53 protein-coding genes and 3 pseudogenes (1 of these 56 running past the window's edge) are annotated in these 57,671 nt (G+C 29.3%); 49 read left to right on the top strand and 7 right to left on the bottom strand.

Annotated elements, in window-relative coordinates; all coding sequences use genetic code 11:
- From BUB83_RS02345 to BUB83_RS02200, 29 genes and pseudogenes are all read left to right on the top strand, one after another.
- Positions 1-86: the 3' end of a YqaJ viral recombinase family nuclease gene (locus BUB83_RS02345; RefSeq protein ID WP_073336631.1), read on the top strand. The gene continues 964 nt to the left of window position 1, outside the view; only the last 86 of its 1,050 coding nucleotides appear in the window; its start codon lies off the left edge, out of view; the stop codon is at positions 84-86.
- 12 nt (positions 87-98) lie between these two features.
- Positions 99-998, top strand: a complete 900-nt coding sequence (locus tag BUB83_RS02340; protein WP_073336629.1) for a recombinase RecT — start codon at positions 99-101, stop codon at positions 996-998.
- 205 nt (positions 999-1,203) lie between these two features.
- Positions 1,204-2,166: a phage replisome organizer N-terminal domain-containing protein gene (locus BUB83_RS21195; protein ID WP_084133365.1), complete on the top strand. Its 963-nt coding sequence runs from the start codon at positions 1,204-1,206 to the stop codon at positions 2,164-2,166.
- Positions 2,099-2,878 carry a DnaA ATPase domain-containing protein gene (locus tag BUB83_RS02320; protein WP_084133364.1) on the top strand — a complete coding sequence of 260 codons (780 nt, stop codon included), beginning with the start codon at positions 2,099-2,101 and terminating at the stop codon, positions 2,876-2,878. Before BUB83_RS21195 ends, BUB83_RS02320 begins: the two co-directional genes overlap by 68 nt.
- Before the next feature lie 194 nt (positions 2,879-3,072).
- Positions 3,073-3,486 (top strand): AbrB/MazE/SpoVT family DNA-binding domain-containing protein, encoded by a 414-nt coding sequence (locus BUB83_RS02315; RefSeq protein ID WP_143160456.1) that lies wholly within the window; start codon positions 3,073-3,075, stop codon positions 3,484-3,486.
- Between the two features lie 73 nt (positions 3,487-3,559).
- Positions 3,560-4,114 carry a sigma-70 family RNA polymerase sigma factor gene (locus tag BUB83_RS02310; protein WP_073336625.1) on the top strand — a complete coding sequence of 185 codons (555 nt, stop codon included), beginning with the start codon at positions 3,560-3,562 and terminating at the stop codon, positions 4,112-4,114.
- Positions 4,115-4,146: 32 nt separating this feature from the next.
- Positions 4,147-4,308, top strand: a complete 162-nt coding sequence (locus BUB83_RS02305; protein WP_073336623.1) for a YvrJ family protein — start codon at positions 4,147-4,149, stop codon at positions 4,306-4,308.
- A gap of 217 nt (positions 4,309-4,525) precedes the next feature.
- Positions 4,526-4,753, top strand: a complete 228-nt coding sequence (locus BUB83_RS02300) for a DUF1659 domain-containing protein (protein WP_073336621.1) — start codon at positions 4,526-4,528, stop codon at positions 4,751-4,753.
- A 135-nt stretch (positions 4,754-4,888) separates the two neighbouring features.
- Positions 4,889-5,110 carry a DUF2922 domain-containing protein gene (locus tag BUB83_RS02295; RefSeq protein ID WP_073336619.1) on the top strand — a complete coding sequence of 74 codons (222 nt, stop codon included), beginning with the start codon at positions 4,889-4,891 and terminating at the stop codon, positions 5,108-5,110.
- A gap of 143 nt (positions 5,111-5,253) precedes the next feature.
- The gene (locus BUB83_RS02290) at positions 5,254-5,937 is read left to right on the top strand and encodes a peptidoglycan recognition protein family protein (RefSeq protein WP_073336617.1); all 684 of its coding nucleotides are present in this window, start codon (positions 5,254-5,256) and stop codon (positions 5,935-5,937) included.
- 103 nt (positions 5,938-6,040) lie between these two features.
- Positions 6,041-6,364, top strand: a complete 324-nt coding sequence (locus BUB83_RS02285; protein WP_073337061.1) for a nucleotidyltransferase domain-containing protein — start codon at positions 6,041-6,043, stop codon at positions 6,362-6,364.
- The gene (locus BUB83_RS02280) at positions 6,357-6,740 is read left to right on the top strand and encodes a HEPN domain-containing protein (protein ID WP_073336615.1); all 384 of its coding nucleotides are present in this window, start codon (positions 6,357-6,359) and stop codon (positions 6,738-6,740) included. Before BUB83_RS02285 ends, BUB83_RS02280 begins: the two co-directional genes overlap by 8 nt.
- 6 nt (positions 6,741-6,746) lie before the next feature.
- Positions 6,747-6,899, top strand: coding sequence for a hypothetical protein (locus BUB83_RS21805; protein ID WP_159434033.1), 153 nt, complete (start codon positions 6,747-6,749; stop codon positions 6,897-6,899).
- A 252-nt stretch (positions 6,900-7,151) separates the two neighbouring features.
- The gene (locus BUB83_RS02275) at positions 7,152-7,358 is read left to right on the top strand and encodes a hypothetical protein (RefSeq protein ID WP_073336613.1); all 207 of its coding nucleotides are present in this window, start codon (positions 7,152-7,154) and stop codon (positions 7,356-7,358) included.
- A gap of 391 nt (positions 7,359-7,749) precedes the next feature.
- Complete coding sequence (hsdR, locus tag BUB83_RS02270; protein WP_073336611.1) at positions 7,750-10,146, top strand: EcoAI/FtnUII family type I restriction enzme subunit R; 2,397 nt, start codon at positions 7,750-7,752, stop codon at positions 10,144-10,146.
- Between the two features lie 22 nt (positions 10,147-10,168).
- Positions 10,169-11,608, top strand: coding sequence for a type I restriction-modification system subunit M (locus BUB83_RS02265; protein ID WP_073336609.1), 1,440 nt, complete (start codon positions 10,169-10,171; stop codon positions 11,606-11,608).
- Between the two features lie 2 nt (positions 11,609-11,610).
- Positions 11,611-13,314 carry a restriction endonuclease subunit S gene (locus BUB83_RS02260; RefSeq protein WP_073336607.1) on the top strand — a complete coding sequence of 568 codons (1,704 nt, stop codon included), beginning with the start codon at positions 11,611-11,613 and terminating at the stop codon, positions 13,312-13,314.
- Between the two features lie 105 nt (positions 13,315-13,419).
- Positions 13,420-14,193, top strand: coding sequence for an SMODS domain-containing nucleotidyltransferase (locus tag BUB83_RS02255; RefSeq protein WP_073336605.1), 774 nt, complete (start codon positions 13,420-13,422; stop codon positions 14,191-14,193).
- 2 nt (positions 14,194-14,195) lie between these two features.
- The gene (locus tag BUB83_RS02250) at positions 14,196-14,951 is read left to right on the top strand and encodes a hypothetical protein (protein WP_073336603.1); all 756 of its coding nucleotides are present in this window, start codon (positions 14,196-14,198) and stop codon (positions 14,949-14,951) included.
- A gap of 219 nt (positions 14,952-15,170) precedes the next feature.
- Positions 15,171-16,184 carry a DUF4238 domain-containing protein gene (locus BUB83_RS02245; RefSeq protein ID WP_073336601.1) on the top strand — a complete coding sequence of 338 codons (1,014 nt, stop codon included), beginning with the start codon at positions 15,171-15,173 and terminating at the stop codon, positions 16,182-16,184.
- A 303-nt stretch (positions 16,185-16,487) separates the two neighbouring features.
- Positions 16,488-18,542: an HNH endonuclease gene (locus BUB83_RS02240; protein WP_073336599.1), complete on the top strand. Its 2,055-nt coding sequence runs from the start codon at positions 16,488-16,490 to the stop codon at positions 18,540-18,542.
- Between the two features lie 203 nt (positions 18,543-18,745).
- Complete coding sequence (locus BUB83_RS02235; protein ID WP_073336597.1) at positions 18,746-19,660, top strand: hypothetical protein; 915 nt, start codon at positions 18,746-18,748, stop codon at positions 19,658-19,660.
- Positions 19,648-20,883: a hypothetical protein gene (locus BUB83_RS02230; protein WP_073336595.1), complete on the top strand. Its 1,236-nt coding sequence runs from the start codon at positions 19,648-19,650 to the stop codon at positions 20,881-20,883. The genes BUB83_RS02235 and BUB83_RS02230 overlap by 13 nt, the downstream gene beginning before the upstream one ends.
- Position 20,884: 1 nt before the next feature.
- On the top strand, positions 20,885-21,196 hold the full coding sequence (locus BUB83_RS02225) for an STAS-like domain-containing protein (protein WP_073336593.1): 312 nt from the start codon (positions 20,885-20,887) through the stop codon (positions 21,194-21,196).
- A gap of 360 nt (positions 21,197-21,556) precedes the next feature.
- Positions 21,557-21,943: an 8-oxo-dGTP diphosphatase MutT gene (mutT, locus tag BUB83_RS02220; protein ID WP_073336591.1), complete on the top strand. Its 387-nt coding sequence runs from the start codon at positions 21,557-21,559 to the stop codon at positions 21,941-21,943.
- A complete protein-coding gene (locus BUB83_RS02215) occupies positions 21,940-22,125 on the top strand; it encodes a hypothetical protein (RefSeq protein WP_073336589.1) in 186 nt (61 codons plus the stop codon). Before mutT ends, BUB83_RS02215 begins: the two co-directional genes overlap by 4 nt.
- A gap of 300 nt (positions 22,126-22,425) precedes the next feature.
- Complete coding sequence (locus BUB83_RS22890) at positions 22,426-22,740, top strand: transposase (RefSeq protein WP_073336587.1); 315 nt, start codon at positions 22,426-22,428, stop codon at positions 22,738-22,740.
- Positions 22,741-22,916: 176 nt separating this feature from the next.
- A complete protein-coding gene (locus BUB83_RS02205; protein WP_073336585.1) occupies positions 22,917-23,402 on the top strand; it encodes an AlbA family DNA-binding domain-containing protein in 486 nt (161 codons plus the stop codon).
- A 396-nt stretch (positions 23,403-23,798) separates the two neighbouring features.
- Positions 23,799-24,536: pseudogene (locus BUB83_RS02200) on the top strand (ATP-binding protein); the annotation flags it as partial.
- A 561-nt stretch (positions 24,537-25,097) separates the two neighbouring features.
- On the opposite strand, the gene BUB83_RS02195 reads toward BUB83_RS02200, so the two are convergent.
- Complete coding sequence (locus BUB83_RS02195) at positions 25,098-25,517, bottom strand: helix-turn-helix domain-containing protein (protein WP_073336581.1); 420 nt, start codon at positions 25,515-25,517, stop codon at positions 25,098-25,100.
- A gap of 82 nt (positions 25,518-25,599) precedes the next feature.
- Entirely contained in the window at positions 25,600-25,773 is a 174-nt protein-coding gene (locus BUB83_RS02190) for an aspartyl-phosphate phosphatase Spo0E family protein (RefSeq protein WP_084133361.1), read from the bottom strand.
- Positions 25,774-26,011: 238 nt separating this feature from the next.
- Between BUB83_RS02190 and BUB83_RS02185 the strand changes: the two genes are divergently transcribed.
- Positions 26,012-26,629 carry a hypothetical protein gene (locus BUB83_RS02185; protein ID WP_073336579.1) on the top strand — a complete coding sequence of 206 codons (618 nt, stop codon included), beginning with the start codon at positions 26,012-26,014 and terminating at the stop codon, positions 26,627-26,629.
- A gap of 3,019 nt (positions 26,630-29,648) precedes the next feature.
- On the opposite strand, the gene BUB83_RS02180 is transcribed toward BUB83_RS02185, so the two are convergent.
- Together BUB83_RS02180 and BUB83_RS02175 are read right to left on the bottom strand one after the other, a co-directional pair.
- Complete coding sequence (locus tag BUB83_RS02180) at positions 29,649-29,921, bottom strand: hypothetical protein (RefSeq protein ID WP_073336577.1); 273 nt, start codon at positions 29,919-29,921, stop codon at positions 29,649-29,651.
- A gap of 51 nt (positions 29,922-29,972) precedes the next feature.
- Positions 29,973-30,635, bottom strand: a complete 663-nt coding sequence (locus tag BUB83_RS02175; protein ID WP_073336575.1) for a DUF4046 domain-containing protein — start codon at positions 30,633-30,635, stop codon at positions 29,973-29,975.
- A gap of 248 nt (positions 30,636-30,883) precedes the next feature.
- Between BUB83_RS02175 and BUB83_RS02170 the strand changes: the two genes are divergently transcribed.
- From BUB83_RS02170 to BUB83_RS02120, 12 genes are all read left to right on the top strand, one after another.
- Entirely contained in the window at positions 30,884-31,195 is a 312-nt protein-coding gene (locus tag BUB83_RS02170; RefSeq protein WP_073336573.1) for a lamin tail domain-containing protein, read from the top strand.
- A 411-nt stretch (positions 31,196-31,606) separates the two neighbouring features.
- Positions 31,607-32,572 carry a helix-turn-helix domain-containing protein gene (locus tag BUB83_RS02165; RefSeq protein WP_073336571.1) on the top strand — a complete coding sequence of 322 codons (966 nt, stop codon included), beginning with the start codon at positions 31,607-31,609 and terminating at the stop codon, positions 32,570-32,572.
- A 17-nt stretch (positions 32,573-32,589) separates the two neighbouring features.
- Positions 32,590-35,127 carry a CFI-box-CTERM domain-containing protein gene (locus tag BUB83_RS02160; RefSeq protein ID WP_200801419.1) on the top strand — a complete coding sequence of 846 codons (2,538 nt, stop codon included), beginning with the start codon at positions 32,590-32,592 and terminating at the stop codon, positions 35,125-35,127.
- Between the two features lie 15 nt (positions 35,128-35,142).
- Positions 35,143-35,832: a vWA domain-containing protein gene (locus BUB83_RS02155; protein ID WP_073336569.1), complete on the top strand. Its 690-nt coding sequence runs from the start codon at positions 35,143-35,145 to the stop codon at positions 35,830-35,832.
- 20 nt (positions 35,833-35,852) lie between these two features.
- Positions 35,853-36,617, top strand: coding sequence for a vWA domain-containing protein (locus BUB83_RS02150; protein ID WP_073336567.1), 765 nt, complete (start codon positions 35,853-35,855; stop codon positions 36,615-36,617).
- A gap of 58 nt (positions 36,618-36,675) precedes the next feature.
- Entirely contained in the window at positions 36,676-37,668 is a 993-nt protein-coding gene (locus tag BUB83_RS02145; protein ID WP_073336565.1) for a PP2C family serine/threonine-protein phosphatase, read from the top strand.
- 4 nt (positions 37,669-37,672) lie between these two features.
- Complete coding sequence (locus BUB83_RS02140) at positions 37,673-37,966, top strand: hypothetical protein (protein ID WP_073336563.1); 294 nt, start codon at positions 37,673-37,675, stop codon at positions 37,964-37,966.
- Between the two features lie 41 nt (positions 37,967-38,007).
- A complete protein-coding gene (locus tag BUB83_RS02135; protein WP_073336561.1) occupies positions 38,008-38,520 on the top strand; it encodes a hypothetical protein in 513 nt (170 codons plus the stop codon).
- Positions 38,521-38,990: 470 nt separating this feature from the next.
- Complete coding sequence (locus BUB83_RS22300; protein ID WP_207649320.1) at positions 38,991-39,158, top strand: hypothetical protein; 168 nt, start codon at positions 38,991-38,993, stop codon at positions 39,156-39,158.
- A gap of 34 nt (positions 39,159-39,192) precedes the next feature.
- Complete coding sequence (locus BUB83_RS02130; RefSeq protein ID WP_073336559.1) at positions 39,193-39,921, top strand: hypothetical protein; 729 nt, start codon at positions 39,193-39,195, stop codon at positions 39,919-39,921.
- A 91-nt stretch (positions 39,922-40,012) separates the two neighbouring features.
- On the top strand, positions 40,013-42,715 hold the full coding sequence (locus BUB83_RS02125; RefSeq protein ID WP_073336556.1) for a sugar nucleotide-binding protein: 2,703 nt from the start codon (positions 40,013-40,015) through the stop codon (positions 42,713-42,715).
- Between the two features lie 64 nt (positions 42,716-42,779).
- Complete coding sequence (locus BUB83_RS02120; protein ID WP_073336554.1) at positions 42,780-43,982, top strand: aminotransferase class I/II-fold pyridoxal phosphate-dependent enzyme; 1,203 nt, start codon at positions 42,780-42,782, stop codon at positions 43,980-43,982.
- A gap of 116 nt (positions 43,983-44,098) precedes the next feature.
- On the opposite strand, the pseudogene BUB83_RS02115 reads toward BUB83_RS02120, so the two are convergent.
- Positions 44,099-45,386 (bottom strand): annotated as a pseudogene (locus BUB83_RS02115) (IS110 family RNA-guided transposase).
- 396 nt (positions 45,387-45,782) lie between these two features.
- Here BUB83_RS02115 and BUB83_RS02110 point away from each other — a divergent pair.
- The 4 genes and pseudogenes from BUB83_RS02110 (at position 45,783) to BUB83_RS02095 (ending at position 50,922) form a co-directional block, all read left to right on the top strand.
- Positions 45,783-47,162, top strand: coding sequence for a radical SAM protein (locus BUB83_RS02110; RefSeq protein WP_073336552.1), 1,380 nt, complete (start codon positions 45,783-45,785; stop codon positions 47,160-47,162).
- Positions 47,159-47,968, top strand: a complete 810-nt coding sequence (locus tag BUB83_RS02105) for a hypothetical protein (protein ID WP_073336550.1) — start codon at positions 47,159-47,161, stop codon at positions 47,966-47,968. Before BUB83_RS02110 ends, BUB83_RS02105 begins: the two co-directional genes overlap by 4 nt.
- Before the next feature lie 400 nt (positions 47,969-48,368).
- Positions 48,369-49,877: pseudogene (tnpC, locus tag BUB83_RS02100) on the top strand (IS66 family transposase).
- A gap of 760 nt (positions 49,878-50,637) precedes the next feature.
- Positions 50,638-50,922, top strand: a complete 285-nt coding sequence (locus tag BUB83_RS02095) for a hypothetical protein (protein WP_084133359.1) — start codon at positions 50,638-50,640, stop codon at positions 50,920-50,922.
- A gap of 277 nt (positions 50,923-51,199) precedes the next feature.
- Here the strand turns inward: BUB83_RS02095 and BUB83_RS02090 are convergent, their stop codons facing one another.
- Positions 51,200-51,454, bottom strand: a complete 255-nt coding sequence (locus BUB83_RS02090; protein WP_073336546.1) for a hypothetical protein — start codon at positions 51,452-51,454, stop codon at positions 51,200-51,202.
- Positions 51,455-51,749: 295 nt separating this feature from the next.
- Entirely contained in the window at positions 51,750-52,430 is a 681-nt protein-coding gene (locus BUB83_RS02085; RefSeq protein ID WP_073336543.1) for a DUF4046 domain-containing protein, read from the bottom strand.
- A gap of 955 nt (positions 52,431-53,385) precedes the next feature.
- Between BUB83_RS02085 and BUB83_RS02080 the strand changes: the two genes are divergently transcribed.
- From BUB83_RS02080 to BUB83_RS02070, 3 genes are all read left to right on the top strand, one after another.
- On the top strand, positions 53,386-54,279 hold the full coding sequence (locus tag BUB83_RS02080; RefSeq protein WP_073336541.1) for a Kiwa anti-phage protein KwaB-like domain-containing protein: 894 nt from the start codon (positions 53,386-53,388) through the stop codon (positions 54,277-54,279).
- Positions 54,280-54,300: 21 nt separating this feature from the next.
- Positions 54,301-54,942 (top strand): hypothetical protein, encoded by a 642-nt coding sequence (locus BUB83_RS02075; protein WP_073336539.1) that lies wholly within the window; start codon positions 54,301-54,303, stop codon positions 54,940-54,942.
- 640 nt (positions 54,943-55,582) lie between these two features.
- Positions 55,583-55,822 carry an AbrB/MazE/SpoVT family DNA-binding domain-containing protein gene (locus BUB83_RS02070; RefSeq protein WP_073336537.1) on the top strand — a complete coding sequence of 80 codons (240 nt, stop codon included), beginning with the start codon at positions 55,583-55,585 and terminating at the stop codon, positions 55,820-55,822.
- The last annotated feature ends 1,849 nt before the right edge of the window (positions 55,823-57,671 follow it).

Raw genomic sequence — 57,671 nt, 5'->3', positions numbered from 1 at the left:
TAAAAGAAAAATACCCAGTTACATATGCAGCAATTAATAATGGGACTACAGAATATGTCTCCATGAAAATTACAAAGTGCAAATAAGGAGGAAGAAAAATGGCAAGTGTAAATGGCGGTTTAATAAAAAATCAGGAGCAAAATGTTCAAATAACACCTCAAAAGAAAATGCAAAATGTACTTAGTAAAATGATGCCTGAGATTAAAAAGGCAGTGGCAAGTACTATGACACCGGAGAGATTTTCAAGAATAGCCTTGAGTTTATATAATGGGAATCCTGCCTTTTGGGAGGCAGATACAACTACTTTTTTAAGTGCATTAATGCAAAGTGCTCAATGTGGATTAGAACCAAATACAGTACTTGGAGAGGCTTATTTAATAGCTTATAAAAATAATAAGCAAGGAATCACAGAGGTTAACTTTCAAGTAGGGTATAAAGGTATTTTGAAGATGGCTTTCAACACTAAAGAGTATGAAGCTATATATGCTCATGAAGTTAGAAAGGGTGATGAATTTGAGTATGAATATGGTCTTAATAAAAGGTTGATTCATAAGCCTACAGATATACCAAGTGAGGAAGTGACCCACTATTATGCAGTATATAAACTTAAAAATGGGGGAAATGATTTTGTTGTTTGGTCCAAGGAAAGAGTTGAAAAACATGCAAAAGAGTTTTCAAAGAACTATTTATACAACGGCCAAGTAAATAAAAAATCAATATGGTTTAAGAATTTTGATAGTATGGCGAAAAAAACAGTTCTGTTTGATGTATTAAAGTATGCTCCAAAGAGTGTTGAAATGGCAACAGCCTTACATGAAGATTATAAATCTGAAGCCAAGGAAGAGAAGGTAAGTGACTTTAAATATGTGGATGTAGATCCTATAGAAAATGAAATTAATGAAATTAAAGAAATTAAAGAAATTAAAGAAATTAATGATGGTGAAACAGAACAGTTCACCTATGAGGGTACCCCCTTTGAGGTGGAGAGCAATGATTAATACTATATTTTGTGGGTGTAAATAAAAAACTCCCTTTGCAGAGGGAGCTTAAGTAAGGTCTATAGGACAGGAACTTAAAGGCACTTTTCCTATAGATTTTGCAATAAAAACTTTATATAGATATAAAATAGCACAGTTTGCAGAATAACTCAATATTAGCTTATGCAGTAAAGAATATTATATTCACGAAAAGAGGGTGAAATAAATGGCCGCTGTTAAATGGATTAAACTTTCTATAGAATTGTTTGATGATGAAAAGATTGATTTTATACAAAGTCTACCGGAAGGAGATTCAATACTTGTTATTTGGGTTAGATTACTTGTTTTAGCAGGTAAATGTAATGATGATGGGTACATATATCTTACCGAAGAAATTCCTTATACGGAGGATACTTTAGCTTATAAATTTAGAAAACAAACTAATATTGTAAAACTAGCACTAGAAACTTTTGAAAGGTTAAATATGATTGTAGTTGATGAAAAAGGAATACATTTATGCAATTGGTGTAAATATCAGAATCTTGAAGGTATGCAAAAAATCAAGGAGCAAACAAGGAAAAGAGTTGCTAAACATAGACAAAAGAAAAATGAAATAGAAGCTCCCGCTAAAGATGAAACTTGTTGTAACGTTACAAGTAACGTTACTGAAACGTTAAATAACGCTCCTAGAGAGAAGAGAGAAGAGAGAAGAAAGAAGAAAGAAGATATAGATAAAGAAGAAGAGAAAAGAAAAGAAGAAGAGAGAGAAAAAGATATAGATAAAGAAAAAGATATAGATAAAGAAAAAGATATAGATAAAGAAAAAGATATAGATAAAGATGTAGAAAAAGATATAGATAAAGAAAGAGAAAAGAGAAAAGAAGAAGATAATTCAATGTGGTCTAATGATTTTTCTCTTGAAGCTTGTAATTATTATGAAAAAGCAAGATTTGGAACTGTATCACAAATTACTTTAGATAAAATAACAGACATGGTTAAAGAGTTTACGCTGGAATGGTTTAAGGAGGCTATTGATGTAGCAGTTATGCGAAATAAAAGAAGCCTCAGCTATGTTCAAGGGGTTTTAAATAATTGGAGAGCAGAAGGAAGGAAAGAAAAAAATGGACCTACAAGCCACCATAAAAAGGATGCAAGCAACTTGTACGATTTCTCAATGTTCGGAGGATAAATATAAATGTACAGAGTGTATGGATACTACTTGGATTATAGATCAAAACAATGTTTGTAGCAGGTGTGGATGTTATGAAAAAAGAATTATTGAGAATGCTTGGAGTAGATTTGGAGTTAAAGCAGAAGAGGTTGCAAAAATTAATGATTATAAGCCCTTCGATGATGTAACCTATGAAGTTAAAAATAAAGCCATTAAATATATACAAAACTTTGATGGGATAAAGAAAGGAAAAGAAAATAGTTTTGGCTTATTTGGTCAGCCAGGGTCAGGAAAAAGCCACTTAGTAATAGCTATAGGAGCTGCTTTACTAAATAGGCAAGAAAAATTCATTAAAGTGGTTTACATGCCTTATGAAGAAGTGATTAGAGATTTAAAAGCTAATGCCATGGATGATGAAAATTATATAAAAATTCAATCAAAATATTGCAGAGCAGAGCTGCTGATATTAGACGATTTGTTTAAAAGTAAAGTGAAAAACAATAAGCTAATTGCAGAACTCAATAGCTCAGACATTAAACATATATATCCAATTATCAATTATAGATATTTAAACAAATTACCGATTCTAGTATCAAGCGAGTGTACCCCACAAATGCTTATTGATTTAGATCAAGCAATTGCTAGAAGAATTTTAGAAATGTGCGGGGATAATATAACAGTTTTCAAAGGAATTAAATATAATTACAGCTTGAAAAAATATCTAAAATAAAGGCTATATTTTCAATAGGTAAGATATTTAATCAAAGATTTTCGCAGAAAATAAACATCAACTGTGGACTGTGGACTGTGCACTGTGAACTGTGCACTAAACTGAGAGCTTGCACCGAAATTTATAATTATTGCCAAACTTTTAATAGTAACAATAGTATAAAATAAAGCCAAATAAAGATGGAGGATGGGAAAATGAAAGCAACAGGAATTGTAAGAAGATTAGATGATTTAGGAAGAATAGTTATACCAAAGGAGTTAAGAAAGAAACTTAATTTTGTTGAAAGACAAACACAGGTTGATATATCGAAGGAGGGGGAGTATATCATACTTAGCTCAAAAGAAAAGGGGGGATTGTCAAGGGTTTTAGACGAACTTGGCAGAGTAGTTATTCCAATAGAGCTAAGAAGGACTTTGAATCTTGAAGATAGGGATTCCTTAGAAATATTTACAGAGGAGGAAGAGATTTATCTAAAAAAATATAGTGTTGGATGTATGCAATGTGGTGAGGTTAATGGAGTAATTACTACTGGTAAAGTTTCGCTTTGCAGAAAGTGTTTAAAAAAAATGGTTGCTTATGTTAAAAGCAATACGAAGATTTTGGATTAAAAAGGGAAGATTAAAGATGGACAAGCATTCTGTATAAGGGGTCCTATACTAATTATAAATGGGGGGTGGCAACTTGAAAGATTTAATTATAAAAGCTAAAGAAGGGGATAGTATTGCGACTGAAACTATTATTAGTAAATATATGCCTTTAATTTTAAGTGAAGCATCAAAATATCATATACCCGGATATGAGTTTGATGATTTAGTTCAGCATAGTATTTTAAGCATTATAAAAGCTATTAATTTATATAATATAAATTCAAATTCCTTCAGCTCCTTTTTAGCTACCACAGTTAAACGTAGTAATATAAATCTACTAAAAAGCAAAATAAAGCATAATAGAGAAATTCAAGATTCAACAAATATTAATAATGTAGAAGGAAATTATCCTTTTACAGTGGAGGATCAATACATAGCTTATGAAATAGTTGAAAAATTAAGTGAGGGTATTAATGAGTTGTCCTGTTTAGAAAGAATGTTAATCATTGAATTTTATATCAATAGAAGACCTTTGAAAGTAATAGCAATGGAGAATAGTATCAATTATCAGAAAGCATATGAAATTAAAAAAAGTGCATTAAATAAACTGAAAAAACAGATTGAAGTTGTATATATAGATAAGGTATGAATTTATCATGCCCCCATGAGGAGGTTGATATTATGTTTGAGGAGTTTACTACTCTTGTGTCAACTGTGGGATTTCCAATTGCTGTTAGTATATACCTTTTGGTTAGATTTGAGAAGAAAATTGAAGTTCTCAATAATTCTATCTCAGATTTAACCAAGGTTATAACTGCAGTCATGGGTAACCAAAAAAAATGAGATTAATCCCCTCATTTTTTCCTGAAAATAGTTCTAAAGAAAAACTCTGAAAATTCAAAGATAACTTGTATATATATAGTGAATAACATTATATAAAAGAGATTGTTTAAGAATAACTTCTACTAGATTTATTTCAAAAAAAGCGAGAACATTGCATATTTTTGGAATAAAAGTAGAACTAATACTTAAGCCGACTCTTAGAGAGGGGGAATTTAACATGGCAGTTATGGTGACACCAATTAAGAGTGATTTGACCATCAGAGTCATCTCAGGTTTAGATGATGAAGGAAAAGATGTGCTTCAAACAAAGAGTTTCTCTAAAGTTAAGGTGGATGCAGTGGATCAAGATGTGTTTGACGTTGCAAATGCTATTGCAGCAGTACTTTTAAGTCCAGTTTTTGACATTAAGAGAGTTAATGCTGAATTACTTGAAGAAGGTATTTAGTTATGTAGGGGCGGGTTTCCATGCCCGCCCGATGTACCAGCAATGTTGTAGCAATAACGGGGCGGCATGGAAACCGCCCCCTACAATAAACCAAAACATAAAAATAAATTTTTAAAAAAATAGGAGGTTATTAAAATGAAAAAATTAATTATGAAATTCAAAGATGCAGCAGGAGCTACAAAATCTATGACTATTACAGATGTTAAGGATGGGTTAACTCAAGCAAGTGCAGAAGCACTGATGGATGTAATAATCACAAAGAATGTTTTTGCTCTTGGACCAGATAACTTAACATTAAAAGAAGCTGCTTCAATTGTTGAAACAACTGAAACTGAATTATTTGACATTGAAGCGTAGTTAGAAAAGCTCTTGCCTTTGGCAGAGCTTTTTTTCAATATTGCGACAAAATCATTCAATCGTAGGGGTCGGTTTCCACGCCGACCCGCTATATTGCAATAAAAATTAACTATAAAAATAAATTTGGGAGGAAGAATAAAAATATGAATATTATTGATAGAGATTTAAAATTTATGAGTGATATGAGCCATGGTAATAAAGCAAATAATATAGTGCTACATCATGCAGCAAGTTCTAATTGCTCTATAGAAGAAATACATTACTGGCACTTACAAAAAGGTTGGTCCGGTTGCGGGTATCATTTTTTTGTTAGAAAAGATGGGTCTATTTATAAAGGTAGAGAAGAAAATATAGTAGGGTCTCATTGTAAGAATCATAACACTAATTCTATTGGGATTTGTGCTGAAGGGGATTATAGTAAGGAAGAAATGCCAGGTATTCAAAAAGAAGCTATTGTAGAGGTATGTGAGTACTTGATGGGGAAATATGAAATAGAAAATATTTATGGCCATAAGGAGTTAGGGGTAACAGAATGTCCAGGTGGCAATTATCCGCTTGCAGAGATTAAAGAAAAAGTTAAGGATAATGTTAAATTGGGTAGTTCTTATCCTGGGTATTTGATTAAGAAAGATAGTCATAAGTTTGATTGGAATGTGGTTAAGATTCAAAGGCATTTAGTTGAACTTGGATATGATGTTGGAGCTTGTGGAGCGGATGGATATTTTGGTGGGGATACTGAAAAAGCTGTAAGGGAGTTTCAAGGGGATGTTGGGATTGATGTGGATGGAGTTGTTGGTAAGATTAGTTGGGGTAAGTTGTTTGGTTAAAGATTTATGATGAAAATACAAATAAAAATAGAGTGATTATTAGTCTTGATTATAGTGTATAATATAAGTAAAGGAATATAGTGGAGATAGGTAGGTGAAATTTATGCCATATAATGTGAAGATTGAGTTAGATAATTTATTAAAAGAAATAAATCAAGTTTCAGATGTAAATTCTATTTATCTGTTTGGATCTTATGCCTATGGAAATCCTAATGAAGATAGTGATTTAGACATATGTGTAGTAACCGACGATAAAAGCAAAAGAAAAATTGAAATCATGAAATTAATAAGAAAATCGATATCTAAAGTGGCGACTATGCCAGTTGATTTATTAGTTTATTATAGTGATGAATTTAATGAAAGAGCTAAATCGGAATGCACTATGGAACATGAAATTTTACTTCAGGGAGTTAAACTTTATGGATAACAAAGAGATAGCTAAAGAATGGTTTGAATTTGCAAAAAGAGATTTAGAGTCAGCTAAGTTTTTAATGAGTATGTATCCAAAGCCATTAGAAATTATATGCTATCATTGTGAACAAAGTGCTGAGAAATATATAAAAGGGTATCTTATTGCAATTGGAAACAAAGTTGAAAGGACTCATGATTTAGTGTTGCTTAATTCTAAATGTAGAGATATAAACTGTAGTTTTAATGATATTGAAGATGATTGCATTGAGCTTGTTCCATATGGAGTGCAAGTTAGATATCCATATCAGTTGGAAGTAAATGAAGATGATGTGAAGAGTGCTATTAGTAGTGCAGAAAGAATAGAAAAATTCATACAAAAAATATTGGGGTAGTCAATTATGACTACCTTTAATTTTGTTTGTTTTATGGGTACCTATAAAGGAGAGGCTTATTGTGGGTATTTGATTAAAAGAAATAGTGGAAAGTTTTATTGCAATGTGGTTAAGATTCAGCAGCGTTTAGTGGAGATTGGGTATGATTTTGGAATTTGAGGAGCAGATGGATATTTATGAGGTGTCAATTAGAATATTTAAAAATATAAAATTAAAAACATGCTTGTAAGTATAATTTTTTTGTATTGCAATACAATTGTAAAGGCGAATTTTTGCAAGTATAATCAGTAGAAATGTTAATGTAGATGAAAGAGATTTGAGAATTGCTTCTGCAATATATCAGGTCTCTATTTTTATAAGAATGTTTTAGAAAGTTTAATAAAATATGGGATTTGTGTTATAATTAATACGATGATGGGTAAAATTGTTGATGGAAGAACACAGTATGTTAAGCAATACAAAGATGGAACTGAAGTAGAAAATTTTCTTAATAAAATGGTAAATTTATTTGATGGTAAATCTAAAAAAACTATAATAGGAATTAGAAAAGATTTTAAGATAACAAAAATAACTATGAATAATAGAAAAACTAAAAGAGTCACAAGAAAAGTAATATAAAAAAATATTACTTAGTTATTAAATCAATTTCTGTATTGATGTTACATTTTAATTTATACGTTGAGGCTAACAGGGATAGTAGTACAAAACTCCATTCCATGTGTAAGTTTATATCTAGGGCTACTCATTATTTTCGTAATTAGTTATTGTTTGCAAGTTTTGAAGCTGTCAGTTCAAAACAAGGGAGGAATGGTGCCTATGACTAAAATACAATTATTTGTTATTTCAATAATTGAAACTGTTTATTGCCTAGGAATAAATTTTGTGGCTGGAGCTCTACTAGCCTGAGTGTATAAATTGTGAAGAAACATTTTGATTAAATAAGGGGAAGACAAGAAAATAGCAAGATTATTACAATAAAAATTAAAAAGCCTTAATTTAAGGGGGATATATGAATAAGAAAGAATTAAGTGAAAGAGATATTATAACTAAATATATATTACCTGCTATAGAAGAAGCAGGATGGAACAAACAAAAGCAGATAAGAGAAGAAGTTAATTTTACTGATGGTAGAATTATTGTTCGAAAGAAATTAGTTACTAGGGGGAAAAGGAAAAGGGCGGATATTGTACTTTATTATAAAAATAATATACCAATAGCAGTTATAGAAGCTAAGGATAATAAACACTCAATAGAAGCTGGAATGCAGCAAGGTTTGAACTATGGGGAAATTTTAGATATTCAATTTGTATACTCTTCTAATGGGGATGGCTTTATAGAACATGATAGAACAATTACAGAAGGTCAAATAGAGAAAGAGCTATCATTAGATCAATTCCCATCACCAGATGAATTGTGGAGAAGATATAAAGATTTTAAAGGTATTAATGAAGAAGAAGAAAAAGCAATAACCCATAATTACTATTACGACCAAGATTCTTTTGAACCTAGGTATTATCAAAGGATAGCAATTAACAGAACTGTAGAGGCAATAGTGAAAGGTAATGACAGAATATTATTAGTTATGGCAACGGGAACTGGAAAAACGTTTACAGCATTTCAAATAGTTTACAGATTATTTAAAGCGGCACAGAAGAAAAGAATTTTATACTTAGCAGATAGAAATATCTTAATAGATCAAACTATAACAGGTGACTTTAAACCTTTAATGGAAAATATCAATAAAATCAAAAAAAGAAATGCAGATAAATCTAGGGAAGTTCAATTTGCTTTATATCAATCATTGACCGGGGACACAGAAGATAAAAAAATATATAAAAAATATAGTCCTGATTATTTTGATTTGATAATAATAGATGAGTGTCATAGAGGTAGTGCTAAAGATGATTCTGCTTGGAGGGAGATATTAGAATATTTTAGTTCAGCAACTCAAATAGGGTTAACAGCAACGCCAAAGGAAACAAAAGCGGTTTCTAATCTAGATTATTTTGGAGAAGCTATATTCACTTATTCATTAAAGCAAGGTATAGAAGATGGATTTTTAGCTCCTTATAAAGTTGTAAGGGTTGGTATTGATAGAGATTTAGAGGGATATAGACCGGAAAAGGGTAAAAGAGATAAATATGGATATGAATTAGAGGATAGAATTTATAATAAAAAAGATTTTGACAGAAAATTAGTATTAGAGAAAAGAACAGAATTAGTGGCCAAGTATCTATCAGATTATTTGAAAGTTAATAAAAAGAGAATGGCTAAAACAATTTTCTTTTGTACAGATATAGATCATGCTGATAGAATGAGAAAGGCACTTATTAATGAAAATGCAGATTTATATGCTATAAATAGTAAATATGTTATGAAGATAACCGGAGATGATGATGAGGGAAAAGCTGAATTAGAAAACTTTATAATACCAGCTGAAAAATATCCAACTTTAGTGACTACCTCAAAATTATTAACCACAGGGGTGGATTGCAAGACCTGTGAGTTTATAGTTATAGATTCGGAAATAAATTCAATGATTGAGTTTAAACAGATAATTGGTCGTGGGACAAGGATTAGAGAAGATTACGGAAAAATGTATTTTACAATAATAGATTTTAGAGATGTATCAAGATTGTTTGCAGATAAGGATTTCGATGGAGATCCTGTTAAAATTATCGAAACAGGTGGAGGAGACGATATTCCTAATGAAGAAGAGGAAGAAGAAGGAGATAATGTGCAAGCAGGGGGTAATGGAGAAATTGATGAAAACCCTGAAGGTTATACAACCAATGATGGAACAGGCCAGATAGATATGGATGATGATCCAGGACAGCCAAGGGCAAAATACTATGTTAATGATGTAGAAGTTAGAGTTATTAATGATAGGGTGCAATATTATGGTGCAGATGGTAAACTAATAACTGAATCTTTAAAGGATTATACTAGAAAGAATATAAGAAAAGAGTTTTCTAATCTAGATGAATTCTTACGAAAATGGAATGAAACTGATAAGAAAGAGGAATTAAGAAAACACTTAGAAGAGGAAGGTATATTTCTTAGTGATATTGAGGATGAAGTTGGCAAAGATTTAGATGCCTTTGATCTTATTTGTCATATTGCTTTCGATATGCCACCACTAACAAGAAAAGAAAGAGCAAACAATGTTAAAAAGAAAAATTATTTTGCTAAATATGGAGAACAAGCAATGGCGGTATTAACTACATTACTTGAGAAGTATGAGAATGAAGGGGTAGAAGATATTGAAAGCATTAAAGTTTTGAAACTGCCTGAATTTAAAAAGTTTGGTTCTCAACTAGAAATAGTGAAAAAAGTATTTGGCGGTAAGAAAAAGTATGAATCAGCGGTTAAAGAACTTATTAATGAATTATATACAATAGCATAAGAGGAGAAGGGAGACAAAAGAGATGTCAGTAAATAACGTAGTTAAGTCTGTTCAAGACATAATGAGGCAAGATGCAGGGGTAGATGGTGATGCACAAAGAATATCCCAATTAGTATGGATGATATTTTTAAAGGTTTTTGATGCTAAAGAGCAAGAGTGGGAATTAGATGGTGATGATTATACTTCTGTAGTTCCAGAAAAATTAAGGTGGAGTGAATGGGCAGAAGATGATGAGGGAATGACTGGAGATGAACTTTTAGACTTTATTAATAATGAATTATTTAAAGAACTAAAAGAAATGGAACTTGAAGTAGATAGTGATCCAAAATCATTCTTAGTAAAAGCAGTATTTGAAGACTCTTATAATTATATGAAGTCTGGGGCTTTAATCAGACAGGTAATAAATAAATTAAATGAAATTGATTTTACAGCTAGTGAAGATAGACATTTGTTTAATGATATATATGAAAATATATTAAAAGACCTACAAAGTGCAGGGAATTCAGGGGAATTCTACACACCAAGACCAGTAACTCAGTTTATTATAGAAATGCTAAATCCACAATTAGGGGATAAAGTAGCTGACTTTGCTTGTGGTACAGGTGGATTTTTAACTTGTTCAATAGAGCATTTAAAGAAACAAGAAAAGAATGTTGAAGATATTAAAACATTAGGTGAAACAATTATTGGGGTAGAGAAAAAGCCATTACCTCATTTACTTGCCACAACAAATTTAATACTTCATGACATAGATGTACCTAAAATAAAACATGATAATTCACTTATGAAAAATGTAAGAGATTTAAACCCATCAGATTTAGTGGATATTATAGCAATGAATCCTCCTTTTGGTGGAATAGAGGAAGATGCAGTACTTACAAATTTCCCAAAACAATTTCAAACAAAAGAAACAGCGGATTTATTTATGACCCTTATGATGTATAGATTAAGTGAGAAGGGTAAAGCAGGGGTTGTATTACCTGATGGATTCTTATTTGGAGAAGGTGTTAAAACAAAGATAAAAGAAAAACTTTTAGAAGAATTTAATCTACATACCATAGTAAGAATGCCTAATGGAGTTTTTGCGCCTTATACAGGAATAAACACAAATCTATTATTCTTTGAAAAAGGCAAATCCACAGAAGAAGTTTGGTTCTTTGAACATCCATTACCAGAAGGATATAAAAATTATACTAAAACTAAACCTATAAGAATTGAAGAATTTGAGCTGGAAAAAGAATGGTGGAACAATAGAGTTGAAAGTGAATATGCTTGGAAAGTTTCTACTGAAGAGATTAAGAAAAGAAATTATAATTTAGATTTTAAAAATCCTAATAAAGAAGTAGAAGATTTAGGAGATCCAAAAGCTTTATTAGAAAAGTATCAAAAAGCAACTGAAGCGGTAAATAAATTACAAGATAGTTTGATAGAAGAACTAAAGAAAATATTAGAGGTTAAGTAATTATGGATATGTTATTAGAGCAATTTAAAACTATATTTGATAGACCGGAGAAAGTTAAAAAGTTAAGAGAGTATATACTTCAATTAGCGGTAAGAGGAAAGTTAGTAGAGCAAGATGTAAATGATGAGCCAGCAAGTGTTCTTTTGGAGAAGATAAAAGAGGAGAAGGAAAGACTTGTTAAGGAGAAGAAGATAAAGAAAGAGAAGGAATTGCCTGAGATTGGTGAGGATGAAGTGCCTTATGAGTTGCCTGAGGGATGGGAATGGGTGAGATTAGGTAGCCTAGGTATTACCCAGACAGGTACAACACCATCTACAAAAAATAATGAGTACTTCAATGGCAAAACTCCATTTATAAAGCCAGGTGATATAAGTCATAAAGGAATAAATTTTAATAATGAAAGTTTAACAGAATTAGGATTAACAAAGGGTAGGTTAATAAATAAAAATTCAGTATTAATGGTTTGTATAGGGGGATCTATTGGAAAAAACTATTTTGCTGAAAGAGAATGTAGTTGTAACCAACAAATAAATTCAATAACTGGTTTGGGTACTATTGAATGTAAGTTTTTATATTATTTTTTATCATCTATTGAGTTTTATAATCAAATACTATTAAATGCTACAGGATCAGCAACACCAATAATAAATAAAAGTAAATGGGAAAATCTATCAATTCAATTACCACCACTAAACGAACAAAAAAGAATAGTAGAAAAAGTAGATTCTTTAATGGATCTTTGTGATAAATTAGAAGCCTATCTTGAAAAGAAAGTTAAATATGGAGCTTTAAGTTCAAAGTCTATATTTAATAGTATTGGTAATTGCAAATCATCAGAAGAATTAGAAGAGGTTTTGAAGTTTATAATTACGAACTTTAAAGAGCTAACCCTAGGTGATGATGCAGTTAAGGAATTAAAAAATGGCATTCTTCAATTAGCAGTACAAGGTAAACTTGTGCCTCAAGAAAAAAATGATGAACCAGCCAGTGTTCTTTTGAAGAAGATAAAAGAGGAAAAGGATAGGCTTGTTAAGGAGAAGAAGATAAAGAAAGAGAAAGAATTACCTGAGATTGGTGAGGATGAGAAGAATTATTTTATACCTGAGAACTGGCAATATATAAGATTAGGGGATTTAGCTAATATAATTACTGATGGGACTCATCAAACTCCAAGGTACACTGAAGAAGGAATGATGTTTTTATCAGCTCAAAACGTTAAACCTTTTAAGTTCATGCCCAATAAATGTAGGTATGTTTCAATTGAAGATTATGAAAAATACATAAAAAATGTAAAACCAGAAGAAGGAGATATCTTGCTAACAAGAGTTGGTTCTAATATTGGAGAAGCAACAGTTATAGATCAAGAATTAGACTTTGCAATATATGTAAGTTTATGTTTAATTAAATTCAACAAACTATATATGGATTCAAAATATGTATGCTTATGGTTAAATTCCCCTGATGGAACGAATAAATCGATATCAAATATCTTAGGAAGAGGAACATCTCAAGGTAACTTAAATTTAACTTTAATAAGAAATTTTATAATTCCTATTCCACCACTAAATGAACAAAAACAGATAATAGAAAAAGTAGATTCATTAATGGCATTATGTGATGAACTTGAAAAAAGAATTGAGCAATCTAAAAAGAATAGTGAACTTTTGATGGAATCTGTTTTACAGGAAGCATTTAATATTAATTAGTAGAGAAGTATAGAGAAGTAAAATAAAATTATTTAAGTCCAAAACCTATTGTTCATTGTGGTTTTGGGCTTGAATTAATCGATATTATTTAAAAGGAGAAAAAATATGTCAATAAATAGTTATTTACATGATTTAGGAAGTTCACTCGTCTTGAATTCCAATGAAAAGAGTAGTATAACAACCTCCATTAATGCGCTTAAAACAAGATTAACTTCATATTTTGGAGAGGATGTTATTGATAAAATAATTTTTGGCTCATATACGCGCGAAACAATTTTACCCAGAAAAGCAGATGAAAATTCAGATATTGATTTGATGGTAGTTTTTAAGAATCCATATTCTTATAAGCCGCAATCATTTTTAAACCGTTTAAAGAGTTTTGCGGAGGCGAAATATAGTACTTCAGAGATTTATCAATCTAGCCCCACTATAGTACTAGAATTAAATCACATTAAGTTTGAGTTAGTCCCAGCTTATAATTTTTATAGTTTGTACTATATTCCAAAGAATAGTAGTGAGTGGATGTATACAAATCCTAATGATTTTAACAACAAACTTGTTGAGTGTAATAAAAATAATACTTATAAGATAAAACCAGTCATACGGTTATTGAAACACTGGAATATTCAAAAGAATTCTCGTGGTTTATCATCATTTGAATTAGAAAGCAAGATTGCTTATGAAATGACATATTCCTACATAAACTGTACAAGCTATACTGATTATTTAAAAAGTGCATTAGGTAAATTAAGAACATATTCAAATGCTACTAAAATAGATAATGCAGTTGCAAAGATTAACGAAGCGTTGCGGAATGAAAATGATGGATATCCGTATACAGCGTTGAGTAAAATAAAGGAAGTATTTCCGGAGGTGTAATTATGGCGAGACGAGATGATGTTAATTCCCTTTATTACTTGCCAAATAAAATTTCATATGTACTACAGAAAGTTTTTTGGATTAATGTAGCAGCTTCAGTATTCACTTGGTTTATTAAAAATGAAATTTTCCTTGAAGTTCTATTTGTACTGCAAATTATTTTATCAATTACGTATGTTGTGGCTAATATTATTGATGATAATTTCTTCTGGTATCGTGCAGAAAAGACAAGAAGGCAAGCTTCTATAGAGAACGCATTTGGAATTGACTTTACTGAATATAAAACTAAAAAATATTATAATAATAATTTTCCCAAGAATGCAGATAAGTTTTCAGTTAATGCTTTTGAAAGCATTTTGCATAGCAAAACTACTGCAGGATTAATGCTCCTAAGTAAAGGAATAAAAACGGCTATAGCATGTATTGTATTTCTATGTGCATGTCTTGTTTATAAGAAATACGGGGTATTACTTATTATTTCCCAAACTGTGTTTTCTTCATACTTTCTAGAAGAATTTATAAAACTTTTATTATTCAAACTACGTTTAGACAAGCTCTACGAGGATCTCTATAGACAACTAATTACTGTAGGAATAAAAGATGAAAAACAGAAAGCATTGATACTTGCTTATGCTATAGAATATGAAGCAATCAAAGCACACTATAAGGTAAGATTATCAGAAAAAATATTTTTTAAACATAACTCTAATACAAGTATTATTTGGAATGAGATATGTGAAAAAATAAAAATAGAATAGGTTTATTTAAGATAAGTTAGATAAGAGGAAAATATTTATAATATTTATTTCTCGGTTAGTGGTGATACCATGATAGAGTTTTTTTGTTGGATATAGTGAATATTGTTATTATTGAATAAGTTTAAGTAAAAATGAATTTAAATGTATAAATAATAAAATACAGATATATCCTATAGAGGTATATACGACAATACGCTAGGAGGAAAGGGTGATGATTGAATGAGTAATTTAGTGAAAAATCAACATTATGTACCTCAAAGATATTTAAAGTATTTTGCAAATAATATTATAAAAAAGGGCAAAACGATAGCTCGCTTAAATATTTTTGATAAAGAAAAGGCACAAATTAGATATAATCAAAATGTTGAATCAATTGCATCTGAAAGGTTTTTCTATGATGTAAATTTTGAAACGCTTATAAAAGAAGCTGAAGAAGAAGAGATTGACATAGAACAAGAGTATATAGATCTTGTTAATCATGTAGATAAACAAACTATTGAACATACTTTTGCTACAAAAGTGGAAACGACAATGTTTAACCCGATAGCAGAAATTGTAACGTCATATATAATGTTAAAAAAGGAAGCTTATCTTTATACATCAGTTATTCATGAATCTAAAAAGCCTACAATAGCATATTACTTGTCTTTACAATTAATAAGGACAAAAGAGTTTCGAGAAAAACTTATTCAAATACATGAAAAAGTACCTTCTCTTCTGATTCGTAAAAACCTATCTGGAGAAATCGAAGAAGAACTTTTAAATAATGTTAAATTCAAACTCAAAAAAAGCAGAATCAATATGTATCATAATCAGGCATTATTAGATACAGAAAGAATTCAAGAATATTCTATGTGTTTTTTAAATCATATATGGTTTATTGCTGTAAATGAAACGCCTATTAGTTTTTGCACTTCTGATAATCCTTTAGTTTTATATGGTCATTTAGGTGAAAATGGAATCAAAAGTAAAGGTGTAGAAATTGTTTTTCCAATAAGTTCAAAACTAGCTTTAATTATGAGAGAACTTGAATATTTTAATAATGATATTTATCTAAATAATAAGTTTGTAGATGTTGATGAGTCATTTGTTTTATATTGTAATTCACTTCAAGTACATCAATCGTACAGGTGTATTTTTTCAAACAATAAAGATTTTGTTTTTGCAAAAAAGATAATAGAAGAAAATCCTAAACTTAAAAATACGAAAAGGGATAGATTTTTAATATGTTAATGTAGTAGTATTATTGGCAAAAAAAATCACTTACTCTTTTTATAGCCGTCAAGCTAAGAGGTATAATAATCAACTTTTTAGGTATACTTTTATAGAAATTTAAAATAAGAAACAAAAAGTACTCATTTAATTTCCAATTTTGGTTGCTATAAATGAACTCAAAGTAATTAAGAATAAAACTCAACAAAGAATAAATGAAAAAAGAAGTGGTGCCTGAGTAAGAAGTAGATAAAAAGGTATTTGATAAAGCATATAATTGCATTGAATACTATTATTAAAACATAGTTGGATCAGGAGGTCGATATGGTAGATTGGATTACTTCTTGTAATATAAATGAATATGATGTAGATGGTGCATTTAAAAAGTTAGAGAAGCTGAACTGGAAGCAGAGTACCAATATAGAAGTAGGTGATACAGTATATATTTATGTTGGCGCTCCTGTCCAGGCTATTAGATATAAGTGTTTAGCCACTAAGGTTAATCTAGAAGAAACAGAAATAGTAGATTTAGAATTTGTTATCGATAGTTCTAATTATGTAAAGCATGGACGTTACATGGAACTGCAGTTAATTGAAACTTATAAAAATCCACTATTAAATAGGAATTTGCTAATGGAAAATGGGCTTAAGTCTGTTCAAGGACCATCAAGAGTGAATGAGGAATTGGCTGCTTATATTTTGGCATCTACAGAAAGTATAGGAAGCTCAAAGATAAGAAAAGTAAATCCAACCGTTAGCCCTGTACCTGAAGACTCTGAGATAGAAGTTTTGTTATCAGGACGGTTAGATGAGGTTATAGATGTTTTGATTAAGCAGTTTATTCAAAACATACCAAAGGTACAATCAAATGAGCAGGAATTAGAAGTATTAAGGGTCAAGTTTGTTGAGGATTATAAGATACAAAGTATTATTAATATGAAAAAGGAAAATTACGTTGTTGGTCTTGGACGCAAAGATACCTTTTGTTATAGAATTGAAAATGAGTTACAAGGGCTTGGTAATATACATGGAGCGCCTTCTACTAAGTTCGGATTATATTATGGAAAAAGTGGTGAAGATACTGAAGAAAAGTATCGTAACACTAAGAAATATGGAGACGATCCAGAGCGAGCATTTGAGAAGATTAAAGAAGAAATTGTTATGCTATTAATAGCAGGACAAAATAAGGACTTTAATGCAATTAGATCATCTGTTTTACCACCATTATTTAGAGGTAAGATTCTAGCTATATACTTTCCAGAAGATTATCTATGTATATTTTCAGATGATCATTTGGAGTATTTTATGATGAAGCTTGGAATTGATATGAATTTAGAAGATGATACTATTGATAAACAATGTAAACTTCTTGAATGGAAAGCCTCTAGACATGAGTTAAAAGACTGGAATACACATTTATTCAGTAATTTTTTATATACGTCTTTTGGAAGGCCCTTTGAAGAAAATAAAAAATTGAAAGATTTGCAGGATGAAAGAGACAAAAATTATCCACGTGATTATGTAAGCAAGCTAGGGATCAATGTAAGTATGTGGAAAGATTTGATACAGAAGCCTAATGTTTTCACTGAAGCGGATGTTGCTTTTATGAAAAGACTTTATGTGGCTGATAATCATGCAGCTACATGTAATGACCTTGGAATTCAAGATGGTGTATCATCTTCATCTTATATAACGCCTGTAGTATCATTGGCAAAAAGGGTAGTAGAAGAAGCAAATATTCAACCAATCTATGGTACTGATGGGAAACGGACCTGGTGGAGAATCCTTTTCTGGGGTTCCTATAAAGAAGATGGACATTTTGAGTGGAAACTGCGTCCGAAGTTAGCTAAAGCATTAGCTTCTATTTATCCGGAATTGGATAATATACGAAATGTTGAAATAGAGGAACAAGAAGATTATAATCTGGTGGAAGAATTAAAACAGGCAAGTTTAAGTGGTGCTGAAGGTGGATTCCAATATGCTGGTAAACCAAAGAAGAAGCAGCCACCTACATATACTAATGGTCATAGAACCTATCCAAGGGATAGGCAGACAGCTATAAATGCTTTGACCCACGCTCATTATGAGTGTGAAATTGATATTGACCACCCAAGTTTTATTCGTAAAAAATCGGATAAGAAATATACAGAACCACATCATTTAGTTCCTATGGCATATTCAGATAAATTTGATGTTTGTTTAGATGTAGAGGAAAACATAGTATCTTTGTGTAGCAATTGTCACAATCAGATTCATTATGGGAGAGATGCAAAGGACCTATTAGAACAGCTTTATGAAGAAAGAAAACTTGCATTAAAAAGCGTGGGTATCGTTATTACACTAGAGCAGTTAATTTCTATGTATAGTGTAGTATTCTAAGCTATTATTTTAAGTTGCAAAAACTGTTCTGGTTTTTGTAAGGAACTAGATGATTTGCAAAAATTTCAAATAGAATGAAGAATATTTGTTGCTTTGAGAAGATTTGGAAGGGTGTTACTCTTAGTTTGCAGAAATTGAAGAAGATAAGAGATATATTGACTAGGATGAAGTTGTAATATATAAATATTTTATAGGGGGTGGACATGATTACAAAAATAAAGTATGATTTCCCCAAAAATTTTCGTAATGATAAACAGGCTATTATATTTTTGTCTAATTTGTGGTATTCATCAAAAAATAGAAGAAATACAACAATTATTTTAGATTTTAGTAGTACTAGAAGTTTTGATACTAATCTCTGTTCACCTTTGGGAATGATTTTAGAATACCTTAAAGAAAAACAAAACTTAATATATTTTAGCAAATTACAAGAATCAATCTTAAAAAAGTTGACAAACAATAATTTTCTGACTAAAATTCAAGTTGATGAAAATAGAAGCTGTATACAAACTCATATTTCATATAAATCTTTTAAAATTAATGAAAAAGAAAAATTTGAGCGATATATATGGGATGAATTAATAATATATTTAAGAAATAATGGAATTAATAATGACTGTAAAGACTTTGTAAAGGCTATAATGGAAATGTTTGTAAATATAAAGATGCATACAAACTCACGTAATACTAAAACTTGTGGATATTATTTACCTGAAAATAATGAGATTTATTTTACATTATGTAATCTTGGAGTAACAATAAAAAAGAATATTGAATTAGCGAATTCATATATTTTTGATCAAGACCATGAAGCAATTGATTGGGCTGTAAAGAAAAATAAATCAACTCGAAGTGCAGATGAATCAGGGGGACTAGGGTTTTACACAACTAGAAATTTTGTAAAAAAGTATGATGGGATAATTAATGTAATTTCAGGAAGAGGGTATTGGGAAGAATGTAACGGGCAAATAATAAGTGAAGAAATGAAGAGTGCATTTCCAGGAACCATAATTACATTTAGAATTAATTTGAATAATTTTGTTAAAGAAAAAACTTTTATTAATAAGGATACCATTGGTTTAGAAGAATTAATAGGAGGTGGACTATGGAATGCATAGTGGAGTTTTTACATGATAATTATCATAGTAAACTTAGGAATTTATGTCAAATACAAAGTGATAAATATGAAGAAGCTTTAGTTAGATATAAAGATACCTTTTTATCTGAATTAAATTTAATGAAGAGATGCAAGAAAGCTTGTAGGCGCAATGATAATAAAAAAATTGAAAATATTCATGAGTTTATTAATATGATTAATGAAGAAGAGGTATCTAATTTCTTTGATGAAATAATTAATATTTATATATGTTGGATTGATAGTAGAGGAGACCAGGCATTAGAAAATTTTATCACGCTATTAGATAAATTTCATTTATTAGATTTTCAAGTGGATATTTCCAATGAAATTTTTTTTAGAGCAAGACAGTCAAAGGGTATATTAACTCCATGGGATATGTTCCATATTCCGTTCAATAGAAGATATCTTATATCTAATCAAAGATATAGTTTAACGGGACAGCCACTAGTATATTTAGGTATGTCAGTTTTAGATGTACTTTCTGAATTGAATTCTAATTTGAATGAGTTTGAAGAAGTTAAAATTGCAACATATGTTTTTAAAGATTCATTTATGGTTTATGATTTAAGAAATGACTTTTATAAGTATATTAAACACAATCTGCTTACAGAAATAGTAGAGGATTTTACTGATGACTTTAATATGGAGTTTGAGCAATTTAAAAATGAATTTTTCAAATTCATTTTATCCTCTATATGCAGTTTTGAAAAGAGGAAAGAACTTGATAGTTTCACTTTTTGTGAAGAGTATGTTATCCCACAACTATTAGCACAAATACTTAAGAAAAAACAATTTAAAGGGGTAATTTATTCTTCTACTAAACTTAAAGAAAAGGAAAATGATGAAAAGTATAATACAAAATACAAAGATAATATAGCGGTTTTTACAAATTTTAACAAAGAACATGTATATGATAGAGAATTGTTTAATAAGTTAAAAATATCTAATCCTATTAGTTTAAATAAATCTGGAAGTATAAATGTAGGTGATGTAAAATATATATGTGATAAGATAAAATCTATTGACATAGATAAAAGAAAAAGGAAATATTATAATACTGGGTTAGAACTAGAACAGGATTTCACAAAAATCAAAATCCAAGGAAAAGAATATTTTGAACACGATATAGGTAAGTTACATCTATATTTAGTATACATATTACTTTTTGAGGTTAGAAATAAATGCTTAACTGGAGGTGAATAAATTGAATCTAAGTATTAAAGAGGTTATAAAATCAAATTCAGCTTCAGATAATGATCAGGGGAATATATTCTTTAATAAATTAAAGGGTTTATTGGAAGAACAAAACAACAAGATATATATTGATTTTCAAGGTATTGATTTAGTTACAACGGCATTTTTAAATGATGCTATAGGAAAGATTTTCCTGGATTATCCTTTTGATGAAGTTAAAGATAAAATAAAATTTAGAAATATTAGAGATAGAGATGACTTAGAAATGCTAAAGCTTGTAATAACAAATGCTATTGAAATGTTTGATAAGATTAACAAATGAAGAACTTTTCAAATGAGTAGTATGAAAATTTTGGTTTATAGTTTAGTTTTTATGATGTAAAGTAGTAAGTTTGTAGCAACAAAAATTGTTCACTTTGTTTCTGTTTTGAAAGGTAACATATGCCCTTTAAAAATTGATAATGCAACGGATAATCTCTATTACAGCTCAAAAATATCATTTAACTTAGTTACCTAAGGATAGATACAATTCTGTGTGTAATTCATAAAAGTTGATCGTTTTATTATAATTACGGTAATTATGAAATTTATTAGTAAAGTGACATAAGGTCGATATGTGGTATAATATGGGTATGCTTTTAAATAAAGCATGCCTAATTTTTATATTCTAAAGGTGGATATTATGAAGAAAGTAACAGCAGCAATCATTATAAAAAATAATTTAATCTTAATAGCTCAAAGAGGCAAAAATGAAAAATTAGCAGGCAAGTGGGAATTTCCAGGTGGGAAAATAGAAGCTAATGAAACTCCGCAGCAGTGCTTAAAAAGAGAAATTAAAGAAGAATTAGATTTAGAAATTCAAGTAGGAAAGTTCTTTGATGAAAGCATTTATACTTATCCAAATGGGAAAATAAAGTTGTTAGCTTATTTTGCTGAAATAGTTAATGGGGATATTAAATTATCCGTTCATGACGAAGTTAAGTGGGTAAGTATTAATGAAATAGAAACGTTTGATTCTGCACCAGCAGATATTCTATTAGTTCAAAAATTGAAGGGGGAAGTTCAATGAATTATTTTATGGTATTTCAAAACAAAACCTATAATGAAGAAAGACAAGGTGGATATTTATGGGCCCCTATGAAAACAAGTGCAGGCAGAGAAAAATATCATTGGTCTAATATGACTAAAATTAATGAGGGAGAGCAAGTTCGTCGGCGAAGCCTCCTTACTAGGTGCACCGGTACTGATTAACAAATTGTAAACAAAAATCCAAATAAACTATTTTTGTGTAATAAAATGTTTTAAATGCATAGTTATTTCAAAAATCAATAACAAGATCTAAGACCCTTTAGTATTTTTATAGTTGTTTAAAATTATTGAAATTGGATATAGTTTAAAGATAACTATAGAAATTAAGAAAGAGGGATAATAACATGGGTAATAAAGAAAGAGTATGGTATCCCAACACTACTCATCATATCACTGTTAGAGGGAACAGAAGAAATGATATATTCAGAGATGAAGAAGATTTTGAAATTCACCTAACACAATTTGGAAGGAAATATTAAATATTACAATAATGAATATGAAATTTTATGTTATTGTCTTATGGATAACCATGTACATCTACTTTTACATACATATAATAGACATATGAAATTTTTTATGAAGAGAATAAATAGTATTTATCCACGGTATTTTAATGATAAATATAATCTTCTAAGATACTTAATTATTTCAATGTTGATGATAAAAGGAATGAGTACAAGAGATTTGTTGAAAAAGCAATTAAATATCTTGGAAAGTCAGAAACGATTAGGAGAGGAAAAGCGTTTTCTGGAAATAGTTATTAGCTCAAGGCAGTAATATCAAGCTCAAATTAAAGGTCCCTTAAACACCCCAGAGTAAAATATTTTCCAACACCAAGCTATTTAGTAAGAAAAACTATGTAATAAAATGGTAAAAATATTTCTATTTAATAATTATATGGGGTATAATATAATTATTATAAATAACAGAGATATAAGAAAAGTGGTGATTAAATGGAAATAAATAATTATATTTTTAGAGAAGATGTTGAAATAGAATGTAAGGAAGCTAAGGGTGGACTACCTAAAGATATATGGGAAACTTATTCATCTTTTGCTAATACTAGTGGTGGAACTATATATTTAGGGGTCAAAGAAAAAAAAGGTGATTTTACAGTATCAGGTGTTGATACTGCTGAAAAAATACTAAAAGAATTTTGGGATAACCTTAATAATCCTAAAAAAATTAGTAGTAACATCTTAAATGAGAGTAATGTACAGGTTTTAGATATAGATAATAATAAAGTGATAAAAATAACAGTTCTAAAGGCGGATAGAAGGCAAAAGCCTGTATACATAGGAGAAAACCCATTTAATCAAGGAAAACACAGTGGAACATTTAGAAGAAATTATGAAGGTGATTATAAATGTTCAAATGAAGAAATAAAAAGAATGATAGCAGACCAATTAGACAGGTCACAAGATAGTTTAATCCTTTAAGGTTTTGATGTATAGGGTTTTCACTGTGAAACTTAATTTATACTTGTACAAAATCTCCATGCTTCTAGGAGTTTTGGACATGTATAAATTAACATTTGAACTGAAAACCCTATAGATGATTTAAGTGAAGAGACAATAAGTAGCTTTAGAAATAGATTAAATGCTGCAAAACCTTATCATCCATGGGTATCATTAGATAATAAAACCTTCTTATACAAATTAGGTGCATATGATAGAGATAGAAGAACAGGACAAGAGGGAGTAACTGCAGCTGGTCTTTTAATGTTTGGAGCAGTAAGAGAAGCAGTTGCTAATGCTCTTATTCATGCTGATTATAGATTACCAAGAGGAATAGTAATTTAACGCGGCAAAACATATTTTAAGTTTTCAAATCCTGGATGTCTTAGAATTACTCGTGAAGAAGCATTAAGAGGTGGAGTGAGTGATCCAAGAAATGAAACTATCTTTAAGATGTTTAATCTTTTAGGTATAGGAGAAAGAGCTGGGTCTGGACTTGAGAATATTCAATTAGCATGGAAAGAACAGGAATGGACAGTGCCGGATTTAGAAGAATCCTTTGGACCAGATAGAATAAATCTTACCTTAAGGACAGTATCTATTCTTCCCAAAGAAAGCATTCAATTTTTAAAATTAGTTTTGAAAGATGAGTATAATCAATTAAATAAAGAAGAAGTTATGGCATTAGTAACTTCACATCAAGAAGGGTACGTCACAAATAATAGACTTCAGCAATTACTTGATACACATGCATTAGATATTAATAAGATTTTATCAGCATTAGTAGATAAAAAATACTTAAAGACTGAAGGTATAGGAAGGGGAACTAAATATTATTTAACAAGTATATTTGATAATGTTGATTATATTAACGAAATTGATGATGATATAAATACAGAAGTGAGTGGTGTTGAAACTTTAGATGGATTAAATGATGATGAGGTTAAAATATTAAAATATATAATTGATAATGGATTTATAACTAATAAGATATGTAGAGAAGAGCTAGGTTTTAGGAAAACTAAGAGCATAGAATTATTTAATAAACTAATAGAGAGAAAAGTAATTAAGAGAACAGGTTCAGGGGCTAGAATAAAATATATATCAGATAATTAATTATTTAAAACGGTCGACAAGCGGTCGATATCGGTCGATAAACGGTCGATGAGACCAATATGATAGTAGCAATTTAAGCAAGGATTAATTTGTCTACTTTATTTCCAAATTAATCCAAATACCCCTAGGGCAACAAAACTTTTTATGAATTTTAATTAAATAATGAATAATAATCCCAAAAACAGAGTTATATTCATATCAATAAAAAGCAACAAAGCAGAGTAAGTTTAGGATTTGGTAAAGATAAGAATGTTAAACTATTTAATAGTTTAATAAAAAAGGAAAAGATAAGAAAAGAAGAAGTGAGTAGTAGTACAGATATTTAATGAACTAAAGTTATACTATTCATAAAGAATACGACGACTAACGATGAGAAGCCGACGAGAGCCGACGAGAGCCGACGAGAGCCGACGAGAGCCGACGAGAGCCGACGAGAGCCGACGAGAGCCGACGAAAAACAAATTAGTTGCTATAATTTTTAAAAGCAGTAGAATTTATAATCTACTGCTTTAGTTAATATAATCTTAAATTACTATTGAGTTTAAAAAAATAAGTGTTGATTTAGAAGAAATATTTATACTTATAGCTCACCAATTCTATTTGCCTCAACATATCCTTAGTAAATTCATCAAAATTTTCCACGGTAAGTTTACCGATATCATATCCAATAAAATTAGCTATAAGTGGATTTTTTAATAAAGATAAAACAGCAGTTTCAGGAGTTTTATAATTTTCTTCAAGAAAAAAATCTGTATTATTATTTTCGTTTAATCCCATCAAATAAGCAGGAGATACTTCTAAGCCTTCAGCTATTATAAGAAAATTATCCAGGGATAAATTTTTAATGTATCCTGTTTCATAGCGTTGTAAAGTTGATTTACTTATACCGGTCTTAGCAGCTAAGGTACCATAGGATAAGCCTAATTTTATACGGTGATCTTTAATCTTTTCTATAATTTCAGGATATTTCAAAAGTGACATTTGCTTATCAGCCCTTTCAATACAAATATTTGAATATTAATAAAAAACACTTATAAATTATTTTTTATAAAATGAGTACAAATCAATAAGAATAATTTTCATTATTTTGCTTATATAAAAGATACTCATATATAAGCTGGTCCAATTCTTGGCTGGCTTTTATTATTTCATCTGAAAGAAGGTTAAATGAATTTTCTTCTATTAATTTGTTTAAAAGATTTCTTTTTTTTTCTATATAAGATGAATAATAGTTCATAATAACAACCTCCCAAACTAACGTTCTTTATACCATAATACAGTAAAAATATACAAATTACAACATTAATTAGGTGGAATTTACAAAAAAAATAAGCATAAAATAATTTAAATTTAAGAAGAGAGTTAGTATTTGATCCCTGGGTTAAAAAATTGAGGGATAATAAATCATTGACAAATTAATAAAGAAACGTTATCTTTTTAATAAAGAAACGATTTATTATAAATGGAGTGATATTATGGCAAAAGTAACTAAAGCGGTACTTGAAGAAGAGATAAATCATTTACAGAATATTATTGAATTACAAACTAATGAGAATATAGCATTGCAGAAAGAAAAGGATTTGATATTAGGTGATAAAGATACAGTACCAAAAGCAGAGTTTGATGAAGTTGTTAAAGAGTTAGAAAATATTAGAATACAATACGATATATTAAAAAATCAGCATGAGGCACAGATAGAGAAGTTAGAAAATAAAGTTAAAGCATACAAAGATGGAGATAAATATTTTATTAAAAGGATAGATTTTATAATAGAGCAGAATAAAGCATTAGCCCATAGTATTGAGATAAAAAATAGGGAATTGCAAGAATGGGAAGATATGTATAGGGAATTAAAAGAAAAAATTACAGAATTAAGAGCGGATAACATAGCTCTAATTAAAAAAGAAACGGTAGTAAAGAAACATAATGAACGTGGAGCGGGTAGGAAGAGTTCTATAGAACAAATCCAAATAGATAAAATATTAGAGCTGCATAAACAAGAATTAAGTTATAGCAAGATAGGTGAGCAAGTTGGACTAAGTAAATCATACGTATTCAAATTAATTAAGAAACATAATAATACAAATAATTAGAGTATATGGAAAGGTGCTTTTGCCTTGTGATGTATATTCGATAGGGTTAGTAAATTTGTGCCAATATTTATATGTACAATGCAGCTAGTATTTTTGAATATTAATATTTGAATAATTATAAATGAAAGCAAGCGGGGCTATGATCTGTACTATATTGATATTAATAAAAGGCACAAGGAATATATATCTCATTCCACTCGCCATTGAACCGCAAAAACACGCTAATCAATGACTCTTTCCATTCGAAACATATTCATTGCAAAGATAAATCGGAAAGTTTATTTTCAATAGCTTTGTAAAAAGACACAAACCTATTGAAAATAAACAAGAGGTTGGACAAGCTACATATCCTTTAAAAATATCAAGAGATTACAGCTTATCCAACCAAAATTAAACCTCCCGCCCACCCAACAGAGAACATCATACTATATTTTTATAGTTTTTTATCCTCCGCAAATTTAAAATCAAATGAATATTATTTAACTGATTTATGATATTAATATAGATGGCAAACTTTTATTTTTACAAAAGAATAAAGGTAGAAAGGGCACAATAAATATATATCTCCCTTCACTCGAAACATATTTATTGTAAAGATGAAAGCGGAAACCTTTTTATTAATAGATTTGCAAAAACACGCAAACCAATTAATAAAAAGTTGGTTGGACAAGCTTAATAAGCCTTGGTGAAGAGTTAAGGCTTGCCAAGCTTGTCCAACCTAAATTGTATTAAAATCAAAAGATTAAAACCATTCCTGGTATCAAGAGAATTTATCATAAAATTTATATAGTCTAATAGAAGATTATATTTCATCATTAGTAATCAATAGAGTGAATCAAGTATGTTTTTAGTTATACTATTATATTATTAAATATCTAGAAAAGTATTTATATAATTAAAGCAAAAGAGTAGGATATATTAATTATTGTATTAGTCCTATATGGGTTATCATTGCTATAGGAGATTTTAAACCTTTGGGGGAAACATCATGAAAGGGCTGCACCCCAAAAACTTCATTGTTTTACTGAATATCTCTAAGGCCGGCGAAGTCTTCCATACCCCCAACCCCCGATTCCAGACCCCGCCAACCTAAGAGCTATAGCGTCCTCCAAATCGCTTTTCAGGTACCCGCTAGTGCAAGCGAAAATAAACTTTTAGTAATTATAGAAGTGATGTAGTGTCGCAAAATCAAAAGATTAGAAGATTAGAAGATTAAAAGATTAAAAGATTAAAAGATTAAAAGATTAAAAGATTAAAAGATTAAAAGATTAAAAGATTAAAAGAAATAAGGAAATTTTTCTCTGCTCAGCGGTGGGCTATTTAAAAAGAAGGATTTTCTTAGCGGCCACCTATATCGCTCGAAAAAGGAAAATGTGACCCACCCACCCTCCAAAGTCAAAAGATTTAAAGAAGTTTATTTTTAAGAGAATAGATTCTTTTATTTTTTTATAAATATGATTGATGTTTATCAAAGGAATTCATGTATTTACTAAAAAGAATAATAAAATGCCAAATTAATATGTACACTTATGCCAATATTTATATGTACAATGCAACTAGTATTTTTGAATAATTATAAATGAAAGTAAGCGAGGGTATGATCTGCAATATATTGATATTAATAAAAGGCACAAGGAATATATATATCATTCCACTCGCCATTGAACCGCAAAAACACGCTAATCAATGACTCTTTCCATTCTAAAAATATTCCTTGCAAAGATGAAATCTGAAAGTTTATTTTCAATAGATTTGTAAAAAGATACAAACCTATTGAAAATAAACAAGAGATTGGACTAGCAGTAAGCCCTTATGAAAACACTAAGCGCTTACTGCTGGTCCAATCAAAATTAAACCTCCCGCCCACCCAACAGAGAATATCATACTATATTTTTATAGTTCTTCATCCTCCGCAAATTTAAAATCAAATGAATATTGGTCCACTGAATTATGGTATTACTATATATGGCAAACTTTTATTTTTACAAAAGAATAAAGGTAGAATGAGCACAAGAAATATATATCTCCCTTCACTCGAAACATATTTCTTGCAAAGATGAAAGCGGAAACCTTTTTATTAATAGATTTGCAAAAACACGCAAACCAATTAATAAAAAGCTACGGTTGTACAAGCCTTTTAATTGCTAGAAAAGAATATGGTGCTTAAGGCTTGTCCAACCGAATGTATTAGAGTCAAAAGATTTAAAAGAATAGCTGTTCACGTAGAAGTTATTTTATTTTTTTTATACAAATTATTTAATATCATATAGAAGAATTTATATATTTACTTTAAATTAATTGTGATTATTATTTGATTTTTTAGGTGAAGTATTAGTAAAGATTATTTTAAATTTTTGTTGTTTTTATTTAGTTATGTATCTATCTATATTCTTTGTATTAGTGCTATAGGAGATTTTAAAGCATTGGGGGAAACATCTTGAAAGGGCCGCACCCCAAAAGCTTCATTGTTTTACTGAATATCTCTAAGGCCGGCGGAGTCTTCCATACCCCCAACCCCCGATTCCAGACCCCGCCAGCTAAGAGCTATAACGTCCTCCAAATCGCTTTTCAGGTACCCGCTAGTACTGGTTAGTAGGTGTTGTGGCTATTGTGATTTTATTTCGTTGTTTAAATTCAAAAGATTAAATGATTAAAAGATTAAAAGATTAAAAGATTAAAAGATTAAAAGATTAAAAGATTAAAAGAAATAAGGAAATTTTTCTCCGCCCCAGGTTGACAAGCTGGACAAACCTGAAAAAGCAATCAGGTTTGCACAGCTATTGTCCCCCTTGAGCTCCGAAAAAGGATATCTTGGTCCCCGCCCACCCGCCAAAAGTCAAAAGAGTCTAATTTAGCGTGACTTAATGGGGGGTGGACAAGCTCCTTACACTTGAATTCATGTACAAGCAAAACGTCATGTCCATATATCAGCGTAACAAGGCATGTCCACCCCAATGCATTTATAATTAAATATAATACTTTATCAGAGGAAGATAGGGTTTAAGGATCCTAGAAATAGTTAAAGGAACTCTTTTAATTCTTTAATAGTATACTTACTAGACAATGAGGATAATCGATGAATATATAAATCAGTTCGCTTAAGTTTATAAGACTTATCAGTGAGAGATATATTTAATTTTTCTGTTACTAGCCAGTTAAGTGCAGCAACACAATTTTCTTTAGAATCCCAAAAACATCTTGGAACCTTTGGAAGTTCCCAAGCTTTGAATTTATTTGGATAAGCTGAATTTATAGCTTCAAAAGGGCTTGAATTAAAACATCGTTGAAGCATACCATATAGGTTATTTTCTTTATATATTTGCTTGCAATAATTCTCTTTTATTTATTCGTCACTCCATTTTAGTTTATCTTCCAGAAGCCATTTAACAGCTAGAATACCTTCATATTTATTCCAAGAACCATTCACTACATGAGTTCCTAATTCCCATTTCTTAAATTGTCCTGGATAAGTTGATTCCATAGCGATATATAGTGAAGCATTAAAAGCCTTTTTTAGCATGCCTAGTAAATTATTATCTATAAATATTTGATGGTTTAAATTCTCTATAATATCTTCATAGGACCATTTCAGTTTTTCTTCTAGCAGCCACTTCGTGGCTGCTATAGCATTTTCTTTTCCTTTTTCTCCTTGCCAATAATAATTAGGAGCGTTGACTAAATCCCAGGGTTTAAAGTCCTTTTCTGGATAAGCTTTGCTTATAGCTTCAAAAGGACTATCCTTATATTTATTGCAAAATAGACCACCTAGATAATTATCTCTAAAGGTGCTTTTTCTAAGTTTTTTCTTTATATCTTCATCATTCCAGTGAAGAAGATTTTCTATTAAATATCTTATTATCTCAGGAGCATATATTTCACTTTGAGAACAGGTCCAAAAGAAGTTAGGAAATGATTTTAGCTGGCCACTTCTTACTAATTCATAAATTTCTATAGGAGTTAACTTTATAAGATCTTCTTTGCTATAGGTATTTGAGATAGAATTCATTTTTAGTAACTCCCTTCATATTTTTTATACTTTATTATACATTATCATCTTTAAGTTGGATATAAAAGTATATTTAAAAGCAAAATCGAAAGATTAAAAGAAGATGCTTAGAGTGGTGAAAAATTAGTTTTGGTTGTTCTTTTGGGTTTGGTAGGAGAAGAAAGCTTGTCTGCTGTTTTGATTGTTATAGAGTAGTTGATGATAATGATGATAGTAGTTATCCAGATAATAGCAATAGTAATTTACCAGTGGAAACCGCTACTTCTAATACCGGTATTGTTATTTCAGATATTGATAAAGTAGGGGAAATAGTAACTATTAAAAATACTTCTGGAGTGGATGTGAACTTAGAAGGCTGGACTTTAGTTTCAGTTACAGGGGATCAAAGATATACTTTTGGGGATTTTGTCATTAAAGCTGGCGCTTCAATAACTATCGCTAGTGGTAAATCTGAAGGTGATATAAAGTGGTGTGCAGCTAATATTTGGAATAATAGTGGGGACGATTTTGGGGTTTTGATGGATGATAAGGGTAGTGTGTTTTCTTCCTTTGAGGATTAGGATTTGAATTTATAAATATTAAAGAGTGGTATTTTTATAGATTTTCAGTTTAGGTTAGACAAGCTTTGTATGATTAGGTGCATATTGGGATTGTCTTTTTTGCTTAGATTTTTTTATTATTTTGGTTATTTATGAAGACTTATTAAATAAGGTTTTAATAATAAATAAAATATATAATTGGTTTTTATGACATATATATACTAAACATGATATAATTAGACGTTATATAAGTTATTTATTATGGATAGTAAGTAGAAGATGTTATTGTGAATAAATTAGGTTTTATGGTAGTTGTGTTTAATGTGAATGTAAGTGCTTTATTTTTTAAGACGACAAAATTAAATATATTTGTAAAATATATTGACAAATAGATATTAAATTGCTACAATATTGGTAAAAGGTGGTGATTAAATGGTAGATTTTTTCTTAAAGACAAGACAGGAGATGATTCAAGCCTTGCAAATTTCATTAAGAGCCGTTAGGCAATTATTAGGCTTAAGTGCACAAGAATTAGGCGAATTAATAGGTATAACTAGACAGACGATAAATAATTTGGAACTTGGCAAAAGTCAGATGTCTCCCACACAATATATAGCATTATGTGCAGTAATTGACAATTATATATCTGAAAAACCAGAGCTTCTTACAGTAATAAAAGCAGTTTTAAATGTTAGTGTTGGAAATACTGATGGTCAAATTGTTTCTAATGTACATAATTCTTCATTTTTAAAAAAATGGTTTTTTTGTTTTCCTAATGACCATAATGATTTTATTGAGAATATTGAAGGTTCAGGTGAAAAGCATACAAAATTTTTAAGTATGTTGGCTCAAAATTATAAGATATTTGTTGATTGGACTTTTCTGGTTATGCCAAATGCCAATAGTGCATTAGATGGTATTTTATCAGAACTATTAGCTGCTAATAACTCAATAATTGTGCCATTAAGAGTAGTAGAGTATCTACAACAACAAATTCTATCATCTAAGCCAGAAGAGGCACATATTGCTAAAACTGCAATAGCAACAATAAATAAGTACCTAAAGCAAGGAGTTGTACAGATAAGAGGTGAAAGAGAGGATTCAAATGTATATAGCACGTTCATCTCTGTATTTGCAAAGTATAAGTCATCTTATAGATTGTGCTTATTAACTCAAGATGAAAACTTAGCAAAAGATATACAGGCTATGAATGAAAAACAAGAAATGGTAGGGTTTCCAATCATGACAGGTTTTTTATCAGATGATAGTACTATAAAAACCTACAGTGAAAACTTAAAACCAAGTCTATTAGTAGAAAAATATGATATGAAAATGGATGTAAATACAGTCCAATTTGATATGGAGAAAGTTGCTAAAGGATGGGATACAATAGAGTAAAGTAAGGAGTGGGGAATATGTCAATTACAGTTGAACGGATTGCAAAAACATTATCCATTTCGCTGCAAGAAACCATAAAATTATTGGGCGAACAAGGCATTAAAGTTTCTGATGCAAAATCAGTATTAAGTGATAGGGATTTAAACAGGTTGAATGTTGCTATACAAAGAGTTAAGAATGAAAATGTTCAAACTTCAAATGATAATGCTGAAGAACGTGCATTGAATAATTTAGAATACTATTTTTCAAATTATAAAATATTTATCGACACTTGTAGCTTATTACACTTTGCATCAGATCAATTTTGGCTTCATGTGGTACCAATAATACAAAAGACAGCAAATAAAGTAATTATTCCTATTCGTGCTATGGAAGAAATAAAGAAACATTGTACAAATACTGATAAACCAGAATTAAAGAAAAAAGCTCAGAGTGCATTAGAAAATTTAAACAGATTAATATCAGCTGGTCTTTTAGAATTGCGTGGAGAAGAAACTGATAACTTTGCGGATAATGTTTTTCAAGTGGTATTTACAAAATTTAGAATGACACACAAATTGCTATTAATAACACAAGATGGAGATTTGGCTGCTGATATTTACAACCTCAACAATATTAAGTCTGTGAAAGCTAATCCTGTGTACGTTAAACGTATTAATAAATATGGATACTTAAGTAATTTTGACTTTAATCAGAATCAAAGTAAGGAACGTGTAGGGAAGAGTAAAGAAGTTTCAACTAAAAAGATTCAAGAGGAAGAGACTATTCTTGAAAATGAGACATTTGCTTTGTGCAAAAAAATAACCAATATATCCGATGTTAAGCTTCCAGTGTCTAAGATACCTAATGCGGGAGAAAGTGGTTATGTGTTTTCTGGAGAAAAGGAAGTAGAAATAAAACTTATTGAAGCAGTGGCATCTGGTGGTGAGGGGAGTATATTTACAACCAATACACCGTATGTTGCAAAAATTTATAAAAAAGAAAAATTAGATAAAAGAAAATATGAAAAAATTAAATTAATGTTAAGTAGAGATATTAAATGTGAAGGAATATGTTACCCGGTAGCTTGTTTGCATAATAATGACAAGCAGTTTGTTGGATACTTGATGCCAAAGGCTAATGGGAAGGAACTTCAGAAAAGCTTATTTATAAAGCCTCTTTTTTTGAAAAATTTTCCCACTTGGAAAAAAAGAGATGTTGTTGAACTATGTGTTACTATTCTTGAAAAGATAAAATATCTACATGATAGAAATATTATTATGGGAGATATAAATCCAGCCAATATTTTAGTTGTATCACCTAAAGAAGTTTATTTTGTAGATACTGATAGTTATCAAATTGAGGGATTTCCTTGTCCAGTTGGAACAATAAATTATACAGCTCCAGAAATACAACGGAAGAACTTTGATTCGTTTCTGCGCACATTAGGTAATGAAAATTTTGCAGTGGTTACACTTTTGTTTATGATTATGCTTCCTGGTAAACCGCCTTATTCTCAACAAGGTGGAGAGAGTCCAATTGATAATATTGTAAAGATGGATTTTTCATATCCTTTTGGTGAACAATCAAATAAAAAAACACCAGATGGACCTTGGAGATTTATATGGAGCCATTTAACTTATGATTTAAAAGAATCATTTTATCAAACGTTTAGAAAAGATGGGGAAACGAGTACTGAGAAGACTAGATTATCTGTAGATGAATGGTTATCTAAATTTAAGTATTACCTGGATCTATTGGATAGTGGTAAATTGGGTAAGCAAGATAAAATGTCAGAAGAGTTATTTCCTAACAGACATAAGAAGAATCCAAAAGTTACCTATGTAAAATGTACACTTTGTCATAGAGAAGTTCCAGAAGAAACTTGTAGGAATGGCATATGTAAAGAATGCTTAAACACAGGAGAAGTTTATAAATGTAGTAAATGTGGAAAAGAAATTATATACAGCAACTACCAGAAATACATTAAAAATGTAAAAAGACATGATGTGTGTCAAGAATGTTTTGAATATGGAAATGAAGTATATTCAACATATAGTTGTTCTGACTGTGGGAGATTGTTTGAAATAACTAATAGACAATATGACTTCTATCGTTCAAAGGGATTAAATTTACCAAAACGTTGCAATCAGTGTAGGAAAAATAAACAATCTTATTCCAATACATCATCGTACTCATCGCCTATATATTCGAGAACAACTTCTAGTAATTCAACATCACGAAGTAGTGGATCTCTCTGTTTTATTACCACTGCAGTATGTGAATATTTTAATAAATCAGATGATTGCTATGAGTTGACAACACTTCGACAATTTAGGGATGAATGGTTATGCTATCAGCCAGAAGGTAAAAAGCTTATTACAGAGTATTATGATATTGCTCCTATGATTGTTAATAAATTACAAGAATTATCTGTAAAGGATGTAATCTACAATGAACTTTGGAATAATTACATAAGTTCATGTATAAGGCATATTGAAAATAATGAGTATCAAAGATGTAAAGAATTATATATTTCAATGGTTAGTTATTTGAAAAAAATGTTCTCTATATAAGAAAGGTGGTATATTATGTCACATAATAATTTATTAGTAAGACTTGAAGATTTGGTTAATAATCCAACAGCGCGAGTACCAGTATGTCTTTGTTTAGATACTAGTGGTTCAATGGATGGTACACCAATTAATGAGTTAAATGAAGGGGTTAGGCTTTTCTATGAAGCTATACGAGAAGATGAAACAGCGTTATATTCTGCAGAAATTAGCATTGTTACATTTGGAGGGGAAGCTTCATTAATTGAGGATTTTGCCAATATCGACAGGCAGCCAGTTGCACCTATTTTACAGGCTCATGGAATGACGCCAATGGGGGAAGCTGTTAACTTAGCACTTGATTGCCTTGAAAAACGCAAGCAAGAGTATAAGGATAAGGGGGTTGACTATTATCAACCTTGGTTGGTTTTAATGACAGATGGTGCTCCTAATGGAAGTTCTAGTGAATTGTCAACTGCTATACAAAGGACAGTTGAACTAGTTAATGACAGAAAGCTTACAGTGTTTCCTATTGGTATTGGTAAAGATGCTGATATGAACATCTTACAACAATTTTCTCCAACAAGAAAACCGCTTAGACTACAAGGTTTAAAATTTAAGGAGTTTTTTGATTGGCTAAGCAAAAGTGTTTCTAAGACATCTCAATCGACTCCAGGAGAAAAGGTTCAGCTTGATGTAGAAGGTATAAAAGGCTGGGGAGAACTTTAATTATAGAAAGGATGATAAAAATGGATAACAATTTATTATTAAGATTAGAAGATTTAGTAAGTAACCCAACACCAAGAGTTCCTATTTGCTTGTGTTTAGATACTAGCGGCTCGATGGGGGCTGTAACTGGTGAATGTACACCTACTGGTGAGACAATTTTTGAAGACGGTAAGGAATGGACAGTAGTAACTGGTGGAACTAGTAGAATAAGTGAATTGCAAAAAGGTATTGAACTTTTTTATGAGGCTATTCGTGAGGATGAGGTTGCAGTATACTCAGCTGAAATATGTATTGTGGAATTCAATAACTCTGCTAATTGTGTCCTAGATTTTGCTAATATAGAGCGTCAAGGTGAGATACCAGAACTCCAAGCGAGAGGAAATACAGCTATGGGAGAAGGGGTTAATCTTGCACTAGATTTACTGGAAAAACGTAAAGAAGAATACAAAGATAAGGGAGTTGACTATTATCAACCTTGGTTGGTACTGATGACAGATGGCGAAGCAAATGGCTCTGAAAGTGAACTACAGAGAGCAATTGAAAGAACAACACAAATGGTTAATGGTAAAAAGCTAACTATATTTCCTATTGGAATCGGTGAGGAAGCAGGAATGCAGACCTTACAGAAATTTTCACCTAATAGAAGTCCATTGAAATTACAAGGATTGAAATTTGCGGAATTCTTTGCATGGTTAAGTAAGAGTGTGTCTAAGACATCACAATCTACCCCTGGAGAAAAGGTACAGCTAGATGTTGAAGGCATAAAGGGTTGGGGAGAATTATAGAAAATAACAGAGTTATAACAATTATTGTTATAACTCTGTTTGGAAAGGAGTTGTGATTATGTGGAAAGCTGTTAATTATGAAGTGTGTGGAAGGGGTCATGAAAAAACTTCCATGCCTTGTCAAGATAGGACGTTCTATTCTACCAATAATAATGTAAATATAATTGCACTGGCAGATGGTGCGGGGTCAGCAAAACTATCACACTATGGAGCAGAGACAGTAATTAAAGCCGCAAGTGAATTTATCTCAAATAATTTTGATGCATTAATAAGTAACGAAGATGGAAAACAAGTAAAAATAGAAATATTAAATTATTTGTTGGATAGTTTAAAAAGTAAAAGTGTAGAACTAGCATGTGATCTTAAAGAATTAGCATCAACATTTTTAATGGCGGCTGTTAGAGAAGATGTATTTTTAATTAGCCATATAGGTGATGGTGTAATTGGATATTTAAAGGGTTGTGAATTAAAAATTGCCTCAAAGCCTGAAAATGGTGAGTTTGCAAATACTACCACTTTTGTAACGTCTAAAGATGCAATATCAGCAATGAAGTTATTTAAGGGCAATTGTGATAATATTAATGGATTTGTATTAATGTCCGATGGAACAGCAGAGAGTTTTTATTATAAAAAAGATGCTACACTTGCACCGGTTTTAATTAAAATGATGCATAGAAATGCAATACTTGAACATAATAAAATGTTCGAAAATGTTAAACTTAGCTTTGATAGCGTAGTCGTAAATAATACTCAAGATGACTGTAGTATTGCTATTATGTCAAGGAAGTGTGGTATATTATGTGATTATCGATATCTGAGTGATAAAGAAAAATGTGACTTGCTAGGAATTAAATATGGAACTACTAGCTATAAGAAGCAAATTTCTAAATTTGATAATATAGTTGAATTTCTACATACATCGAGAACTTTAGAGCAAGTATCTAGGAAGCTGTATATAAAAAAGAAACATATAAAAAAGTCTCTGGATAGATTGATTAATATGGGGTTGATAACTAGGGTTGGTCACAAGTTTGAGAAGGTGGAGGTATAAAAAAATGTGGCTTTCAGGGTCTTATAAAACAGGTGAAAAGATATTAAAAAACATGACTTGTTTTTCTTTTGAGTTTGAAGAGAATGATGGTGATTTATATAAATTTAAGTGGTCGTTTTATAGTCAATATGGATATATAAATATATCGTTTAGGGAGGGTGAAATTTCCAAAAGTTCTTTAATTGATACGTGTGATGGTAGTAAACATCCCTTCCAAAGGCCATTAGGACTTTATAACGATGATACGTTGTATGGACTTTTCGTAAGATTGATGTCCTCGATAAATATTAATATATAATTTCAAAAAATGAAGATTATAAAGCAAGTGCACTTGGTAAAATGATATTCTTAAATGGAAAAGATATAGAGATATTAGATGCATTTGAACAATCATTTAAAACGTATAGCAATGATATTATAAGATCTTCAGGTAAAAGTTTGTGGGCAGACAAATCATTAATATTTGATGTGTATAAGAATAAACCAAAGCTTGTAGAGGATATTCTTAAAGCCATTGAACATAAATTTAAATATATGGCGAGTATAGATAATCCAGCTAGTTCCTTATTCAAGGATTATTCAGAGATGCTTTTGGCAATTATTAGGCTAAGAGAAGTTGATGGATTTGATATTCTTCAAGCAGGATCAAGTAGAGCATTAAGGTTATCTAAATATATAAAATCTATAGATTGTAGCATCAGTAAGGGAAATGGTTCAGTTAAGTCATTTATTAGATTTGATTTAAATAAACCAGGTAGTTTGATAAATATGAGTGATTTGTCTTATGTGGTAAATGTGTATTTAACTGGAGAAAAAGGTGCTAACTTAATACAAGTTAGAGATATTGAATAATATTTTTAAAATAATTAAATCTAGTTATTATTTCGAGAAGTATCGCTCAATAATTGAAATAGGAGTGCTATCTAATAAATAAGAGTTTCTTAATCAAGCAAGGGGCAATTAAATAAAAGTAAGTCTGTCACTAGAGATTACTCACAAAAATCACTAAAAGTTAAGGCCCATATTGTCACAGTGTATCAATTTGTGAGAACTAAAGTATTAGTATTTAAGTAGTATGAAGTGCAAGTTTAAAACATAAGAATTTCAAAAGATAGGTGCAACTAGAGGCAAAGTTAAAATTAATATAGTTTATAAGAAAATGGAATATGTTTCTATCACAATTAAAAACATATTTTAGCAATAAAAGACAAAATATATAATTGGATTATATTACTTATATAGACTAAAGATGTTATAATTAGACGAATTAAAGTTATTTTTGATAGTTTATCTTCTATCGAAAAGAAATATTGAGAATTACAGTGGAGTATTTAAAAGAATTAGTAATAAATGTTTTTCAAGGTAAAAATCAATATATTGTAGAACAAAATAATTATTATGGGATGCTTGTTTCGTATAATAGGAGAGAGGCAAAAGTAGGAATTGTATTAATTGAGACTACATTTTCTTTTAAAAACGTCGGAATTTAATGGAAATTATACCTAAGAAGGAGTAAACATTACTATGAAATATAATGAATTAATGAATGCACTAAATAAATTAAAAGAGTTTTGTAATAAGAATGTTTTGAATTTTGTAGTAGTTGGGTCAGTTGGATATAAAAACGGAGAATCAACGGAAGATTGTGATGATTTGGACTGTGTAATTATATATGATGATGTGTTTAAAATAGAATCTTTTCCGTATATTGGTGAAAAATTATATCATTTATCAGTGGAATCTTTGAAAAATAATGAAATTGATTTATTTGCTACTAAATTTAAAATTGGTGAAGTGAAAATATCAATTGATTTTATAAGTATAGATTATTTTGATAAATTGGCTAAAGGTAAACCATGTGAAAAATCTGAATTTTTAAGAAAAATGACGGATGCAGAAGAACGTCCTATAAATGAATATTATGATTTTTACGGAAATCAATTGATTTATAATAAAACAAAATTGAAAAGTGATAAATTTAATATATATATATTACCTAAATTTATTTATGAAAAAGATATTTTTTATTCTGGTGTTTTACATAATAAATTTATGTATAACCCACAATTTCTAGTTGTGAAGAATAAAGAAATATTAGATTTACATGGGAAATTATTAAAAAACTATGTGTCCTTTTATAATTTACAAAAACAGAGAAAAGAAAAAATAGATATAATAAAATCAGTTAGAAACTGGGATAGGTTTTCTAATGAAAGTAAATATTTTATTAATAATTTATTTCAACTAGAGTAGTTGAAATAAATTATTAATATTATGTAAAATAGTTAAGTTTCATATCTTTGATAGATCTTAGACTTTGAAATAAACATAAGAGGGAGCATATATGGAGTACAAAAGTTTAGAAAAAATTTATATTTTAGAAGATAATATATCACAGTTAATAAGTAGTAATCCGGATGAGTCAGAATATTCTATAATAGTTAAGAATCAAAAAATAAATATTCCTGATAAAATTCAGAAAGAAGTGGATTTAAATTGGGATAATTTTAAAAATAATAATACTAGATGTGCTAAAGATAAAACAACGTTTTTTTTTAACGCTTATGATAAATATGCTAGGTGTGATTATGTATTTTCAGAGCAATTCAGATATGTACAAGCATTTGGACGCTCTAAAGAATTTAATAAGTATTCTTGTTTAGTTGCTGCAAATAATTTAACAGCACTTTCTTCTATGTGTTTGATATTAACTAATGATAAAAAGATGATATTTGGTATTAAGAAAAATATGGATGATAAAATATCAGGATTTTCAGGATATATTAATGATGACTTTATAATGGAAAATAAAGTAGATATTTATAGATATTTAACCAATACTATAAAGGATGAACTTAATATAATAAGTGAAGATATTAAAAAAATTGTCAGGATAGGACAAGCATATTCACCCAATATTGTAGATTCAAATGATAGGTTAAATAATAAGGTCTACAATAATAATTTTATTGTAGAGTTAAAAATATCTTCAGAAAATGTTATTAATAATTTCAAAAAGTCGTTTCAATTTAATCGAATCATTAAAGTTGATATAAATGATAATGAAATCACTGATTTTATTATTAAAAATCAAAATAGATTTTCAATCCATTGTATAGCAGCAGTGTATAATTATTTATCATATGAAGATAGAAATAATGAAACTAAAATATTACTTGATTCTTTAAATTTTAATATAATTCCTAAAGTAGAGGTTAAAATAGGAAAAGATAAAACTGTTAATATAATAAAAAAACTAAAAATATTTAATTGGGGTCTTATAGGAAATAGTAAAATAAAGTATTATAGTATAGCTCCTAAAATGTGGATAGAACTCTTTGAACACCTTAATTATCCAGTAAATTATTTTATATTAAGTGAAGATGATGAAACAATTATATTAGACAAATTGAATAAGCTTGCTAAGGATGATACTTTTATTGGATGTAATATTGCAATGCCTTGGAAAACTGTGGCATTCAAAGAATGTGATTACATTGATTATAATATAAAGAAATTCAAGACTATAAATACGATAGTTTCTAAAGATAATACTATAAAAGGATATAATACTGATGGAAGGGGCTTAATTAATTCAATAAAGGAAAAGACAACATTAAAAAACAAAGTAGTTTTAATTATGGGAGCAGGAGGGGCATCACAAACACTCCCCTTATATTTAATAAAGGATAGAATTAAATCGTTATATGTATGCGATATAATAAATGAAAAATCTGAGAATTTAGCGAACCACTATATTGATTTATTTCAAAAAGAAAATAAATCAATTAAAGCTATAACTCATAATGATTTATTAAGTATTATGGATAAAATAGATATTATTATAAATGCGACTCCTTGTGGTATGGTTGGATTTACCAGTAAAATGGCATTTGATCAAACGCTTATAGACAAATTAGAGCCAAATGTTGTCATAGCTGAAATGGTTTATAACCCATATTTAACAACGTTATTGAAAGTTACAGCAGAAAAAGAACATACCATTTGTGAGGGTATGAACATGTTGGTAGAACAAGCAGCAATTAGTTTTTATCATGGATTTGGAATTGAATTATCTAGTAAAAATAAAAAGTTTATGAAGGAGATAGCTATGGATGAACTGATGGAAAAAAAAACTATTATTATAACAGGGTCTTCAGGTTTCATAGGAAGGTATTTAGTTTCAAAATTAAAATGTAACTATAGGATTATTGGCATTGATTCCATGGAATTAAAGAATAATCAATGTGATTATTTTTATAAGATTGATATAAATAATTATGAAAGAGTTCAGGAAATATTTGTTGATTATAAGATTGATTTTGTAATTCACACTGCAGCAGAAAAATCGTTGGTAAAATGTGAAAATGATAAAGAAAAAGCGTATAAAATAAATTATTTAGGCAGTGAGTTTTTGTATGGTTTAACAAAAAAGCAGGGTGCTAAATTTATATTTATATCAAGTGATCAAGTATTTGATGGACAAGAAGGTAATTATTTAGAAATTGGAAAAACAAATCCTATTAATTATTATGGTGAATTAAAAGTGATCTTTGAAAATAAATTCAAGGACGAAAAAGATATAGCTATATGTCGTACAGCATTAACGTTTGGGGCTATACCAGAGAGTCAAAGTGCTTATTTTGATGAAGTGAAGCATAAGGAGTTTTTAGTGGTACAAGGATATATAGTTCAACATGTTAAGTATAAACTTTCAAAACGAGAATATATAAGTTTGCCTAAAAATGAGTATATGAACCCTACATCAGTTGAATTGCTTTATAATCAAATTAGTAAGGTTATTGAAAAAGATATTACAGGAATTGTGCATTGTTGTGGTAGCGAGAAAATTAGTAGATATGAATTTGGTAAGAAAATTGCGAAATCATTTGGATTAGATGATAGGTTTATTAAATCAGAGGATTCTAATGATAAATTAAGACCTAAAGATGTTTCATTAGACGTTAAATATTCAAGTGAAATTTTAGGCATGAAATATTGGAATGTTGATATTATGTTAAGAAAATTAAAGAATGAGATAAATTAAAGGCAATAGTTAAAAATAATTATAGAAAGGGAATGGATTTAAATTCATTTTTAGAGGCATAGATATGAAATATGGGTTTATATGGCCACCAAAGATAGATGAAATGGGTGATATAGTAAAACAGTATATAGATTCAGGAAAACCATTATCAATTCCAGATGATAGTGGTGTATATAGGGAATTGGAAACAACGTTTGCAAATCTACATAATAGAAAGTATGGACTTTTAGTTTCATCAGGAACTATGGCACTTTATTCTGCGTTTTTTGGACTTAATCTTTTGCCAGGGCAAGAAGTGATTTGTACTGCTTTTAGTTATCATGCTACAGCTGCACCACTTTTACATCTTGGTATTAAGATTGTATTTTGTGATGTGGAAGAAGATATTGGGAACATAGATGTATCAAAAATAGAAGAATTAATTACAAATAAAACTAAAGCGATTGTAACAAATGATCAATGGGGACACCCTTGTGATAAAGAAGGTATTTTAAATATATGCAAAAAGTATAATTTGAGATACGTAGAAGATTGTTCACATGCCCATTTTTCAGAATATAAGGGAAAGTACGTGGGAAGTTTTGGAGATGTTGCTTGTTGGAGTTTACAGGGAAATAAACTTCTTACCGGAGGAGAGGGTGGAATTCTTTTAACTGATAATCAAGAAATTTTTGAAAGAGCTGTTTTACTAGGACATAATCTTAAGAGACCTGCTAAAAGTGTGAGAAATGAATATTACAAAGGATTGGAAAGAACAGGGTATGGGTTGAAATTAAGAATACATCCGCTTGCAGCGGTGATGGTGTTGCATCAATTAAAATATTATTGTTTTGATTGGATAAAAGGGAGAAAAGAAACTTTAAACTATTTTGAAAAAAGATTACAAGAAGAAACTTTTTTTAAAGGTATGGTTAAAAAAGATTATGTAACTTCAATGGGAGCTTGGTATGGATTTAAACCTACGATTGATTTTGAAGGACTGAACATTGATAAATCGAATTTAGTAAATTGGATGAATGAAAGAGGATTTGAAATAAAAATACCAAAATCTAAATCTATACCTACTTATGAATTATTTACTAGTGATAAATACAAAATTAATAATTATGATAAAAATACTTTGATTAATTCATATCCAAATGCTGAGAAATATTACTCTAAGATTTTAACTTTTCCAACATATACTTTCCATGAATATGAATTAATTGAAAAATATATAGAAGCTATTAAAGAGTACTTTAAGACGACTGGTAATATGTCAAGATGAAATTTTATAAAATTGGAAATTTATTTTTAATGAAGCTTTAAAAAAGAGCTCACCTAACAAACTTTGCTTTATTTCCAAAATTTTACTGGAGATAATAAGTTGGTTGGTTCTCAAATTTATGAAGTTTTAACTTTTTCAGCGACAGTTTTCATAGTATAGAGTTGATTATTGCGTAGCAAAGCAAAAATCAACCTTACAAATTTACGGCCAGTAAGTGCAAGTGCCCTTTTATGCTTGTGTGTCAATGTTTCATTATACTTTTTATGGTAATAATCGTTATATTCCGGATTAAACCTTAGGATACTACCAGTAGCCTCAAGTATATAGTATCGTAGATACTTGTTACCTGTTTTTGTTAAATAAGTATCTTGTGCTGTGAAGTTACCTGACTGTTTTTTTTCTCCAGGTAAGACCTATATACTTAGCAAGACTTGCTTCGTTGTTATATTTTGTAATATCACCTATTTCTGCTACAATACCAGCTGCAAACACGGGGCCAATACCGGTTATAGAAGATATGCATTGGTACTCATGTGTATCAATTCGCTTAACTGCTCTTTGAATTGCTTTATCAATAGTTGATACTTCTTTTTCTAAAGCTTTAATGCAGTTAAAGGATGCAGCGATTGTGGAGTTTAAAGGGTCATATAAAGCTTTGTCAAGACGATAGGCGTCTCTAGCAGCTCTTTGGAGAACTTTAGCAGTAGTTTGTGGATCTTTGAATCTATTTTTACTTTTATCCACAAGAAAGTTTACTAATTCTGATAAGTCAGCGTTAGCTATTTCTTCAACGGACATATATTCTGTTAGTACTGCTAAAGATGTAGCACCAAACTTGTTTGAAAATGGTTGTTCATTTTTACCCATAACAGCGAGTTCACTAAACTTAAGAAAAATATTCGATAAGATATAGGATTTTTCTCTCGTTATATTTTCCATGATGTGAAGTCTACATCTTGTGAGACGCTGTAAAGCAATGTATTGACTACCTTTCCAAGGTGCCGATGTTATTTTACCTACTCTTGCGAAGTCAGCAATAACAAGTGCATCATTTGGATCGGTTTTGTCAATATCAACAAAAGTTTTTTTATAGTTAGATGTAATCTTTGGATTAAGGCAATAAACATTAGGTTTAAACCATAACAATCCTTCATGGCTTGAAAGAAAATTGGCTATATGCCAGCTATAGAATGAGGTTGATTCTAAAGCTATGGTGAGATAAGAGAGAGAGTTATCTTTAAGACATTTAATTATTTTAGATACTATAACCTCAGCACCAGGATTGTTGTTTGAAGATTCAAAAGAAAGTAGCTTTGTTCCAAAGAAGTCCATACCATAGACATAATTGGTTTTTGAACTAACATCTATACCTATGAATAAAGTAGCTGTAAAAGTATGTTTCATGATATCACCACCTTTCGGTTAAAATAGAACAGGAATTGGCACAGGCCTACCCTTAGTTTATAACGCATCAACACCCTCGCACTAATAAGAACTAAGCTATGAAGCCTTTTACACTAGTTGCTAAGCTAGTAGCCTGATAACTTGAACAACGACTGGGTTAGAAGCTAACGCTATAAATAAGGAAACAGTCTTTAATAGAGGTACCACTAAGTGGCCAACAGGAGACGTAAGAATATCCCTATGCTAATCCCTTAATATAATATTAGCACTTAAGGGTACGCCTGTACCATCCTGTATAAATAATTTCCAGTAAACTCTTTTCTTAAATAGTCATTTTAGTTACTGGAAATTAATAATAAATTGACTATTAAACTTATTATACGAGGAGATGGAAATATGATTGGAGTAAGCAAAACTGAAGATATAGAAAAAATTCAATATCTACATAAGATGATTTTTCAGGAAAAATTTCCAATATATGATTTTAGAAAAAAATCTGAATCAAAAATTTTAGATAAGTATATATTATATGATAATAATGATATTGTAGGATATACTATAGCCTTTAATAATAAAGAAAAATTAAATTATCATCTGTGGATAGGAGGTATATTGCCCCAATATAGAAAATCAGGGTATTTCGGAGAATACATAGAGTATATGGTGAATAAAGCTAGAAATAATAAATATAAATCTATTACAGTTTCTAGTTATAATCATCGACCAAATATGTTGAGGTTGGCAATAAATAAGGGATTTAAAATAGTAGGAACAAAGAGAGGCATTTATGGCGATGGTATTAAAATACTTTTCGAATATCTTGTAACTTCTAAAGAAGAAGTACGAATTAGCTTAACAAATATATGCAATTTCAAATGTTTTTTTTGTCACAGTGAGGGATTAGATGATACTTCCTTAGTTAAGTTAAGTAAAGAAAAGTTAGAAAATATTTTATATCAATGTAAAATAAATAATTGTGAAACTATAACTTTAACAGGAGGAGAACCTTTAATTACTAGAGAGCTTATAGAATTTTCTATAGAATTTTTTAATAAGTCTAAATATAGACCAAAGCTAAAAATTATAACTAATGGATCATTAATAGACATAAAGTTTGTTAATATGATTAAATTATATGAAGGTGATGTAAAGTTAAATGTATCTTTACATAGTATGAAGAAAGAAAAGTTTGACATGATTACGCAAACGAAAAATGACTTTATAAAAACAGTGGATGCTATTAAGTTATTAGAAATAGAAGATATTAATTTTAGATTGAATTATGTTGTGTTAAAAGGGATAAATGATACAATAGAAGATTTTGAAACATTGATTCTAGAGTCGTTTAATAAAAATATTAAAAGTATAACTTTCATCGAATTATTGGTTACAGACAAGAATATAAATATGTTAAAATATTTTTTGGAGTATAATGAGATTAAAAAGTTAATAAAAAATAGTTGCGTGAAAATTGGAGAGTTAACTGCTGAATATGAAAATAAAAAGAAGATAAGGTATGTTTTGCATAAAGAAAATAAAAAATTAAATATAGAAGTTTTTAAATTAACCTGTAGACTAGGTTGTGAAAGTTGTATAGAAAACAAAGATAGAACAATTGGCTCGGATGGAGAATATTATCCTTGTTTTATTCAATCTAATAAAAAATGTGGAAATGCATCAGAGAATATGGCAGAGGCATTTAAAAAAGGAAATGCAATTATTGAAGAGTATGCTAAGAATTATGGAAGTAATAATCCTATTGGTAGAAGTAGATGAAATTATCTTATAATTATAAGTCGTTAGAATTGTATTCAGAGAATAATTTTGAAAAAAAAATTTTATCATCGAAGTATCTAAAAACAAAATTAGCCTATACTATAGTAAACAATCCTATAAATGGTTTGAAAGTTATAATAAAAGGGAATAGATGCGCTGTTAATTTAGATGAAAATAAGGCTTTTATCTCTGAATATTTATCAAAAAATCAAATGGGTTATATGTTAAGAATAATTATAGATTCGTATGTTTTAAGTAAAAATGCATTACCACTTCATTCTTCTATGATAAGTATTGATAGTAAAAGTGGATTTTTTTTTGGAGGAACTAATTGTGGGAAAACTATATTTTCAAATTATATAAAAAATTATAATTCTGGGTATAAAATAATAGGAGATGATCATGTAATTGTTGCTAATAAAGGTATTGTAGGAAATAGGTTATCACGTATACGCAGCATAGATAATGAAAGTGAATTATATTTAAAAAATTCACAATATTTAAATAGTATCAAGAAATATTTTATATTTGATATTGATATTAATGATAAAATTAATAATTATAAAATTTTAAATTCAGATGAATATATGGAGAATGATTTGTCATATGTTTTGAAGTACTTGGTATATGATTTTGATATAGGTCAAGAAGTTTTTAAAATTAATGAGTTTATAGATTATGAAGTTAATTTAAAGTACCTATTAGAATTAAGAAAATTTATTGATAGGGCTAATGCCATTATAAAAATTAGAGGTAGCATTGAGTATGTTACTAAATTTATAAATAGCATTTTTATAAGTAAATAAATCATAAAAAAAGAGGGAAAGTAGACCCTGTAAAAAAGATTCTGTAAACTGAATTAGCAAAACAAAGCAAGTTCGTCGGCAAAGCCTCCTTACTAGTGCACCATAGCCATCAACCTAAGAATACAAGTTTATTCCAATGATTGATGGCCATTTCAATTTATAAATTGGAATTTATTTATTGTAATAATATTTTAATTAAGCTATTTTTTGTATATAATGATTAAAATTTTGTATGACAAATAAACCTACAAATATTTTTGTGAATTTATTTCATTAAAGGAAATTGTAACTATTCAGCTATTAAAATTTATTAAATATAATGTTATCATTGATATATTCAAAACAACTCTTCCAATTATCATTAATTTTTGGTATTATATATCCTGTCTTGTAAAAACTAATGATAAGGTGGTGCCACTTCATGAGTGAAAGTGAAATTATTAAGATTTATAATAAAGGCGTTTCAGAAGTAATTGGGCTTATAAAAGAATTATCAAATCAAATTAATCACTTGAATAGTCAAGTAGAAAATATTTCTAAAGATAATAAAACACTTAATGAACGTGTAAAATCACTAGAAAGTCAAGTCAATAAAAATAGTAATAATAGTAGCAAACCTCCATCCTCTGATGGATTTAAAAAGAAAACAAAAAGTTTACGAACAAAATCAGGTAAAAAGCCCGGAGGGCAAGAAGGTCATGAAGGTAAAACTCTTTCTCTTAAAGAAGATCCGGACCAAGTTGAGATTCACAGCATTGAACACTGCTCTGAATGCGGAGCATCTTTAGAAGATGTGCCTCCTAAAAGATATATTGTTCGTCAAGTTATAGATATACCTGATATAAAAGTTAAAGTTACAGAACACAGAGCAGAAGTAAAAATATGTCCTCATTGTAAAAGTGAAAATACAGCTAATTTCCCAGATGAAGTTACCAATACTGTCCAATATGGCAAAAGATTAAAAGCTGTCGCTGTCTATTTAACGCAGTATCAGCTAATTCCTTATAAGCGAAGTGCTGAACTTATAAAAGATTTATTTAATCATCATATAAGTCAAGGAAGTATAGTAACATTTAATGAGAACTGTTACAAAAGGCTAGCTCCAATAGAAAATAATATTAGAAATACTATTACTTCCTCAGAAGGAGCAGTTCATTTTGATGAAACAGGACTACAGATAAATAAAAAACTTCATTGGCTTCATGTTGCATCAAATTAAAACTTCACTTACTATGAGGCACATAAAAAGCGTGGTAAAGAAGCTATAGATGATATTGCTATACTTCCTAACTTCACTGGCACGGCAGTGCATGATGGTTTCAAAACTTACAATAAATACACTAAGTGTAATCATTCTCTATGTAATGCTCATATATTAAGAGAACTTAATGGTATAACTGACTTACAAAAGCAAGAATGGGCAGTTCCAATGAAAAAACTACTACTTGAAATAAAAAAGGAAGTAGATTTAAGCTATGGCACACACAATGCTTTGCCTTTAAACAAAATTGAAGATTTTGAAGTAAAATATGATAAAATACTTAAAGCTGGTTTTGATGAAGACTATGCTAAAAATATTGAATTATATTCTGAAAAAAAGGTGAAGAAAAGCGTCAGTCTTAACTTGCTTAATAGATTAAGCGGATATAAAGAAGAAATTCTTGCTTTCATGTATGATTTTGATATCCCTTTCGATAATAATTTAGCCGAACGTGATTTACGTATGGCTAAGGTGAAACAAAAAATATCTGGAACTTTTAGAAGTTCCGAAGGGGCAAGTGCTTTTACTAGAATTCGTGGATATGTATCTACTGTACGAAAACAAGGAAAAAACACATTAGACTGTATCAAATCAGTATTTACAGCAACTCCATTTAATCCAACTTTAGAATATGAAAATGTCCGTTAATAGAGGTATACTAGATGTTTTTAGCGTACCCAAATTTAATATTAACACCTTACTGTCAGATAAATTAAAAGATTTGAAAGTAGGGTGTTTTTGTATATACACTCATAAAATTTTTAAAATCGTATGATTTCTTATAAGAACAAGCCTTACGGCTTAAAAACTCGCAAGCTATCGCTTAAATGATTAGAAGCACTAAAAAATAAATTAATAGTTTAACTGGAATCTCTATAGTATTTAGTATAAAATAAAATTTAAAAAATTGCAGAATTACAGACTATTTAAAATAGGAGCTGAATAGTTACTTTTTGTAAATAATTGTAATATAATTTCTTTTTAGTAAATAATTAGTTTCGAAATTCATTCAGCGGAATATGAGATTTAATTCTTTAATGGTATGCTTATTACACAATGAGGATAATCCGTTTTTGTATAAAAAAGCAAATATTTTACTTTTTATACGTTGTTTATACAAAATCCATTAAAATTTCTTTGCCACTATGTGATGTTTTGCGGATAGGCAATGTACGAAGTTGCTTTTAACGAAGTGAATAATTTGTTTTACATATTTTACACATAAAACATAATCTATGAAATTTAAATAAAATAAAAGGCAGTATAATAAAAATAATTTATATTTGTGTATACCTTTTATTTTATATATTGACAAGTGATTAAAAATAGCTTAAAATTTATTTAATAAAACTATCAAATGATTTTATTTGATAGTTTTATTAAATAAATAATGCTAGGAGTGAGTTTATTGAATAAAAAATTATCTGAGAGAGAAAAGCTGATGGCTTATGTACTAAATAAAGAATTCAGATATCCGCAAAACGCGATTGCAAATTTAATGAGTACAAAACATGATGGTGGAATATCTCAACCATCTATCGCTAATGCTATAAAAGAAGCGGGATATTTGATACAAATTAAAAAATTAAAAGATATGTATTTAGATGTAAAAAAAGAACTCGAGCAAGATGGATTTATACCGAGTCCAAATCTTCTTGAGAATAGAAGAAATATTATTTCATTTGATGAATAAGATAGATAGTCAGATTAACTAAGAAATTGATTCCTTTTTTTTTATAATAAAAGTTCCAACAACTGCTGGATCTAGGAGGGATTATAGTAACAAAAATTGTTCTAGTTTTTTTTAGTGGAAGGTGTTTTATAAAAGACCTTCGGTTATTGTATGTACTAAGTAGGGGTACTATGGACAAAGAATTTTTGTAAACTTATTCAAATAAAGTTACAAAAAGGATACTTAAGCTTTTAAATATGTTTTGAGCAGGGGTTACAAATTAATTATAGTTTCTTAATTAATTTGTAAACATAGGGCTTGCCAAACCAACTTCTTTTTCTGTCTTAGAATATGATAATCCTTGCTTATGCAAAGTTTCAACTTGCATAAGCTGTTCTTTGGGTAAAATACTTTTTCTACCAGCGCCACGGTCATTATGTTTCTTAAGATTTTCTTTATTAATTATTTTACTAACTTTATTTTTTAATTCAGTAGTACATTTTCCTAATATATCATTATCCTTTTTTATATCTTCATATCTTTCTTCTAGCAATTTTATTCGGTTGGATAATATGCTTCTATGATCTTTCTCTAGTTTAATGAATTTTATTAATTCCGCATGGCCATCTTTATAAGCAGAAACTTTTTCATTTAATTGTTATAGTTGAAATTATTGTTTTATTATAATTTCATTTGCTGATTTCAAGTGTTCAACTAATATTGCTTTTGTTACTGTTGACATAAAATCACCTCGTTCACTAATTAATTAATAATATAAAGTGAACTAATTAAGTTGTAAACAATTAGAGGAGAAAATAAAGGATTCAAATTTAAAGCAGATTTCTCAACTAAGACATAGTATATTTTCCGCATAATGAAGCTAGGACATATTTTAGGAGTATGCTTTTGGTTATACTTTTCTTTGCTACGTAAGAATCTAACGTTAACTTTTCTTCAGTTAACCATTTAAGAGCAACAATACAATTCTTTTTAGAATTCCAAAAACATCTTGGTACCATTGGTAATTCCCAGGCTATAAATTTATTTGGATAAGCTGAATTTAGTGCTTCAAAAGGACTTGAATTAAAGCAGGCTTGTAGCATGCCATATAAATTATTATCTTTATATATTTGTTTACAGTATTTCTTTTTTATATCTTGGTTACTCCATTTTAGTTTATCTTCCAGAAGCCATTTAACAGCAATAATACCTTCATCTTTATTCCAAGAACCATTCACTACGTGAGTTCCTAATTCCCATTTCTTAAATTCTCCTGGATAAGTTGCTTCCATAGCTGTATGTAGTGAAGCATTAAAAGCTTTTTTTAGCATGCCTAGTAAATTATTATCTATAAATATTTGATGATTTAATTTTTCTATAATATCATCATGGGACCAATTCAGTTTTTCTTCTAGCAGCCACTTTGTAGCTGCTATAGCATTTTCTTTTCCTTTTTCACCTTGCCAATAACAATTAGGAGCATTTACAAAATCCCAGGGTTTGAAATTCTTTTCTGGATAGCAAAACAAATGATTCACTTTGTTCATAATTTTGTTTTGATACAGTTGGTCCAGATGGAGCATGGATAGAATAAAAATAAACCAGGGATTAATTTGCCTGGTCTTTTTGTGCTCCGAAAACCCTAATTATTACATACTAAGAAAATAAAACTAGTATCATCTTCAATTAAATGGTATAATTAGGGTGCCTTTTGCTAGTACTTTGGAAAGGGGTCAAGATGTTACTAATAACAAACATTGCAATGCTTGTAATAATGTTAGCCACATTATATTACCAATACAAAACATATAAAAAATAATTGATTATATTTAAATGCTACCCAAACAACGAGATAATATACATACCATGAGACTAAACCAATTAAGTGGCGGCAACCATTTGCTTGAGAAAATCAGAAGAAAGTACTACAAAGGCCGTTTATATCTCACTTGTAGTGCTTTATATTCAAAAGGGTAGATTTAAATATATTCTTGAAAATTTATACAAATGTGTTAAAATAGAATTAAGCATTGTTATGTTAAATAAACAATTGAACCTTTCAAAAACATTTATTCTTTAAGTAAAAAAATCACAAATTGAGTTTGCCGACTCGAAATGAAACTAGGATTTTTTAGAGATAAGTGTTTGACACAAAACCAAAGTAAAGATCTAATTGAGAGAGGTAGAAATACCCAACGAAAGGGGGAGGAATCCCTAAATTAAGTACTAGCAGGATGCAGAAATGCATCCTGCTTTACTTTTATAAAGAATAATAGTATAAATTAGACCAGGCAGAAATCCTTGGTCTTTTTTTTATTTTTGGAAATACTTGTCCTTTTTAGTAAAAAGATATACAATAAAACAAAAGAAACCACTTTGACGACCAATCAGCAGCGGTTTCTAAAAACAAAATATATTCCATAGATATTGCTTAATTATATCATATATCCTATGGAATACAAATATTATAATAGGAGATAATATATGGATAAAATTGAGTTGTTAGAGGTATTAGATGGGTTTACCGAACAAAACAGTGATGTACAATTGTTTCTTAGTCATAAGAATAGGCTGTTTTATAGTTTCATAGAATCTAGACTAGGGGATACAGTTCAAAATGAAATATATTCATTATTAAAACCAAGTATTGTAAATATCATTAGAAATAATGATTTAGTTGAATTTGATGCAGTAGGTAAAAATGATGGGACAGTTGAAACTATCCAAACAGTGACTGTTGATGGATATACCACTTTAAAGAATTGTAAGGAAGATATAAATAATTTAGCACGAAATATTGAGGAATTAGGAGAAATTAATTTCTATTTATTAGAAATGTCCAACGGAACTGATAATGTTAAGATTTTCAGAAGATACTCTAAGGCTAAAAGTTTATCAAAGGGTATAAGACTAAGAATTTATGATAATCAATTACGCAAAATTAAGGAAAATATTTTTCTTGTGGATGATATTGTAGATTTTATTGTTATTAATGATGAAGAAATAATTGTATTTAATAGATATTCATTTGAGGTAATAACAAATTATAAAGATAACTATATGGAAAATTTAGATTTAGCTTTAGAAGAAATTAGTGGAAGTGAACTTATAAATAATATAGAAGGATTTAAAGAAGATTGTAAAAATAGTTTAAGAATTGCAAAACAATTTACTAGAGCAATGAAAGATAGTAGTATTTCATTGATATTGGAAAATTTAGATAAAGTTTCAGAAGCTATAAGAGAAGCTGAACTGCCAATAGAGTTTGTTAATAATAAATTTCAGTATGAAAGTAAAGAACATTTATCAATATTAGTTGCTTTATTATCAGACAGTTATGCAAAAACACTAATTGGGAATAGGCTTACAAATTCATAGAATTTAAGGAGTTGAATATTAGTGATCACTAGATTTAGTAAATGGATTTTATATATATCATCATATATCCCATTATATATAATTTTTATTATTAGCAATAGTTTCGATATTTATTCGGGATATTTAGAGATAAAAATTCGAGAAGATTATAATATCAATTTACTAATTGATGCTGCAAAAAAAAATATTGTGCTAATAATTGTTTTTTTATGTTTATCGATATTTTCATTTGTTCTGTTAATCAAAATTATAAAAGCAGCATCGTCAAGTACAAATTATAATGATTTTTATTGTTTAAAAAGAAATAATGAAAAAATAAATGAATATATTTTAGTTTATATTCTTCCCTTTATAACAGTCAATTCAAATGATTTTAAAGCACTAACTATGTTTTTAGTTATATTCATAGTAATTGGAATTGTATCTGTTAGGAATGATTTAGTTTATGTTAATCCAATATTATATATGCTACAGTATAATATATACTCTTTTACTGGGAATCAAGAGACTGAAGAAAGATTTATTTTAATTACTAAGTATTCTATATTGGAATTAAAAAAAATAGGTAGATTTGAAAATAATTGCATTAGAATAAGAGGATCTAAATTAAGCAGCAATGTTTATTTGATTAAAAAAACGCATCAACAGAACCCTGGGGATTAACCTGGGGTTCTTAATTTTTTAAGAATATTAGTTGAAAATATAGTGAAAGCTTTAGCAATTCTAAATATTATATTTCAATTAAGTCCATGAGTTCAATAGAAAGACCTGCGCAATTTTAATAAGCAAAGAAGGAGTAAGGTCATATTTATTATTTTCAAACCCTTGTAAGAGATATTTCGACAAGAGCAACTTCGGCCATTGCATGTCCTCAGAATCTACCATAGAGGCAGAAAATTTTATGTAAACTTTGTATAAATAGCGTATAAAAAACAGAATATTGATATTCTAATTATACATATAATGGACAAGCTTTAAATCCTACAAATAACTGAAAAATCTAATCAAATAATTGTAATATAGTAACTAGCTGATTAAAGTATATATAATGAAATAACTGGATTAAAATAAAAAGAGGTAGAAAACTAGAAGTAAAAAAAAGTATAAATGTTAAACTATCAAATTAAGTAGTGCTATGTACATAGTGCTACTTATTTTTTAGGTTAATTCTTTAAAATTTAAAATTTTCTTAAATGACGTAATTGCAACATGAATATTTATGGATATTATTGACTTTTGAGTTCGAGCTTGATACAATAAATATAACAAATATGTAAGAAATTGTAGTGAGGAGAGGGTAAAGATGAAATCAACAGGAATAGTAAGAAGAGTTGACGAATTAGGAAGAATTGTAATACCTATAGAATTGAGAAGGACTTTAGATATAGATATCAAAGATCCATTAGGAATTTATGTGGAAGGGGAACAAATAATACTTATGAAATATAATCCTTCATGTATTTTCTGTGGAGATGCTAGCAATATTATTAATTTTAAAGGTAAGAATATTTGTAAAAATTGTCTTGCAGAGATAAAAGAATAATTTTAAGGTCATGTGAATATTAATCATGTTTTGTGATAATAATTGAAGTGACTACACATATCCCCCATTTTAAAGGTACCAGCTTAGGCTGGTGCTTTTAATTTTTGACTTTTATTTAAGGTTTTCATTCAATTAAAATATTGAATATACTATACATCAGGTATCTTGGCGGGTGGGTGGGTCACGTTTACCTTTTTCGTAGCTCCAGAGGGACATTAGCTGTGCAAACCTCGGCGACTTTATGAGGGTTTGTCCAGCTTGTCAACTTGGGGCGGAGAAAAATTTCCTTATTTCTTTTAATCTTTTGATTTTGGCCACAGAAATAAATTAAGTATAAGGTATAGAATAATCTTTTGGCCCTGCATTAGCGGGTACCTGAAAATCAAGGTGGAGGGCTGCATGGCTCTTAGTCTGGTAGTGGATGCAATCGGGGGTTAGGGGATATGGAATACGCTACCAGACTTTTAGAGCCATTCAGCAAAACACCGAAGTATTTTGGGGTGCGACCATTATCTATATTTCCCCCAGAGGATTTATATAATATATAGGGATAGGACCTATAATACTAGGAGTTATAATACTATGAATCAATGTAGTTAATAATAATTATTTGATTTTATAGTTTAGATAAATATATCTAATAGCTGCAGTAAACTAAGTATTTGTAGTTTGGTTTTGGGGTGTTGGTTGGACAAGCGTTGTATCCCTTGATTATCCATAAGGGTTGTAATGCTTGTCCAACCACGTTAAAACATGAATAATTATATTGGCATCTGGGTTAATAACCATAGCAAATGGACAAGACCGGCTAGCTCCTAGATTTTATGGAGCTTGTTGGGCTTGTCTATTTGCGTTTTTCTTTCAAGGCTTTTATTCAATGGGTTTGTGCTTTTTAAAGCCATTGAATAAAAGGATTCAGATTCCTCTTTACTGAAAAATATGATTCGACTAGAGCGGACACATTAAAACTGTATTTATATTTGTGGGAATTGACTTAGCTAGCGGAGGGAGATTTATATTTTTCTGTGCCTTTATTTTATAAAGTTAAAGAACTTATTAATTAGTTAAAGAATTCTTTTATTATTTCCGCTAATGGGGATATAAATTTGTACTAGGAATTTAAAACTAATAAAACATAAGAGATATGATTTTTTATGTTGGGTGGGTGGGAGGTTTAATTTTGGTTGGATAAGCTATAAGCGCTTAGTGTTTTCATAAGGGCTTATAGCTTATACAACCTTTTGTTTATTTTGAATAGGTTTGTGTCTTTTTACAAAGCTATTTAAAATAAACTTTCAGATTCCTCTTTGTAGTGAACAGTCTTCGATTGGAGTGAGTCATTGATTAGCGTGTTTTTGCGGTTCAATGGCGAGTGGAATGAGATGTCTGTTCACTATGCCTTTTGTATGAGGGGATAGATCTATTACCAGTAGATAAAAGCAAATTACCTATATTTATTTAGTAACCAATATAATGGAGAAAATTGAAAAAATATGTTTGGGATTTATGACGTTTTTATACTTAATATGGTATAATTGACGTTATAAATGTTATTTTATATGAATAATATGCAGAAAATTTTATTTGTAGCATTAAGATAGGAGATTCTAGTTTTGCTTAGGTAATTATACGAAGATTGGCGTTAAAAATACTCAAACCTAAGATGGAGGCTTGAGTATAGAAAAAACAGTATTGCGCCAAACTTTGGATAATTGTCATAGCACGAAACCGCGGTTATTTAAAGAATAGCTATGGGATTTGCATAAATTCATTCTTGATAATTTTAAATAGTATTTAAGGCAAAAGTTCTGATATACAGTAAGAAAAAACACAAAATAAGGTTTGACAA

The organism is Clostridium grantii DSM 8605 (assembly GCF_900129965.1).
Classification (GTDB): Bacteria; Bacillota; Clostridia; order Clostridiales; family Clostridiaceae; genus Clostridium_AF; species Clostridium_AF grantii.
Note: the sequence above shows the minus strand (reverse complement) of the source record. Positions and strands in the feature narration are given on the sequence as shown.

Coding starts and splice junctions, on each gene's coding strand:
- BUB83_RS02120 (WP_073336554.1), top strand. CDS start 42,780: ATGAAATATGGGTTTATATGGCCACCAAAGATAGATGAAATGGGTGAT.
- BUB83_RS02160 (WP_200801419.1), top strand. CDS start 32,590: ATGTCAATTACAGTTGAACGGATTGCAAAAACATTATCCATTTCGCTG.
- BUB83_RS02165 (WP_073336571.1), top strand. CDS start 31,607: ATGGTAGATTTTTTCTTAAAGACAAGACAGGAGATGATTCAAGCCTTG.
- BUB83_RS02285 (WP_073337061.1), top strand. CDS start 6,041: ATGCCATATAATGTGAAGATTGAGTTAGATAATTTATTAAAAGAAATA.
- BUB83_RS02155 (WP_073336569.1), top strand. CDS start 35,143: ATGTCACATAATAATTTATTAGTAAGACTTGAAGATTTGGTTAATAAT.
- BUB83_RS02190 (WP_084133361.1), bottom strand. CDS start 25,773: ATGAACTATTATTCATCTTATATAGAAAAAAAAAGAAATCTTTTAAAC.
- BUB83_RS02245 (WP_073336601.1), top strand. CDS start 15,171: ATGAGTAATTTAGTGAAAAATCAACATTATGTACCTCAAAGATATTTA.
- BUB83_RS02295 (WP_073336619.1), top strand. CDS start 4,889: ATGAAAAAATTAATTATGAAATTCAAAGATGCAGCAGGAGCTACAAAA.
- BUB83_RS02320 (WP_084133364.1), top strand. CDS start 2,099: ATGGACCTACAAGCCACCATAAAAAGGATGCAAGCAACTTGTACGATT.
- BUB83_RS21805 (WP_159434033.1), top strand. CDS start 6,747: ATGACTACCTTTAATTTTGTTTGTTTTATGGGTACCTATAAAGGAGAG.
- BUB83_RS02205 (WP_073336585.1), top strand. CDS start 22,917: ATGGAAATAAATAATTATATTTTTAGAGAAGATGTTGAAATAGAATGT.
- BUB83_RS02315 (WP_143160456.1), top strand. CDS start 3,073: ATGAAAGCAACAGGAATTGTAAGAAGATTAGATGATTTAGGAAGAATA.
- BUB83_RS02235 (WP_073336597.1), top strand. CDS start 18,746: ATGATTACAAAAATAAAGTATGATTTCCCCAAAAATTTTCGTAATGAT.
- BUB83_RS02195 (WP_073336581.1), bottom strand. CDS start 25,517: ATGTCACTTTTGAAATATCCTGAAATTATAGAAAAGATTAAAGATCAC.
- mutT (WP_073336591.1), top strand. CDS start 21,557: ATGAAGAAAGTAACAGCAGCAATCATTATAAAAAATAATTTAATCTTA.
- BUB83_RS02185 (WP_073336579.1), top strand. CDS start 26,012: ATGGCAAAAGTAACTAAAGCGGTACTTGAAGAAGAGATAAATCATTTA.
- BUB83_RS02110 (WP_073336552.1), top strand. CDS start 45,783: ATGATTGGAGTAAGCAAAACTGAAGATATAGAAAAAATTCAATATCTA.
- BUB83_RS02070 (WP_073336537.1), top strand. CDS start 55,583: ATGAAATCAACAGGAATAGTAAGAAGAGTTGACGAATTAGGAAGAATT.
- BUB83_RS02130 (WP_073336559.1), top strand. CDS start 39,193: ATGAAATATAATGAATTAATGAATGCACTAAATAAATTAAAAGAGTTT.
- BUB83_RS02215 (WP_073336589.1), top strand. CDS start 21,940: ATGAATTATTTTATGGTATTTCAAAACAAAACCTATAATGAAGAAAGA.
- BUB83_RS02230 (WP_073336595.1), top strand. CDS start 19,648: ATGGAATGCATAGTGGAGTTTTTACATGATAATTATCATAGTAAACTT.
- BUB83_RS02135 (WP_073336561.1), top strand. CDS start 38,008: ATGATATTCTTAAATGGAAAAGATATAGAGATATTAGATGCATTTGAA.
- BUB83_RS02280 (WP_073336615.1), top strand. CDS start 6,357: ATGGATAACAAAGAGATAGCTAAAGAATGGTTTGAATTTGCAAAAAGA.
- BUB83_RS02290 (WP_073336617.1), top strand. CDS start 5,254: ATGAATATTATTGATAGAGATTTAAAATTTATGAGTGATATGAGCCAT.
- BUB83_RS02255 (WP_073336605.1), top strand. CDS start 13,420: ATGTCAATAAATAGTTATTTACATGATTTAGGAAGTTCACTCGTCTTG.
- BUB83_RS02080 (WP_073336541.1), top strand. CDS start 53,386: ATGGATAAAATTGAGTTGTTAGAGGTATTAGATGGGTTTACCGAACAA.
- BUB83_RS02105 (WP_073336550.1), top strand. CDS start 47,159: ATGAAATTATCTTATAATTATAAGTCGTTAGAATTGTATTCAGAGAAT.
- BUB83_RS02240 (WP_073336599.1), top strand. CDS start 16,488: ATGGTAGATTGGATTACTTCTTGTAATATAAATGAATATGATGTAGAT.
- BUB83_RS02260 (WP_073336607.1), top strand. CDS start 11,611: ATGGATATGTTATTAGAGCAATTTAAAACTATATTTGATAGACCGGAG.
- BUB83_RS02275 (WP_073336613.1), top strand. CDS start 7,152: ATGATGGGTAAAATTGTTGATGGAAGAACACAGTATGTTAAGCAATAC.
- BUB83_RS02340 (WP_073336629.1), top strand. CDS start 99: ATGGCAAGTGTAAATGGCGGTTTAATAAAAAATCAGGAGCAAAATGTT.
- BUB83_RS02145 (WP_073336565.1), top strand. CDS start 36,676: ATGTGGAAAGCTGTTAATTATGAAGTGTGTGGAAGGGGTCATGAAAAA.
- BUB83_RS21195 (WP_084133365.1), top strand. CDS start 1,204: ATGGCCGCTGTTAAATGGATTAAACTTTCTATAGAATTGTTTGATGAT.
- BUB83_RS02125 (WP_073336556.1), top strand. CDS start 40,013: ATGGAGTACAAAAGTTTAGAAAAAATTTATATTTTAGAAGATAATATA.
- BUB83_RS02300 (WP_073336621.1), top strand. CDS start 4,526: ATGGCAGTTATGGTGACACCAATTAAGAGTGATTTGACCATCAGAGTC.
- BUB83_RS02175 (WP_073336575.1), bottom strand. CDS start 30,635: ATGAATTCTATCTCAAATACCTATAGCAAAGAAGATCTTATAAAGTTA.
- BUB83_RS02150 (WP_073336567.1), top strand. CDS start 35,853: ATGGATAACAATTTATTATTAAGATTAGAAGATTTAGTAAGTAACCCA.
- BUB83_RS02250 (WP_073336603.1), top strand. CDS start 14,196: ATGGCGAGACGAGATGATGTTAATTCCCTTTATTACTTGCCAAATAAA.
- BUB83_RS02305 (WP_073336623.1), top strand. CDS start 4,147: ATGTTTGAGGAGTTTACTACTCTTGTGTCAACTGTGGGATTTCCAATT.
- BUB83_RS02140 (WP_073336563.1), top strand. CDS start 37,673: ATGTGGCTTTCAGGGTCTTATAAAACAGGTGAAAAGATATTAAAAAAC.
- BUB83_RS02265 (WP_073336609.1), top strand. CDS start 10,169: ATGTCAGTAAATAACGTAGTTAAGTCTGTTCAAGACATAATGAGGCAA.
- hsdR (WP_073336611.1), top strand. CDS start 7,750: ATGAATAAGAAAGAATTAAGTGAAAGAGATATTATAACTAAATATATA.
- BUB83_RS02180 (WP_073336577.1), bottom strand. CDS start 29,921: ATGCTTCAACGATGTTTTAATTCAAGCCCTTTTGAAGCTATAAATTCA.